Genomic DNA, 48323 nt, shown 5'->3' on the forward strand with positions numbered 1-48323 from the left:
GACGTTTTCACCTTGCTCCCTTCCCTTTAATTCCACACGCTGCGGATAGCCGCATCAATATCTATGATCGGCCACACATTTTACAACCTTTTCGGGAAGGGAAAGAGGATTGGCCTGGCGCATGAATCACTGCGCCAGGCTCGCGCGAGCGCTAAATCAGCTTAATAGCTCACCGGCTTAATCACCTGATAGCCGGGTTGGTTAATATATTTTTCCAACACCTGTTCTGACCAATGTTGTTTGGCGACTGGTTGAATCGTCATCGAAACATACTGACTTTTCACACCCAATTTTTCGGTGATAATTTCAGTCAGCGCCTGAGATAGTGCGTCGAGATCGAGACTCTCTTCTGGACCTTGATGAAAGCTCACATTGAGATGCGGCATCGTTTGGGTTCTCCTTATAGTCAGTGATTACGGCAATAGGTGTAATGCGCCATGGCAATCTCTCCAGCCACGCGTGCCGTATTGATTAGTACCGCTTTGTTGGCTTCTGCTGAACGCCCCGCCGTCATCTCTTCCACGGCTTTCATAATGAATTTCGTTACACCATTACCGTTAATACCCTGCAGCTTCGCCTGGGAGATAGCGTTGTCAATGGCTTGCTGAACCTCCTCGCTGTTGATGGCATCCTCTTCACGGGTTGGGGTAGCAATCACCATTCCGGCGGCCCCTGGCAGCGCCCGGTTGATTTCAATCGCACGCGCAAGTTGCGGTGCTGAATCCAGGCGCATTGGACTTTTAAAGCCGCTGTTACGGCAATAGAACGCCGGAAACTCATCGGTTTGCCAGCTGACAAGCGGTACACAATGGGTTTCGAGATACTCCAACGTGAGACCCACATCAAGGATGTTTTTAACGCCGGCACAGATTACCGTCACTTTTGAACGCGTTAACTGGATGAGATCGGCGGAAATATCCATTGATGTTTCCGCACCACGATGAACACCCCCCAATCCGGCAGAGGAGAAGAAAGGAATGCCCGCTAATTCAGCAATCACCAACGACGACGCTACGCTGGTGGCTCCCATCGCACCGGTCGCCAGAATAAACGGCAACTCGCGACTGGAGACTTTGGCTATATTTTTTTGAGTGGCGAAACGTTCTATTTGTTGATAATCCATACCCACCAAAATTTTACCGTTATCGATACCAATAGTGGCAGGAATCGCGCCGCTTATCCGCACAGCCGCCTCGACCTTTAATGCCGTTTCAATATTATCGGGATAATTAAGCCCGTGGGTAATCACATTGGATTCCAGCGCAACAACGGGGTGTCCTGATTCAAGTGCTTGCTTCACTTCGGGTTGAAATTCGAGTTTAAATTCGCTGTTACGCATGCGCCTGTTCCTTACACGGTTGAGTAGTAAATAAGGTGTGAATCAATTCATGGATGCCGTGCTGTTTAAGCACCGCATAGTGATCGACTGATAACTCAATAATGGTTGGCGGTTGTCGACTAAATGCTGGCGCATGCTCTAAAAATGAGTAATGGTCGCCTTGTGCTTTTACAATGGTAACAGACGCGTTGAGTTGGCGATTTTGCAACTCCGGGAATTGATAACTAAACGCATAAGTGGTTTCGACGATGTGAATAATGCGCTCAACCATTTCACGTTGTAACAACGGAAACCGCTGGCAAATAAAGCCAATAAACTCTGCTTTAGTTTTGCAACTACTCAGGCAGCGATCCAGTAACGGCCCCTCAACCTGATGGGCAAATACCGAGAACAGAATGGCCAGAAATACCGGATTATCAAAAGCGGCTTTATGCTCGTATCGTTGTTCTCGCTCCATTTGCGTGATGGGCGCGCCCGGCGCTAATAGAGACAGTGACTCAACAACATCACCTTGCGCTTCGAGTTGCGCTGCGGTTTCAAAAGCCACGCGCGCGCCAAAAGAGTATCCCCAAAGTGTGTAAGGACCGGTTGGCTGTATCGCTTTTATCTGGCGAATATCTTCCAGTGCCATTTGCTGAATGGTTGGCAGTGGTATTTCACCTTCATTTATACCTCTCGCCTGAATGCCATAAAATGCACGCTGATCAGGAATATGCTGCGCCAGTAATTTGAGATTTAACGGATATCCTCCCAAACCTGGCCAGCAGAAAATCGGTTTTTCCGCAAAATCATTCAGTTTGATCAGACGGGAATATTCAACGTCGGATTGAATACAATTTTCTACCGCAGTCGCTAAACCTGCGATATGAGGCGTATGAAATATCACCTGCAGAGGAAGTTTAATATTGAAGGTTTTATTGATGCGATTAACCAGCGCAACCGCAGTTAACGAGTTGCCGCCACCGGTAAAGAAATCGTCCGTGGCAAATACCGCTTCCCATTTCATTACCGCGCACCAAATTTCGGCAATTTTCTTTTCGGTCGCGGATTTAAGCGGCACCCTCTCTTGCCCATCGTCTGTATGCGTTAATTCTGGAAGCGCTTTCAGTGCCTGATGGTCAACTTTGCCATTGGCCGTCTGCGGGAGATTATCCAGGATGATCACTTTATTCGGGATCATATATTTTGGCAGCTGTGCCGCCAGGTCTTCCTTGAGTAGTTCAACTGGACCCTGCATATGAATGCGATCCTCATTCATTCCCTGATGCAGAAACTGCGCCTGGCTGATTGGCCCTCCCACGCAAAAATAGAGGCTCTCCATAGGCAGTTGCTGTTCCGCCAAAATTGCACGCATGCTTATCGCGGCAGGCAAGTCGTTATTACTTTTCGAGCTGTAGCCGGATGACATCAGGCCCAACCGTTGTGTATTCGCTTGTAAACGATGCATTTCACGACCCGCAAGGATGTAATGTTCTTCACGATCGCCGCCATTACACACCACACTGATTCCGAACTGCGCGCGGTCAAACACCCTTTGATTAATCGCGATGACATCCCTTTTCTGCAACATGCTGGTCGAAAGGAAATGCAATTCACCTGCCTGGTACTGATAAAGTCCGGCATCTAAGTCCGGGAGCGGCTGCTGCATTTGTAAATAGAGTTCAGGTTGCACGCGGCTCGCTGCAACCGGTTGATGATCAACGACGTAGCAACCCAGATAATCGTCATCGTGGCTGCCTTGATACCACTCAGGTAATGCGCCGCGTAATAGTGCGGCTTGATGTACATGAAGCCCCAATTCGGGCAGCAACTCGTCAAAAAGACCGAGCATGTGACCAGTTTCCATCTCCAGTACTTCACGCAGATTATTTTTATAAACCGGCTCAATCGCCTGTCGATTACCGACAAAATGCAGCCGGAAAACGGGATCCTTTGTCGGTTGCAATGAGGCAATAGGTAGCAAGCAGTGATGAACAGGATGGTAGTAATAGATCGCGGGGGGTAATCCGGCACAACCCTTTAATTCCAGGTAGAGTTGTGTGGCGTAGAGTGCGCCCGGCGATGCATAGGCGTATTTGGGTAATAACCGCTCATCACTGACAAATTGCCCAAAATTGCGTAACAGCTTGCCCAGTTTATCCAGCGTGAGCGTCGCGAGATTTTCATCTGTGCAGCTCTCTATGGGCTGACGTTGTAAAAGATCGATTAAATCCTGGCGCGTCAGCGACGGTTCGCCGTCAAAAAAACGATAGGTTTTACGACCAAAGGCCGTCGTGCGCTGTTGATGGTCTGAAGCGATATAAGGCAGCGTGATGCTACTGGATAATTGGGCCGCTGATAACATTCGGCAACCCGCATTGGACAACTGCGCTTTCACCTGCAACTTACTCGATTTAGAGAGATGGTGACGATCGTGATTGCCTTGATCCATCAGCGCCGCCTGGCGTTTGTCCAGCTCAACACAGGCGACCAACGTCTGATAACCCGAGCGCGGATCTTGTTGAACCACAACCGCCGCTGTTTTTACCCAGTGATGATTTTCAATTGCCAGGCGAATCTCATCCAGTTCTACCCGATAACCGCGTAGCTTGATCTGATTATCCACGCGCGCCACAAAGTGGGTATTACCATTCGGATCCTGACGAACTAAATCGCCAGTTTTGTATAAGCGATCGTGACCTGCCATTATTTTTCTGGGATTCGGCAGGAATTTTTCATCGGTGAGTTCAGGTCGCTGATAGTAGCCTTTAGCGACCTGCAAACCAGAAATATAGAGTTCACCCGTTTCACCCGGCACGACAGGTTCACCCGCGGGATTAAGCACATGATAAAGCGTATTGGCCGCAGGTTTACCAATGGCGATGGCATCGGGATAAGCAGCGATCAACTCAGGATCCAGCGTAAAACTCGACGCGTTGATGGTGCATTCGGTTGGACCATACAAATTGGTCAATGCAGCGTGCGGTAAACGCTGGAAAAACGCCTGCGCCAGATTGCGAGTCAGAATCTCACCGCCACTAAATACGTGCTTTAACGCACAGCAGTCCTGGAAAAGGGGGTGTTCGACCAGTGCCTGCAACAACGTGGGTACAGATTGCAACACTGTCACCTGCTCGCTAATGAGGGTGTTGATCAATGCATCCGGATCCCGATAGCAATCCTTTGGACCCATAATCACCTGGCTACCAAAGGCCGGTGCCAGAATTTCCCACTGTGCGGCATCAAAACTGGCCGGGGTTTTCTGCAAAATGCGGTCATTGTGGTCAAAACCAAACTGACTTTTTAGCCAGGCCATCTGGTGAGAAATATTCGCATAGCTCACCATCACGCCTTTTGGTTTACCGGTGCTACCCGATGTATAGATCATATAGGCTAGCCGCTCCCGGTGGTGGCACGGGTGGCGAGGAACAGTGGCTGCGGCACTGGCCTGAAGGTCATCCAGCGTGATGATAGTAATCTCTTCTGTCACCATCGCAGCGAGTTGCGCCTTAAGATGCGGCTGGGTAAGTACCATCTTGATGCCCGAATCCTCGATCATATAGCGCAGACGATCGGCAGGATAATCCGGTGCCAGCGGCAGGTAGGCGCGCTCAGCCGCTAGAATGCTCCATGCGCCGCAAATCATCTCAACCGAAGGTTCACAATAAAGTCCGATGTACTGCAATTCGGTATCAATCAACGCGTTGAGTTTCTTTCCATTGCTCCAAATCTGCTGAAAAAAATGACGATAACTCAATGAGTTTTGCGCATCTTTGACCGCAATTTGCTCAGGGAAATGGCGCGCATGGGTTTCAAGCATGGCGAATAAACTTACTGAGTGACTGCTATGACTACGTTCTGAAAAGGATTCTGAAACAGCAGGCGATATTGGGGCTTTGACCGTCATGATAATGTAATATTCCCAGCAGTTATAGTTCACACAAAAGATACTTTTGCAGTTAGCAAAGTCAAGTATCTTTTTGGAAAGATATTTCTTAAAGAGGAATTATGCCGGGAAAAAGGTCAATAAAGGATTAACCGGCCTGGAGTCAGGCCGGTATCGGAACTACTTTTCGTTAGCTAATAACCAGCTACGTAACAGCGATGCCAATTGTTCTCGCTGCTCTTGACTTAACGGATTCAGAATCTCATCTTCATTGGCGACATGTTCTGATATAGCTTTATCTATCAATGACTTTCCTTTTTTTGTCAGGCTCAAGTTACAGCTCCGGCGATCTTCTTCGCTGTAAATCCTTTCAATTAAATCACGCTGAACCAACTGCTCAACCCTTGTACTCATCGCCCCAGAGGACAACATCAATGTTTGGTAGAGTTCTGTAGGTGTCGTCAGCGAATTGAACCGCCTGAGCGCCGCCAGAATATCAAACTCGATAGCGCTCAGATCGTTGTTTTTAAATGTTTTATCGAGCTTCTTATCAACAATTCTGCTCATGCGGCTGATGCGGCCAAGCACGCCCATGGGTGAACAGTCCAAATCGGGGCGTTGTTGCAGCCACTGGACGAGTAATCTGTCTACATGGTCATACTGCATGGTGTTCCTCATAAAAGAAAAAGAGACTTGAAAATGAATTATAGTTGTGTTTATCTTTTTAATGAGTATCTTTTTGAAAAGATACTATCGTGAAAGATATATTCATCTTATCACTCTATTACTGTTTCTCAAGGATCAATAGGACTGACCTATGTCAACACTGCCCAACGTTCACGTGTTACCCGATTCTGCCTGGCTATCCCATTTACATCTCAGGATGCGTAATCGTTCGGCCAACCTGAACACCTTCACACACCATGCAAATCAGGTGATACGTTTGCTGCTGCAAAGCGCCGCACAGCACTTGCCCTACTCTGATGAGATAGTGACCACGCCAATAGGTGATCCTTTTACGGGTAAGGCACTTGTCCGTGATGTCTGTGGGGTATCCGTGATTAGAGCGGGTGAAAGTATGGAGAGTGAGTTCCGCGCCATGTTTCCGCATCAACCTATCGGTAAGATCCTTATTCAGCGCGATAAAGAGTCGAAACTTCCGCACTATCTTTATTCACATTTACCTGCAGGTATTGCTGGCATGAGCGTCATGCTTTTCGAGCCGATGCTGGCTACCGGCGGTTCGCTGCTGAAAGCGATTGATATTCTCAAAGAGAGTGGCGTTGCTATTGAGAATATGATCGTAGTCAACGTGCTTGCTTCCCCTGCGGGTATTCAGCGCCTGGTCGAAACCTGGCCCGATTTGACCATCATCACATCATCGATTGAAAAAGGGATGACGGATTCTGCCTTTATGCGGCCTGGTATTGGTGATTTTGGCGATCGCTACTTTGGCACTTATCCGGGCGTGCATCATGAATAAGTTTGCCACGCTAATAAACATTATGATCACTGCGCTGGCGCCGATCATTTGGGGCAGTACCTATATTGTGACGACGCAGACCTTACCGGCCAATATGCCCTTACTGGCCTCGGTTATCAGGGCGTTATTAGCCGGCATTATTTTATTGCTGTTTTGCCGCGTGCGACCTTACGGCGTTTGGTGGTTAAAAATGGCGGCGTTAGGATTTCTTAATATTGGCCTGTTTTTTTACTGCCTGTTTGCCGCCGCTTATTTTTTGCCTGGTGGTCTGGCATCACTGGTGATGTCCTGCCAGCCAATCATTGTTATGGTTATTGGCGCATCGGTGTTTCGGCATAAGCTCAGCATTATGCATGTGTTTTCCGCGCTGGTTGGTGTGGCTGGCATTGGGCTACTGGTGTTAAACAGCGCCGTTCAGCTTAATACGCAGGGAATTATGGTTGGATTAGTTGGCACCACCAGCATGGCGATGGGCATTTTGCTCACCAAGCATTGGGGACGACCAGCCAATATGTCTTTACTGGCATTTACCGGCTGGCAATTGACGCTAGGCGGTTTAATGTTATTGCCTGCGGCGCTTTGGCTGGAAACGTTTCCTTCTCGACTTACGCTAACCAATATTATTGGCTACGGCTGGTTAAGTCTGGCGGGCGGCGTGTTTGGCTACTTTGTCTGGTTCCGTGGCATTGAAAAACTACCGCCGGTTACCACTTCTTTCCTGGGTTTTATGAGCTCTTTATCTGCTTGTGTGCTGGGCTATTTGATCCTCGGCCAAACCTTCACCCATTTACAGCTGGTGGGATGTGTAGCGATTGTTACGGCTATTTATCTGGCTCGTCCGCGTCATGATAAATCCCAATCACCTGTCGCTTTACCACAAAGAAAGCTGGGCCATTAATTTTCAGTTAGCTTTTTGTATTGAGAGACAATCAATGAATACGCCTCAAACTATTATTATGTTTGACCTCGACGGAACACTTTTTGATACCGCTCAGGCCATCCCTTTAACATTTAATGCAGCTTTTCGCGCATTGGATTTAAAAGAATTACCGCAAGCGTTAATCAGACAGACGATAGGCTTACCATTGGAACAAGCCTTTTCCCAACTAATGCAACTGCCCGTGAACAATTATCTGGTTGAATTAGCTGTTGAAGAGTATCAGCGTCAATTTAAACTCATCATTATTCCCGCTGCCCAATCTTTACTTTTCCCCGGTGTGATTAACGGACTGGAGACACTTAAGCGCCTGGGAATGCGCTTATCAGTGACAACCAATAAATTTTCACACAGTGCCAATACCTTACTATCTGCGGCGCACATCGCCTCACTGTTTGATATTGTTGTCTGTGCGGATGAAGTGCAGCAAAAAAAACCGCATCCAGAATCCGGGGAAAAAATCCTCGATTTTTTCAACGCCAGCAATGCACAAGCCATTATGGTGGGTGATACCACACATGACATTCTCATGGCGAACCATTTGGGATGTAAATCAATTGCAGTGACCTATGGTATTCACGATGAAAACACCTTGCTTACTGCTTCGCCAAATTCATTAGCACATGACTTTACTCAAGTGGTGCAACTTTGCCAACAATACCATCAACAGCAAAATGCTCTCATCAGTCTTGTGTGACTACCAATAGACAACACCGAGGTTATTATGCAGACATTGATCTCAAATTTTCTATCAGCCTATTTTCTGGTGGGATATATCGTCACGGCCTATGTGGTTATCCTTTTTTTTATCACTGGGAAGCATATTTTTTATGGTGTAAAAGGACGCCTTTCCGCGAAATATAAATTTGGCTATGTGATAGCGATGATATTAATCATGCCTGCCCTCTATCTCTTCCTGTTACGAGAAATTGGCATGCTGCATCGCAAATCACTTTCTGATCGATCTCACAGTCTCAGCAAATAGCAAAGATGATGGCCGCGCTGGCCACCATAAGAGACCGAATCCCAGCGCAGTGCACGCTAAAGTCGCAGTGCTGCGCTGTTTTGCACCAGAATAATGCAACTAAAAAAGAAATGGCCCCCCAATCTCTGGCTGCTATGCAAATTCGACGTCACAGCAACTTCTATGATCAGCCACACAATTTACAACCTGTTTACATGACAGCGGTAAAAATCCGTGCAAAGTAGTGTCCAGTGGCAAATGAGATTTATGCCCTGGCACATCAATTGCATAAGCTAATCGATGTCAGCCGCAGCAACCTGACAACCTGTGCGCGTTATTAAATCAATCAAATTGATTTAATAAAACACCCTCTTTTTGCATTAAGGCGGAAAACACTATGAAAATCCGATTCAACCCAGTCATGAAAGGATGTTTTGCAGCGGTTCTGTTAGCCAGCGTGGGCAACGCAGCAGCAGCAACTACGCTGAATGCACTGTTTATGACGCAGGCGGCGTACAGCGAAAATGATATACGCGCCATGACGCAGGAGTTTCAGAAAGCGCACCCGGACGTGCAGGTTAATCTTGAGTTTGTACCGTACGAAGCGCTGCACGACAAAATTGTTGCGGCGCGTGGCGCGGGCGGCAACGGCTACGATGTGGTGCTGTTCGATGCCATCTGGCCGGCAGAATTCACCAAGTTCGATCTGTTGCAGGACGTCAGCAGCCGCATCAGCGCCGACGAAAAGGGGCAGATTTTCCCGGGCGCAATGAACACCGTTGAGTTCAAAGGCAAAACCCTCGGCATGCCGTGGATCCTCGACACCAAATATCTCTATTACAACAAAGCAATGCTGGAGAAAGCCGGTATCACCACCCCGCCGCAAACCTGGCAGCAGGTGATGGATGACGCGCGCATCATCAAGCAGAAGAACATTGTGAAATATCCGCTGATATGGAGCTGGTCGCAGGCCGAAGCGCTGGTGTGCGATTACACCACGCTGGTGTCGGGTTTTGGCGGCAAATTCTATAACAATGACAAACTCGATTTCTCCTCACCGGCCTCGCTGCAAGCGGTGAAGCTGATGAAAAGCTCATTGGATGAAGGCTTGAGCAATCCGGCTTCCCGCGAATATCTGGAAGAAGATGTGCGTAAAGCCTTCTCCAACGGCGATGCGGCATTCGCGCTCAACTGGACCTATATGTACAACATGGCCAACGATCCGAAGCAAAGTAAGGTCGCCGGTCAGGTGGGCATCGTTCCCGCGCCAGGCGATGCGCCGGGTAAATTCGGTGCCGTAAACGGTTCGATGGGCCTTGGCATCACTAAAGGCAGCACGCATGCGGATCAGGCATGGCAATACATTCGCTACATGACTTCACAGCCGGTACAGAACCAATACGCCACGCTGAGTCTGCCGATCTGGAAAAGCTCGTATCAGGATCCGGCGGTGCTGAAAAACCAGGAAAGCCTGATCGCGGCGGCGGATAAGTCGCTTAACGTGATGCTGTCGCGTCCGGAAACCGCCGACTATTCGCGTCTCTCCAACACGCTGCAGCAGCAGTTGCAGCAGGTGCTGGTTGGCAGCGCAACGCCAGATGCCGCGCTGCAAGCGGTAGATAAGAGTGCGGCGCGTCTGCGCTAAGGGGCAACAATGCTGAGTTTGCGTCAACGCGAACAACGGCAGGCATGGGTGCTGCTGGCACCCATGTTGTTGGTGATGCTGTTGCTCACCGCATGGCCGCTGTTACGCACTATCTGGCTGAGTTTCACCGATGCAGCCCTGATTGGCAGCGGTGAAGCGCCGGGCTGGATTGGCTTTGAAAACTACCTGTTTGCGATCACCGATGCGGATTTCCGCAGCTCGCTGTGGCGCACGCTCTATTTCACCGTGGTGTCGGTGGCGATTGAGGGTGTGATTGGCGTGTTGGTGGCGCTATTGCTAAACCAGAAATTTGCCGGTCGCAACCTGCTGCGCGTGCTGGTGATTCTACCCTGGGCGCTGCCAACCATCGTTAACGCCATGATGTGGCGTCTCAATTTCAACCCGGATTACGGCAGCATCAACGCCCTGCTGACGCAGTTGGGGATTATTGATGGCTATCGCAGCTGGCTGGGATCGCCGGATTCTGCGCTCAACGCGGTGATGTTCGCCGATATCTGGAAAAACTATCCGCTGGTGACCTTGCTGGTGCTGGCGGCACTGCAATCGATTCCCGACGATCTGTTTGAAGCCGCACGGCTGGATGGCGCGTCGGCGTGGCGGCGTTTTCGTGCCATCACTTTCCCGGCGATTGTTGGCCCACTCAGCGTGGCGCTGGTTCTGCGCACCATCGACGCCTTCAAAATCTTCGACATCATCTACGTGATGACACGCGGCGGGCCGGTCGATAGCACCAAAACCCTGAGTTTCTACGTTTATCAGGAGTCGTTTAGCTACTTGCGGGCCGGCAGCGGCGCGGCTTACGCCATGTTGATGACCTTGCTGTGCGCGGTGCTGATCACGCTTTACATGTTGTTACTGTGGCGGCAGCGCCGCAAAGGAAGCGCTCATGAAGGTTAAAATGCGCCATGTTGGCAAATACGCCGCTGCGCTATTGGTGGCGTTTTCGGTGTTAGCGCCGATGGGCTGGCTGTTTTTGATGAGCGTCAGCGCCGCTAGCGATCTCACCCGCGTGCCACTCGAGTGGCTACCGCGCCAGTGGGATTTCACCCGCTACGGTAAGTTGTTGTCGCTGGAGCCAGGCCAGCCGGGCGTGCTGTTCTTGCATGCGCTCGGCAACAGTTTGTTAGTCGCCACAGGCGCGACAATCATCTGCTTGCTGCTGGCGATTCCGGCGGCGTTCAGCTTCTCGCGCTATCGCGGGCGCGACGGCTGGCTGTTTGCCTCACTCGCCATCTATATGGTGCCGCCGGTGGCGTTCGTGCTGCCGCTCTACTTCCTGTTGCAGCAGTTCGATCTGCTCAACACGCGGCCCGGATTGATTATCGTGTATTGCTCGCTGATTCTCCCATTCCTCACCTGGATGCTGAAAAACCAGTTCGATACGCTGCCGCAGGATATTGAACAGGCGGCGCGCCTTGATGGGCTGCGTGTCTGGCAAGTGCTGCTGCGCATTACGCTGCCGCTGGCAAAGCCGGTGTTGGGTGCCGCCGCGCTGTTTGGCTGGCTGCTGGCGTGGGACGAGTTTTTCTATGCGCTGCTGTTTACCAGCAACATCGCCGCACAAACCTTGCCGGTCACCATTGCCGGATTCACCGCCGGGCGCGCCACCGATGATGGCTTGATCGCTGCCGTCGGCATTCTGGCGTCAGTGCCACCGCTGTTTATTGCCATCTGGCTGCAAAAGACGCTGGTCAGCGGCCTTGCCAGTGGCGGGAGTAAAGGATGATGGAACATAAACTCACCGCCACGCTGTATGTGGTGGGCAATATTAATGTCGATTTGATCATGGGCACGTTGGATAACTGGCCGCAGCGCGGTACCGAAGTGATGCTGAATCACAGCGAACTGCGTCCGGGCGGATCGGCAGGCAACTGCGCGCTGGCGCTGGAAGCGATGCAGGTGCGCCATCGCGCGGTGGCTAATCAGGGCAACGATGGCCTGAGTGCCTGGCTGGCGAGTCATTTTCCGCACAGCGCCGCGCACTGGACGCGCTACAGCTGCGAAACCTCGCTTACGGTTGGCGTGACGCATTCGGATCACGAGCGATCCTTCCTGAGTAATCTCGGCCACATCGTGCAACTCACCGCGCAGGATGTGCTGGATCAGCTGCCTGCTCAAGCGGCTAACGGCGATATCGTGCTGCTGTGCGGCACCTTTTTGTGTCTGCATCTGTATGACGAATATCCGGCGCTGCTTTCAGAGTTACAGCAGCGCGGTTTTATCACCGCCGTCGATACCGGCTGGCCGCCGCAGGGCTGGACGGACGAGGTGCGCCAGCAAGTCACGCAATGGCTGCCGCTGTGCGACTGGCTGCTGCTCAATGAAGTGGAAACGCTGGGATTGGCGGCGAAAGACGAGTTGCCTGCCAGCGCGCACATGCTGGCGCAACAGCTGAGCGGACGCGGCGGCTGCGTGGTGAAATGCGGCCCCAAGGGCGCGCGTTGCTGGCAGGCCGAGCATGCAGTGAGTCAGCCAGCGCGTCCGGTCACGGTGGTGGATACCATCGGCGCGGGCGACAGTTTTAACGCTGGATTCCTCACCGCCCTGCTGCATCAGCAAGATCTCACCACAGCTTTGCAATGGGGTATTTCGGTGGCGTCACTGGCTATCAGCACCTTGCCGCGTCGTTATCCTGACTGGCATCAACTGCAACTTTCCCAGGAGTTTTAAATTATGGCCAGTGTTGAACTCGTAAAAGTGGCCAAACGCTACGCAAAACAGTCGGTGCTGCATCCGCTCGATCTCACCATTCCTGACGGCAGTTTTACCGTGCTGGTGGGCCCATCCGGCTGCGGGAAGTCGACGTTGCTGCGTTTGTTGGCCGGGCTGGAGAGCCTGTCGGATGGCGCGATCCTGATGGATAAAGTACAGATCAACGATCGCGATCCCGCCGACCGCGATATCGCCATGGTGTTTCAGAGCTATGCGCTCTATCCGCACTTAACGGTGGCGGAGAATCTGGCGTTTCACATGCAGGTGAAAAAGGTGAAGCGCGAGGAGCAGCAAACTAAAATTGCGCGCATCGCCGGGATTCTCGGCATCGATAAGCTGCTGCAACGCTATCCGCGCGCGTTGTCGGGCGGACAGCGTCAACGTGTGGCGATGGGCCGCGCGATGGTGCGAAATCCCAAAGTGTTCCTGTTCGATGAGCCGCTGTCGAACCTTGATGCGCAGTTGCGCATGGAATTGCGTGCCGAGATCAAATCGCTGCATCAGCGTTTCAAAACCACCATGGTTTATGTGACGCACGATCAGGTTGAGGCGATGACGTTGGCCGATCAAATTGTGGTGATGAAAGATGGCCGCATCGTGCAGCAAGGCGCGCCGCTGGCGATTTACGATCGTCCGGCGGATACCTTTGTCGCGCGTTTTATCGGCTCACCGCCAATGAATCTGTTACCGGCATACTTGATCGCCCGCGATGGCGTGCCCGGCGTGCAGTGCCAGGATCTGTGGCAGCCGCTGCCCGCGCGCTGGCAAGCGGCAGCGCGCGAGCGTGCAGGCGCAGCCGTGACGCTCGGCGTCCGCCCGCACGATCTGCTGGAGACCAACAGCAATGCCGCAGCGTTGGTGAAAGTCGTGGAGATCACCGGCGAATCAACTTTGCTGCATCTCGAATGGCACGGTCAGCCGCTGCATATGCAGATCGCCGGTCGCCACGCAGCGGTGAGCGGCGAGAGCATTATGCTCGTCTTTAACGCTGAGAAGATTCATCTGTTTGATGCTGAAACGGGATTAAGATTGGTTGAGTCGCTTTAAGTTGGTGCTCAGGCCAGAAAAGGCCCGCCCGATCGCAAAGAAACCCTGCATCCATGCAGATCGGCCTCGCCATCCATGGCTCGGACGCTTTGCTCTTCGGGCTGGCCTTTCCTGACCCGTTGAAATCGTCATCGCTGCGATTGCACGTATTTGCACATTCCGTAGGGTCGCCATTTATGGCGACCTCTCTTACAAATAAAAAAGCCACCCAACAATGGGTGGCGAAATAAAATTCATCATATGCATAACAACGATATTTGCGAACACTCATTCCTTAAGCATTTCACGACTACTATTTTACCCTGCTGGCTATTTTATTCTGTCTTCACCGTTTAAAGATAATGTAAAACTCATCTCATCATTTAACGCTTTAAATACAGCTACCAGGTTTTACCGATATTAAACTGGAACTGTTCCGACTTATCGCCCTCATATTTCTTAATCGGCAACGCATAAGAAAACACCAGCGGACCCAACGGTGATTGCCATTGCAAAGCCACGCCACTCGACACGCGAATCTGGCTGGGATCGCCATAATCAGGAATCCCCGCCGCTTTGGTGGCCGCGGTGTTCTGCCAGCTGGTATCCCACACGGTGCCGGCATCGACGAAGAAAGAGGTGCGCAACGAATCGGCATAGCGCTCGCTGATAAACGGCGTTGGCACAATCAGCTCTGCGCTCACCACCGCCATCGCATTACCGCCCACCGCATCATCTGATTTCTCTACCGGGCAAGCCCCGTAACTGCTTTCGCTACCGCTGCAGCGGTAATAGGCGGCTTTTGGCCCGATGGTGTTGGAGGAGAATCCGCGTACTGAGCTAGAGCCGCCCGCGTAAAAGTTATCGTAGAACGGCACTTCTTTGCCGCCTAAGCCGTCGGCGTAACCGGCTTTACTGCGACCCATTAACACCCAGCGATGATCGCTGCTCAGCGGCAAATAGCCGTTGGCGGTCAGCGTGCTTTTGTAATAGCTGTTGGTGGAACCTGGAATCGTCACTTTGGTGTTGAAACCGGCGCTCACGCCCGAGGTGGGGAAGAAGCCGCGATCCAGTGAATTGTAGCTCCAGCCAATATTCCAGAAGAAATCGTTGGCGGTAAATTTGTCTGCCACGGTGGCATCGTCATCGTCGTCATCGCTGGTGATGACTTTTGGATGAATGCCTTGCGAGCCCAGATAGCGCCACATTGCCACCTGCGGCGCCATATTGCTGACGCGGTTGTAGACGTAATCCAGCCCGCTGTTCACGCTGCTGTTTTCCCCGATCGGGAAGCTCAAGGTGCTGCCCGCGCCAAAGCTTTTCAGCGTGTATTCAGAAAGATCGTTATCTTCGGCACTGTAATCGTTATAGAACAGCTTGCCGCCCAGACTGACGCCATCCACGGTGAAATAGGGATCGGTGGCGGCGATTTCGACATAGGTTTGATAGCTGTTTTTGGTGCCGCTAAAACTTACGGTATTGCCGGTACCCATCCAGTTATCCTGGCTGACGCCAAGCTGATAGCTGATGCCGCTGTCGGTGCCGTAGCCCAATCCGACATTAAAGGTGCCGGTATTGCGCTCCTTCACTTTGTACACCACGTCCACCTGATCCGGGCTGCCCGGCACGCGCTGTGTATCCACATCTACGCTTTCAAAATAGCCGGTACGATTAAGCCTTGCCTTGCCCTGCTCCACCTGATTACTCGCCAGCCATGCGCCTTCCATCTGACGCATTTCACGACGCAGCACCGCATCTTTCGAAGTGTCGTTGCCTGAAAAACGCACCTGCCGCACCGAGAAGCGTCGCCCGGCATCGACATTCACGTGTAACTGTACGGTTTTATCGCTGTCGTTAATTTCCGATTGGGTATTCACCTGCGGGAACGCATAGCCGTAACGACCGAGCAGGCTTTTAATCGCCTCTTCGTTTTCAGTGATTTTTGCCCCGCTGTATAAGGTGCCCGCTGGCAACTGCACCAGTTTTTCAATCTCGGCGGAATAGCCAGCCATATTTCCCGTCAGTGTTACGCCGCTAACATGGTAAACATCGCCTTCATGAATATTTATCGTAACGTAAATATGTTTTTTATCCGGCGTTAAACTGACCTGTGTGGAATCAAGATTGAATCGCGCGTAACCACGATCAAGATAATAACTGCGCAGCGTCTCTAAATCGCCCGAGAGTTTCTGCTTCTGATATTTCTGGTCGGCGATGATATTCCACCACGGCACATCGTCGCGCAGCTGGAAATGCGAAATCAGTTCATCCGATGAAAAAGCCTGGTTGCCTACAATATTGATCTGCTGAATTTTTGCTGACACGCCTTCGGTGAAAATGAACTTCAGATCGACGCGATTGCGCGGCAACGGCGTGACGACTGCCTTGACGCTGGCAGTGTATTTTCCGGCACTGTAGTAGAAATCTTCCAGCCCTTTTTCCATATCCGATAGCGTGGTGCGATCCAGCGCTTCTCCCACGCGCACGCCCGAGGCATCGAGATTCTGCTTGAGCTGATCCTCTTTAATCGCTTTGTTGCCAGAGAACGAGATGCTGGCAATCGCCGGGCGCTCTTTGACTTTAATCAGCAGCGCATCGCCATCTCGCAGCACCTGCACATCGTCAAAATTGCCGGTGGCGAACAGCGCACGGATGGTGTTGCGAATATCATCATCATTGACGCGATCGCCAATACGCAGCGGCATATGCAGCAGCGCCGCGCCGGGTGCAACGCGCTGGAGCCCAGCAAAGTGAATATCCTTTAGGGTGAAATCATTTGCACCAAAGGCGGTGGTGGTTACCATAAAAAGTAACCCGGTTAACATCTTCTTCATCTGTTGTGAGCCTGCCGTTTTTCCTGTGCCTGATTCAAGCGCCCTGCTTCCGCACCACATAAAAAACGGGCTGAACACGCGGTTCAGCCCGTTAACTGCGGCGATATGTTCCGGAAAAAAGACCGCTGAGCCAAAGGTAAATTCAGCGCGACTCACGGATTTTCGGTTGTTTTACAATAAGGTGGAACGTTCCTGCTGAAATCTGCTCACAAGAATTACCCTTCCGTCGTGACCGGCTGAAACGTACGGCGATTGAGGCTGGTGAAAATCACCAGTAATGCCATCATCACCAACTCAACGCCAAGCGTACCGGTGATCGCCGCCAGATGATTGCCGTGCGTGTAGATCTGTGTGAATACGCCGCCCAGCAGCATCGGGCCTAATCCCAGCGCCGATTGCTGCACCGTTGAAAGCACCGCGCTGCCCGCGCCCGCCTGATGATGCGGCACGCCGCTCATGCCAATGCGGTAGAAGGTGCTGACAATAAACGACTGACCAAAACCAATCAGTACCGTCGCGGGGATCAGCGTAAAGATGCCGACCTGCGGCCAGGCGAGTTGCAGCGTGGCGATCAGCGCCAGCAAACCCACCATCTGAATGCCGCAGCCCATCAGCAAGGCACCGCGCTTACCTAAACGCTCGACGATGCGCGTCGATTGCATCGCCCCGATAAAATAGGCCACGCCCAGCGCGATAAACGCATTGCCGGACTGGAACGCCGTCAGCCCCAAACCGGCTTGCAGCGTTAGCGCGACCGAGAACATAAAGCCGCTCCAGCAGGAGAAGAACAGCACCGCCAGCGTCAGGCCAAATCGCACGCTTGGCAGACGCAGCAGTGAAGGCAGCAGCAGCGGCGCGCCGTTGGCCGCTTCCAGACGCAGCGAACTCTGGCGCAGACGATGCAGAAACAGCGGAAACAGCACCAGCAGCAAGATGCACGGCCACGACCAATGCAGCAGCGGACCGAGCGCCAGTGCCAGCATCAGGCAGCCAATCGCGCCTGCCAGCAGCAAGGTGCCGCTGACATCCACCGGCACGCGTTGGGTGTTCTGCGTTTCCGGCACAAAGCGGCGCGCGGTGATCAGCACAAACAGGCAAATCGGCAGGTTGATCAGGAATACGCTGCGCCAGCCGTAGCCGCCGATATCCGCTTTGATGAGAAAACCGCCCAGCACCTGACCGATGATAAACGCCAGCCCGCCAATGCCGCCGTACAAACCGATGGCGCGTGCATGCGCTCTGCCCTTCAACGTAATGTGCAGCGTGGCGAGAATTTGCGGCACGATAAAGGCCGCGCCCACGCCTTGCAGCGCGCGGGCAAGCATCAACAGGCCAACGCTGTTGGCGATGCCGCATAATAAAGATGCAATACCGAAGATCCCTACTCCAGCGAGGAATACGCGGCGGCGGCCATAATTGTCACCGAGCCGCCCGCCCATCGCCAGGCAGATGGCAAAGGCGATGCCATAGACCGCCACGATCAGCGCCAGCTCGATCGCCGTGGCCTGCAGCGTGTGGGCCATCGCGTCTAACGCTACGTTAACGATAGAAAAATCAATCATGGGCAGCAGTTGCCCGGCAAGCAGGACCATCAATCCTGTGCGTTGAAGTTGCGATGTCTGCATCGGTTTTACCTTGTTTTTGCTGTCAGTACGGCATAGCATCACCTAACCGTTAAACGGGTACCAGTTCTTGTTTATCATGGTATAAATACTACCCGTCTTGTCGAAGGATCTGCTTATGAGCCTGGCATCCGCGCCTGTAACCACCGAACAAAACAACCGCAAATTACTTGGCACTTTTCTGCGCACGCGCCGCGAAAACCTCGATCCTAATCGGCTCGGTTTGCCGCGCATGCGCCATCGCCGCACGCCAGGTTTACGCCGTGAAGAAGTCGCGCAGTTAGCGGATGTTGGCGTGACCTGGTATACGTGGCTGGAACAGGGGCGTGATATCAAAGCCTCGCCGAAAACCCTGACGGCGATTGCCAGCGCGCTGCAGTGCAACGATGTGGAAACGCAGCACCTGTTTTCGCTTGCCGGACATGCGTTGCCTTCGGTGCGCGTAGTGGCAGCCTGCTGCAAAATTGCCGCGCACAATCAGCAGATGCTTGACGCTATCCAGTTACCGGCGATTATCGAGACGCCGCGCTTTGATATCCTCGGTTACAACGCTGCGTGGTGTGCCCTGATGGGCGTGGATTTAGCCGAGATCGCACTGGAAGATCGCAACTGCATCTGGCTGGCCTTCAATCATCCCGCATGGCGCAAAGCCATCAGTGACTGGGATGAAGTGATGCCGCAGATGGTAGCGATGTTTCGCGGGCAGATGGGCGAGCACCTTGGCGATCCGCACTGGGAAAGCTTTCTTGCCCGCCTGCTGAACAGTTCAGATGAGTTTGCGCACACCTGGCAGCGCTATGAATTGGGCCAGGTGGAGAATCGCGTGAAACGCTTTTACCGCGACGAAGTGGGTGAACTGACGCTGCGGCAAAATAACTGGTGGTCAGCGTCCCGTAACGGCGATCGCCTGCTGGTGTATGTGCCGGACGATGAAACCAGCGCCGCAGCACTGCAACAGCTGATCAATCCTTAATGCGTTATGCCTTGCTGGTCAGCGCCGGAAGCGGCGTCTGCGGGCGGGCACTAGTCAACAGAATCTGACCCAACAAGCTGTCTTTGTTCACCACGCCATATTTCAGATTGGTGTCGAGATATTTGCGATCAAATCCCGTCAGTTTGGTCAGCGGCGGCAACACTGCTGGCAGACGATCCACCATTAGCATGCGGCTCAGCTTCACCGGCCGCCACTCCACCAGACTTTGATACAGCAACGCGCTGGCCTCGCATTTACGCAGATATAAGTTGTACTGATTATTCTCACGCAACGCCTGCTGCTGCGCGATATACACCACCAGATAATCCGGTGGCGTGATGCCCTGAACAATGGTTTCGTAATCAGGCAGCGCGAGCAGACGACGGAAAAACTCATCAGCGCCCACTTCGACAATCGGGCGGAAAAAGTGCAGCCAGCGTGCAATAAAGGCGTTATTTTTCGGTGCGGCCAGGAACCAGGATTCAATTACCGGATAGGCTTTATCCAGCGTGGAACTGTCGCGATAAAAGGCGATCAGGTCATAACGATCGTCAACATTCACCGCCAGCAATTCGTCCATTGTGCGGTTGAGAATGATGGTGGCATCCATCCAGATTCCGCCATAACGATGCAGCAGTTCCAGCCTGATGACGTCACTTTTATGCGAAGGACGCATATCCTGATGTACGAAGTGCAGGTCGGGCAGATAGTGCTGAATGTTCAGGTTATTAATGACCGTGACCAGATAACCGGGATTTTCACGCACGATCTTGTCGACAAAAATCTGCACTTCTTGCGGCAGCGTTTCGCTTTCCCAATACATCCAAATCTGACGCGGAATGGCCGCAGGTGCGGTCTGGCGCGCAATCAAATTGATATCCTGCTCTGCGGTGGGATTGTAATCGGGCAGCGTTTGGCGTTTGGTCAGCTTTTTTTCCGCCAGTAAACCTAATGAGACCAGATGGGTTTTAAATTTATTCTTTTTCATCGTTTCTCCAGCAGCACAGCCGCCAGTTAACTACTTATTGCTGTTAAAAAGGCACACATCAACCCTGCACGTAATGCTGCAGAAAGCCGATAAAAGCCCGGAAAATTGGCTCAAAACTATCAAACAGCCCTCATCGCGACAATTTAATAAACCGTGAAAACCTCACTTTAAGAGAATACGCAGGGATTACGTGAAACTGAGCTGGCTTTGTGAAACGTTACGCAAAGCTGAACATCTTACGTGAACGGTTAAAAATAACACTGGATATATAAACAGTGTTACGTATACTTATTCAACAGCTACAAGGCTGAGTAAGTCTGCAAGAGGTGATAATGATGATGATCTCAACGGAAAGTCTGTCTGCTTTGAATGCATCAATGATGATGAGCAGCCGCGAAATTGCCCATGTCACGGGCATTACACACGGTGAAGTGAAGCGCCTGGTGAAAAGCCTGGAAACCGCACAGCGGCTTTCCCACCCTTTGACGGTGAATCTGTATGAGCATCAGGGTGAAGTGCGTCAGGAGTTTCATCTCAACAAACGCGATTCATTACTTGCCGTTGCCCGGCTTTCGCCTGGCTTCACTGCGGAATTACTCGATCTTTGGCAGCAGCGCGAACAATTTACTCATCTGCCTGATTTCACCAATCCGGCGGAAGCGGCCCGCGCTTGGGCGGAGCAGTTTGAGCAGCGCCGGGCGGCTGAGCAGCAACTTGCATTGTCTGCACCCAAAGCTGAATTTTTTGATCGCTTTGTTGAGATCGAAGATTCACTCGGCTTTCGTCAGCTGTGCAAGATGTTGAAGGTGAAGGAAACCGAGTTTCGTGAGTTCCTGTTAGAACGCAATATCATGTATCGCGAAAAAGGCACGCTGGCACCGCAGCAACACCATATGCAGGCGGGTTATTTCACCTTGCGCTCTGGGCGTGGCGAGAATCAGCATGCTTTCTCACAAGCGCGTTTTACCGCCAAAGGCGTGAAATGGGTGGCCAGTTTATGGGCGGGACATCTGTCGGCTCAGCCGAAAAGTGTGGCTGCGTGAGGTGAGATTCGGGCCGCCATGAATGGCGCCCCGACGAATTACAGCGTCATCAGCATCTCATGCCACGCCATGCCGCCGTGGTCTGACTCGGACGGTTTGACGTACTGATAGCCCCAATTTTTATACAGCTCGACGTGCTGGGTTTTACACATCAGATGAATGGTTCGCTTATCCATTTTCTTCATCAGATCGATAAACTGGCGCATCAGCAGCGACGCATAACCTTTGCCCTGATAAGCGGGATCAAGCACCACCGACATAATGACGGCGTTGGGTGCTGCGGGATCGTGGCCGATTAACTCTTTGAACGCTTCATCCGACATCACTACATCCCACGCGCAACCGGCGTTGATAAAACCAATCACCTTACCCTCGGTTTCCAGACATAAAAATCCTTGCGGATACTGCGCGATGCGGGTGGCAATCTTTTCTCGCGTGGCGGCTTCATCACCTTCGTAAGCCTCAATCTCAATCGCGTAACAACGATCCACATCGGCCAGGATGGCTTCTCTAAATACTAACGTCGACACAACTAAACCTCTTCAAGTCACTTCTGAACGGCGGTCATTCTAACAGGCCGAATGTCCCGGTGCGTATAAATGCGCACCCTACGAAAAACGCACCGACCCTTATGATATCGACTGCAGCCTTTTCCCAAAATCGAAATTAAATCTATTACATTTTTATAATTTCCAGCGCCTTTTTTACGACATTTTTACGAGTTGGTCGGCTAAATTAATTTCATCGACAGCCCTGAAGTATTCGGAGAGGTAGCGCGAGATGAAAAGTATCGAATTTACTAACAGCGGTTCAATTAATAGCATATCTGCGATTTCTAACCCGGTGGAACAACAACGCATTGAAATATTATCACTCCACAAAGGGTGTAAAGGTGCGTTCTCGATAAATACGCATAAAATTTACTGAATACTCACGTCTAGTTTTTGGCATTGCGTCATCACGACAGCGATAAGTGAAAGATTGCCTTAACGAGGCGCGGCAGTCAATTTTCTGGCGTTTACCGTAATGAACGGCATTCTACAATTTTTACTGCGCCAACCTCTTTCAAACTTCCTGCCAGATATTAATTACGGGTAGATCAAGCAATGGGTAAAACTATGTCAGGCTTAATATTGGTATCACACAATCAAAACAACCACTCAACGCTTTCAAGTATTTATGAAAGTATATTGACGCGGCGTGGTGGCATGTGGGTGAAATGGAGTGGCGAGTTTGAGTCTTTTAACACTGAACCTCATCGGGAGCTAAATTTTACTAGTGGTAAACAATTCGACACGCTGACATTCCGCTTAACTAAATCAGAATATGAAGAAGGTTATCATCAATATATCCATCAGGGATTATGGCCAGTATTTCATCAGCGTCCCGATATGGCGCGCTTTTCTACCAGTAGCCAAATCGGTTATATGAAACTGAATGAAACCTATACACGCGCCATCAGTGAATATGCCATGCCCGATGATGATATTTGGTTGCAGGATTATCACCTGATCCCTGGCATTAAAATGCTGCGCGATGTCGGCCTGATAAATCGCATTGGTTTCTTTTTCCATCAACCTTTCCCGGCGGGACAATCCTTTGAATCGGTGCCCAACTGGCGCTATCTGGCTGATTCCTTATTGTGCGCCGATCTGATTGGCTTCCAGACCACCCACGACATGAACAATTTCACCGCCTGGGTTGAATCCCGATTCCGTTGCGAACGCCAAACGCCTTACACGCTGCGCATTCATGGCCGCCAGATTCGCGTCGGCGTATTCCCGGTGGGCATTGATACCGCCGAAACCAGCGCGCTGGCGGAAAGTAACAGCTGCCAGTTTATGGAACAGCAATGTCGCGACACCTTACCGGAGAATCTCATCCTCAGCGGCGGGCATTTTGACGACAGCACCGGCACGCCCTACCGTATCAGCGCGATAGAAGTTTTACTGCGTCAACATGAGGAGTATCACCACAAGTTTTCGTTGGTGCAGCTGGCTTCAACGGCGTCAGGTTACAGCCATCGCATCAAAGCATTGTCGCGTGATCTAGAAACCCGCTGCGGCGAAATGAACGGCGTGCATGGCGAGCTGAACTGGTATCCGGTGAGTTATTTGAGCAATCACTATTCGCGTGAAGAGCTGTGCGGATTTTATCGTGCGGCACGCGTGGCGCTGGTCACACCGCTAATAGCCGGGATGAGTTTGATGGCGAAAACCTATGTCGCCGTGCAGGATCATGCCAATCCCGGCGTGCTGATTCTGTCGCAGTTTGCTGGCGCCGCTGAACAGATGCAGGGCGCGCTATTGGTGAATCCTTACGATCCCGATGCTATCGCCGATGCCATTCACACCGCGCTCATCATGCCGCTTTCGGTGCGTCGCGAACGTCATGCCAGCCTGCTAAAAAACCTGCATCTGCATGATTGCCACAAATGGGCTGAAAGCTTCATTAACGCGCTGCAGCCGCGAGAACAGGATTTCGATTTAACACTTAAGTCGGGTGCGCTGATTTCCAATGGTTTTAGCGGGCGACTGCGTTATTAATCCAAAATGGATGAGGCCGCCTGCGGGCGGCCAACATGCATGAAGATTAACACGCACATTTTCGCGAACCGATGACGCAGAGAATGACGCCAAGCGTGACAGCTATCATCAGCGGGCTGACGCTCTCGTGCAGCAACGAAGCCGACAGACCCAGTCCAAAAAATGGCTGGAGCAACTGCAGTTGCCCGACAGCGGCAATTCCACCGATAGCGAGCCCTTTGTACCAGAAAATAAAACCAATCAGCATGCTGAAAAGCGAGACATAACCCAGCGCAAGTCAGGCTGAAGTGCTGATGTGGCTTAGGGGGTACAGTAAAATATGACGCGATCAACATGATAGGCAGTGAAATAATCAGCGCCCAACTAATAACTTGCCAGCCTCCCAGCTCACGCGAAAGTTTTGCCCCTTCGGCATAGCCCAGGCCGCAGACGATCACTGACGCGAGCATCAGCAGATCGCCTTTAAGTGATACGGCAGCGAGATGAGAAAGCGCAAAGCCCACAACCAGCAAACTGCCGCAGAGGGAAAAGAGCCAGAAAGCGCGTCGCGGACGTTCACCACCACGAATGACGCCAAAGACGGCGGTTGCTAGCGGAAGCAACCCGAGGAAAACGATCGAATGTGACGAAGTTACGTGCTGCAATGCCATGGCGGTCAGCAACGGAAAACCAATCACCACGCCCATAGCGACGATGAAGAGCGAGAATAGTTGGCTTGGATCAGGTCTTTTGACCTTAAACAAGCAGATCAACATGAGCGCCAGCACACCCGCTATCGATGCGCGAAGAAAAGTCAGGAAAACGGGTCGATGTCCTGAACGGCAATACGCGTTGCCGGCAGCGATCCACTGAAAATAATCACGCCCGCCAGGCCGTTCAGCCAGCCTGACATTGACTCAGGACGCGTCTTTTGTATCACCACGTTAAACCTCTTTCAGTAGCTGAGTGAAGGTGACTATTTCCTTCATGAATTGACGCTACGGAGGATAAACGCCATGATCCAGAACAATCAAAATATTGTCATGGATACATTCGGTGAAAGCACGTTATAAGGATGTGGTTGACGAATATGCAGCGGCTATACGCAGCGGAGAATTGTCGGCAGGCACACACCTGCCAACCCATCGCGCGCTGGCGGCGGAAAGACGGATCTCACTAGCAACCGCTACACGTGTCTACGCTGAACTTGAGGCAATCGGGCTGGTAAGCGGTGAAACCGGACGCGGGACTTTTGTCCGGGAAATTTCTTTGCCTCTGGGTCTCGGTGTCGATCAGCATGTGGTCGCAACCGATGTGGTGGACCTCAATTTCAATTATCCCGCATTGCCCGATCAGGCCGATCGCCTGCGCGATGCCCTGCGCAATCTCTCCAATATAGGGGATATTGAATCGCTGCTGCGTTATCAGCCGCATGCCGGGAAAGAGAGCGACCGGCATACCATTGCATCATGGCTTAGCCCAACTGGGATCACGCCTTCGGCTGATGACGTTCTGATTGTCAATGGCGCACAGCACGGCCTTACCATCGCGGTGATGGGATTGCTGAAACCCGGCGATGTTGTGGCGGTAGACGCGTTGATTTATCCCGGCTTTAAGGCGCTGGCTGCGCTTTATCATCTTGAACTTGCCGCCATACCTGCTGGACCCGACGGTCCTGATTTCAATGCATTAAAACAGATTTGTCAGCGCAGGCGCGTGCGTGCGATTTATACCATGCCTACATTGCATAACCCGCTTGGCTGGGTACTGAGTGCTGCGCAACGCAGAGAGCTCGCCCTGATTGCCCGAACGTTTGATCTTCTGGTGATTGAGGATGCCGCCTATGCTTATCTGGTGCCTCGTCCGCCGCCGCCGATGGCTTTTTATGCCCCTGAAAGAACCCTTTATGTGACCGGTTTTGCGAAAAATATCGCCACCGGATTGCGCGTCGGCGCCGTCGTCTGCCCCGCTGGCATGCGTGCAGCGCTTGAGCGGGCTATTCGTGCTACTACGTGGAATACCCCTTCTCTGATGGTCTCATTAGTGTGTGGCTGGATTAAGGATGGGACGATCAAACGCCTGGAAACACTGAAAAGACGGGATGCCCGTGAGCGCCAGTCGATCGCCCGCCAGATTCTTGCGCCCGAAGATTTTATCAGCCATCCCAACTCTTATTTTCTCTGGCTACCGTTACCGTGCGAAGTCAGGGCTGAACGCGTGGTACAGCGTTTAATGCAGCAGCAAATCTCGGTAGCTTCAGCTGAGCCCTTCAGCACCTCAATCAATGTGCCGCATGCCATTCGTCTTGCATTGGGATCGGTTAGCAAGGATAAACTGCGACTTGCCGTGGCGGCAGTGAAAGAGACCATCGATTATGAAAGAGACCTGTAAAAACCGTGTCTCATTGCGTTATTGCGCCGCCGGGAAATTACGCTTTATCGGCGCAAACTCTTCCACACTTTTACCCAGCAGACGTTGCGGGCGGAAATCGCTCAGCAGCTCACTTGCCACATCGCTGACGAGCTCTTCAGCCACCAGCTTGCCTATCAATGGCGAAAGCGTAATGCCGCTGTGCGTCACCGCCACATACACGCGCTGGTGCGCTGTGACATAACCGATTGCCGGTAAACCATCGGCAGGTCGGGCACGTTGGCCTATGACGATTTTTTCAATTTGCAACTCGCCCGCATCCGCAAACAGCGCGTGATAACGCGTGCGGAACTGCGCGGCGATATCGCTGGTGATCGATGGGGGCGCAGATGAATCGGCCAGATGATCCAGCTCTAACGCTTGTAGCAGCAAACGTCCGCCGCCGTCCGGGCGTACGTTGAGTTGCGGAGAGATGAGATTGGCACTGAGCGACAGCGGCTGCGGCGCGGTGCGCACCAGAAAACTGCAGGCCACCGCGTTCGGTTTGCTGGTATCCAGCAACGCCAGATTGAGTCCGAGTGAATTCAGCAGCTGATTGGCCCAGCGTCCGGTGGCTAACACGATACGATCGCCCTGCCACTGCTCGCCGTTTTCCAGATCCAGCGTAACGCGATCGGCACTTTCGCTGATGCTGTTGATGCGTTGATGCTGATACAGCAGCGCGCCGTGCGCTTTCGCTTCGGACCACAAGCGCGCCAGATAGAGCGCAGGATGCAGCACCGATTCTGTCGGGAAGTGCCATACGCTGCCGCTAATGGCCTGCGCCCGTAGCTCCGGGATATCGCGCAGCACATCTGCGGGCGACGCTTCACGCGCCGCATAACCTGCCGATTGCAGCGACGTCGCACGCTGCAGCAAACGTTGTTGCGCATCGCCCTCGGCGGCCCATTCCCAGGTTCCGCCGGTTTCCAGCCAGCGCAACCCGTTCGGCTGCGCGTGCTGCAGTTTGAGATGCTCTTCCATCGAGAGCACATTAAGCAGGTGATAACTTTGCGGCTGTTTACCGTTGGAGTTCACCCAGGCAAACGTGGTGCTGCTGGTGCCCGCACCAATATGTTGTTGTTCGAAAACGGTGACTTCAACGCCCTGCAACGCTAAGGCGCGCGCCACCGCTAATCCGATAACGCCGCCGCCAATAATGGCAATTTTCTGTGCTGTCATAATGGGCTCCTGAATTAAGTGCCGCTATCATAACAGCCTGGCTGAGTGAAAATTGCTATGACTAAACAGGGATAATTTATCTGGATATAAGAATTTCATCTTAATCCGGACACTTAAATTATACCGATGTCAGAATCTTCCCATCGGCGAAATAGGCCAGCAAATTCTCCAGCACATTATTGGTCATTTGCGCACGCGTTTCATGAGTTGCACTGGCAATATGCGGCGTTAACAGCACATTATCCAGTTCACGTAGCGCGGGATGAATTTTCGGTTCATCTGGATAAACATCCAGCGCGGCACCTTTAATGGTCCCCTGCTGCAATGCCGCGATCAGATCGGGTTCATGGATCACCGTGCCACGCGCGATGTTGATCACTACACCGTCTTTGCCGAGCGCCGCCAGCACCTTAGCGTTGACCAACTGGAAATTCTCTTTGCTGCCCGGCAGGGCCAGCACCAGAAAATCACTGAAAGCAGCCAGTTGCTCAATGGTGTCGCAGCGCTTATAGCTGACGTTTTTCGCCGAACGCGCTGTATACGCCACCGCCATGCCAAACGCTTCGGCACGGCGCGCAATCGCTAAGCCAATCGCGCCCAACCCGGCGATACCGATTCTTTTTCCGCTGGCGCGACTGGAGAGCTCAACGCCGTTATTTTCCCATGCACCGGATTTTGCAAACTGATGGTAAGCCACCAAATTACGCGAGAACGCCAGCGTTAACGTTAGCGCCAAATCAGCGACATCATCGGTCAGAATATCGCGGGTGATGCTGACCTGAATATCGTGTGCGGCAGCGTATTGAAGGTCGATACGATCGGTGCCGACGCCGAATACGGCAATCGCTTTACACTCGGGTAATTGTTCCAGCAGTGCAGTTTCAACCCCGACATCGCCACGCGTAACAATGGCTTTTATCGCTTTATCATGCTGCTGAATAAATTGCGTCGCGTCTTGCTGCTCATATAAGCGATGACAGTGGAAATGTTGCGTGAGCTTTTCATCTAACTGAGGCATGACCGGCTGAATAATCAGTACGGCAGGTTTGGTATTCGTCATTATATTGTCCATTAGCGGTATTTATTTACCACCAGCCTAACGGAGTTATTTATGTTACGGCGTTGCTGTTACTTTTTTCGCTGATAAGATCACGCATAGTATTATTACGATGTTTACCTGTTGCGCATGAAGGCGCACGCTACAAAGTCAAGGCCCTCGCTGGCAAACTCACCTTCCGCAGTCTACGGTTAATCAAAAAGCATAATAATTTCATCAACCATGGATAGCCATTATGACCACCCATGTCGATAGCACAGCGCATCAGACAAGCGAACTGCTTCAGCTGCAGCACATTTTACAGGCGCATCTTGAACATTTACTGCCTGCGGGACAGCAAAACGATCGCGTGCGTGCCGCAATGCGTGCCGGAACGCTAGCGGAGGGTAAGCGCATCCGTCCTTTATTACTGCTGCTGGCAGCGCGCGATATGGGTTGCGAGCTGACGCAAAATGGCGTTCTCGATCTCGCCTGTGCAGTGGAAATGGTGCATGCGGCATCGCTGATTCTGGATGACATTCCCTCGATGGATAACGCGCAGATGCGTCGTGGTCGCCCTACCGTACACCGCGAGTTTGGTGAAAACGTGGCGATTCTCGCCGCCATCGCACTGCTGAGCCGTGCATTTGAAGTGATTGCTATTGCACCCGGTTTGCCTGCCATGCAAAAGTCTGAAGCGATTGCCGAACTCTCTGCGGCCGTCGGCCTGCAGGGCTTGGTACAAGGTCAGTTTCAGGATCTGCACGACGGTGCGCAAAGCCGCAGTCCAGAAGCGATCGCCCTGACCAACGAACTAAAAACCAGCGTGCTGTTTCGCGCCACGCTGCAAATGGCAGCGATAGCCGCTGATGCTTCACCGCAGGTGCGGCAACGTCTTAGCTTCTTCGCCCAGGATCTGGGCCAGGCGTTTCAGCTGCTCGACGACCTCGCCGACGGCTGCAAACACACCGGTAAAGATGTGCATCAGGATCAGGGCAAATCCACGCTGGTACAAATGCTCGGGGCTGACGGCGCGGAACGTCGCCTGCGCGATCACCTGCGCAGCGCCGATGCACACCTTGCCTGCGCATGCCATCGCGGCATCGCCACTCGCCAATATATGCACGCGCTGTTTGATCAACAGCTAGCGATGTTCAACTGAGCGCGGCTCCGCCGGTGGGCCACTTTGCGGTGATCGCACCGCCGCTTTACAGCCACTTTCACGCGTTGCAAGCGTTAGCACAAACGCTGCTGGCGCGTGGTCATCGCATCACCTTCATACAGCAAGCCGACGCACGCACCTTGCTCAGCGACGAACGCATCGATTTTGTTGCCGTCGGTCAGCAGTCGCATCCCGCTGGTTCGCTGGCGCCCGTGTTGCATCGGCTGGCTTCGCCGGGTGGCCTGTCGCTGTTTCGTGTGATCAACGATCTGGCGTCCTGCACCGATATGCTGTGCCGCGAACTGCCTGCGGTACTGAAAGCGTTGAACATTGATGGCGTGATCGCCGATGAGATGGAAGCGGCGGGCGGATTGGTCGCTGAAGCACTGCATCTGCCCTTTGTTTCGGTGGCCTGCGCCTTGCCGGTCAATCGTGAAGCCGGGATTCCGCTGGCGGTGATGCCCTTCCGTTTTGCTCAGGATGAAAAAGCGCTAAAACGTTTTCAGGCCAGCAGCGATATCTATGATCGCATCATGCGTCGTCACGGCGAGGTGATCCTCAAACACGCGCGGGCGTTTAATTTGACGGAGCGGCGCGGATTACATCAGTGCCTTTCACCGCTGGCACAAATCAGCCAGATGGTGCCCGCCTTTGATTTTCCGCGTCAGCAACTGCCCGCCTGCTATCACGCCGTCGGACAACTGCGCCCGCCGGTTGCGGCAGCGCCGCTCAATGCGCCCTGGCCGGCGCTGCGCCAGCCGGTGGTTTACGCCTCGCTGGGTACGCTGCAAGGCCATCGCTTCCGCCTGTTTTTGCATCTGGCACAGGCGTGCCGCCGCCAGCAACTTTCGCTGGTGATCGCTCATTGTGGGGGATTGAACGCCGATCAGGTGCACAAGTTGCAACTGGCTGGTGCAGCGTGGGTGACGGATTTTGTCGATCAACGTGCCGCCCTACAGCACGCCCAACTGTTTATCACCCATGCCGGATTAAACAGCGCGCTGGAAGCGCTGGAATGCGGTACGCCGATGCTGGCGCTGCCCATTGCCTTTGATCAACCCGGCGTGGCAGCGCGCATTGAGTGGCATGGCGTTGGACGGCGCGCATCGCGCTTCAACCGCGTTCATCAACTGGAGCAACATCTGCAACAGCTACTGACCGACGATCGCTACGCGTTACGGATGTCAGCGATACAGGCACAGCTACAGCGCGCAGGCGGTTGCCAGCGTGCGGCCGACATCGTCGAACAAGCGCTGTGCCAGCAGCAAGTTGTGCTGGCGGAGGCCACCTGATGCGTGCGCACTACGATGTGATTCTGGTCGGTGCCGGACTGGCAAACGGTTTGATTGCGCTGCGTCTGCGCCAACTGCAGCCGCAGCTCAAATGCCTGTTGCTGGAGAGCGACGCACATCCGGCAGGCAATCATACCTGGTCATTTCATCAGAGCGATCTTAGCGCCGATCAGCTGCGCTGGCTGCAGCCGCTGATCACGGCGCGTTGGCCTGGCTATCAGGTGCGTTTTCCCGCGTTGCGCCGCAACCTGGACGGGGATTATTGTTCCATCGCGTCAGGCGATTTTGCCCGGCATCTACTCGCGGCGATGGGTGACGATCTGTGGACAAATACTGCAGTTAAACAGGTAAAACCCACACATGTGACGCTGGCGGATGGTCGTGAACTTGATGCGCAGGTGGTGATAGATGGCCGTGGCCTGCAGCCAACGCCGCATCTGCAGCTGGGTTATCAGGTGTTTCTTGGACAAGAGTGGCAGCTGGCGCAGCCGCACGGCCTGCAGCAGCCGATCCTGATGGATGCCACCGTCGATCAGCAAGCGGGCTATCGTTTTGTTTACACGCTGCCGCTCAGCGCCGATCGGTTACTGATTGAAGATACCCATTACGTTAATCAACCTACGCTGGCGGAGAACTCCGCTCGTCAGCACATCGCTGACTATGCTAAACAGCAAGGTTGGCGGCCTGGCACGCTGCTGCGTGAAGAGCACGGCATATTACCGATTACCCTGAGCGGCGATATTGATCGATTCTGGCAACAGCAGCGCGGCCAGCCATGCAGCGGCCTGCGCGCCGGACTGTTTCACGCGACAACCGGTTATTCTTTGCCGTCCGCCGTGGCGCTGGCGGAGTTGGTAGCCACGCTGTTGCCCACCGATGCCAGCACGCTCAGTCAACATATCGAACGCTTTGCCCGTCAGCAGTGGCGCGAGCAGCGATTTTTCCGCCTGCTGAACCGCATGCTGTTTTTGGCCGGTAAGCCGCAGCAGCGCTGGCGTGTAATGCAACGTTTTTACCGGCTCAATGCCGGGTTAATTAGCCGTTTTTACGCCGTACAACTTCGTCTGCATGATAAAGCGCGGATTCTGTGCGGCAAACCGCCGGTGCCCATCGGTGAAGCGCTGCGTGCGCTGTTGAATTCTGTCGAACCAGGGAAGAAAAAATGAAACGCACTTATGTGATTGGCGCAGGCTTTGGCGGCCTGGCGCTGGCGATTCGCCTGCAAGCAGCGGGCATACCAACCACCTTACTCGAGCAGCGCGACAAACCGGGCGGACGCGCCTATGTGTTTGAAGATAGCGGCTTTACCTTTGATGCCGGACCTACGGTGATCACCGATCCCAGCGCCATCGAAGAGTTGTTCACGCTGGCGGGAAAATCGCTCAGCGATTACGTCGAGCTGATGCCGGTAACGCCCTTCTATCGCCTGTGCTGGGAAGATGGCAAACAGCTCGATTACGACAACAATCAGCCGCTGCTGGAGCAGCAGATCGCCACGTTCAATCCGCAGGATGTTGCAGGCTATCGTCAGTTTCTTGCCTATTCCCGTGAAGTATTTAAAGAAGGTTATCTGAAACTCGGTACGGTGCCGTTTCTGCAAGTGCGTGACATGCTGCGCGTCGCGCCGCAGCTGGGACGTTTGCAAGCCTGGCGCAGCGTCTACAGCATGGTGGCGAAATTTATTCAGGACGATCATCTGCGTCAGGCGTTCTCCTTTCACTCATTGCTGGTGGGCGGTAATCCTTTTGCAACGTCATCGATCTATACCTTAATTCATGCGCTGGAACGTGAATGGGGCGTATGGTTTCCGCGCGGCGGCACCGGTGCGCTGGTACAGGGCATGGCGCGGCTGTTTGAGGATCTTGGCGGCGAGCTGTTACTGAATGCCGAAGTGAGTCAGCTGGAAACCAACGGCAACCGCATTAGCGGCGTTCAGTTAGAAGACGGACGACGCTTCGATGCCGCTGCTGTGGCCTCCAATGCCGACGTGGTGCATACCTACGACAAACTGCTGCGCCACCATCCGCTGGCAATCAAACGTGCGACATCGCTGAAGCGTAAGCGCATGAGCAACTCGCTGTTTGTGCTCTATTTTGGCCTTAATCAGCCACATGAACAGCTCGCGCATCACACTGTCTGTTTTGGCCCGCGTTACCGCGAATTGATTGATGAGATTTTTAACAGCAGCCAGCTAGCTGAGGACTTTTCACTCTACCTGCACGCGCCCTGCAGCAGCGATCCGTCGCTGGCACCGCCCGGCTGCGGCAGCTTTTATGTGTTAGCGCCGGTGCCGCATCTCGGCACCGCTGACATCGACTGGCAACAGGAAGGACCGCGCTTGCGCGATCGAATTTTTGCTTATCTGGAGCAGCACTACATGCCGGGATTACGTCAGCAATTAGTGACACACAGAATGTTTACGCCGTTTGATTTTCGCGACACGCTGCATGCCCATCACGGCTCGGCGTTTTCACTGGAGCCGATTCTGACGCAAAGCGCCTGGTTCCGCCCGCATAACCGTGATGCCGATATCAGCAATCTTTATCTGGTGGGTGCCGGTACGCATCCGGGCGCGGGCGTGCCCGGTGTAATCGGTTCGGCCAAGGCCACCGCTCAGCTGATGCTGGAGGATCGCGCCGAATGAATCGACAGCCTTTACTTGAGCAAGTGACGCAAACCATGGCGGTCGGCTCGAAGAGTTTCGCCACCGCCGCCAGGCTGTTTGATGCACCGACGCGCCGCAGCACGCTGATGCTGTATGCGTGGTGTCGTCACTGCGACGATGTGATTGATGGGCAAACGCTGGGCGAAGGCGGCACACAGCATGCTGTCGAAGACGCGCAGGCACGTATGCAGCATCTGCAAATTGAAACCCGCCGCGCCTACAGCGGCGCGCACATGGATGAACCGGCGTTTAAGGCGTTTCAGGAAGTGGCGATCATTCATCAGCTGCCGCAGCAGCTGGCATTTGATCATCTGGAAGGCTTCGCCATGGATGCACGCGACGAACACTATGCTAGCTTCGACGACACGCTGCGTTACTGCTATCACGTCGCGGGCGTGGTTGGTTTGATGATGGCGCGCGTAATGGGCGTACGCGACGAAGCGGTACTCGACCACGCCTGTGATTTAGGACTGGCGTTCCAGCTCACTAACATTGCGCGCGACATTGTCGAAGATGCCGAAAATGGCCGCTGCTATCTGCCGCAATCCTGGCTCGATCAGGCGGGATTACGCGCCGATACGCTGACAGCGCCGCAACATCGTGCAGCGCTCGCCATACTGGCAGCGCGTTTAGTGGCGGAGGCGGAACCCTATTATCACTCGGCGCGTTCCGGTTTACCGGGTTTACCGTTGCGCTCGGCATGGGCCATCGCAACGGCACGCGGCGTTTATCGCGAAATTGGCGTCAAAGTTCAGCACGCCGGTGTGCACGCCTGGGATTCACGTCAGCGCACCAGTAAAGGTGAAAAACTGGCGCTGCTGGTGAAAGGGGCTGGTTTGGCGATTACTTCGCGTGTGGCTCGTCCTGAACCGCGTCCGGCTGGTCTGTGGCAGCGTCCTCGTTGATTTTTCGCCCATGGCGCTGACGCAGCGTGGCTTGCAGCTTACTCAGCGGTGGCGCGTAGAGGAAACCAAATGACACGCAGCCTTCACGTCCGCGCACCGCATGATGCATGCGGTGCGCCATGTATAAGCGCTTGAGATAGCCTTTGCGCGGGATATAGCGGAACGGCCAGCGTTGATGCACCAGACCATCGTGCACCATGAAGTATAGCGCACCGTACGTCGTCATTCCGGCACCAATCCACTGCAGCGGCCACATGCCTTGCACACCGACATAAATCAGCACAATCGCCAGTACCGCAAACACCACCGCATACAGATCGTTGAGCTCAAACTTACCGCTGTGCGGTTCATGGTGCGACAAATGCCAGCCCCAACCCCAGCCGTGCATGATGTATTTATGCGACAGCGCCGCGACGATTTCCATCACCACCACGGTTGCCAACAAGATAAGCACGTTCCATAACCAGAGCATTGTTCGTCCATTTGTGGAAAAGGGAAATACTAAAGGTGGACGCGGATGAGCGATGGCGCAAGCGACAAATTTAATATGACCGCACTCGATAATCCGTCGACTTTACATCTCCCCACTCACTCGTTAGTATTGCCCTCCTTTCAGCGGTCAATCGCCGCTGCGTAAGCGTTAACGTCAACCAACGCACCATAAGCAGACTCGGTCTGCCTCATTGCTATGGTGCGAAAATATGACCCATACCGCGTTATCTGCGAATCCTGTTCTGCGTCGTTCTGGTTTTTTCCTGTTCTTACTGCTGCTGACGGCGGCCAACTTGCGCACGCCTATTACCGCGGTCGGCCCGGTGCTGGAAAACATCCGGCTGACGTTTGGCCTGAGCGCCAGTGCCGCGGGCGTGATTAACTTCTTGCCGCTGTTGATGTTCGCTACCTTAGCGCCACCTGCAGCCTGGTTCGGCAACCGTTTTGGTCTTGAGCGCAGTTTGTGGGGCGCATTACTGCTCATCACGCTGGGATCGATGCTGCGTATCAGCGGCAGTGAATCTGCGTTGTGGGCGGGAACCATCATCCTGAGCTCGGGGATTGCGGCGGCCAACGTGCTTCTGCCGCCGCTGATTAAGCGGGATTTCACCGAACACACCGCGCGATACGTCGGCTTGTATGCGATGACCATGGCAATCACCGCCAGTATTGCGTCGGGCGTGGTGGTGCCGCTGGCAGAGCTAAGTAGCGCGGGCTGGCGACTCTCATTAGTAGTGTGGCTGGTTCCGGCGATCGTCGCGCTGTTAGCCTGGCTGCCGTATCTGAAGAAGCCTGCGTCTCAGGCAAAAAACAGCGCCAACAGCACTTCAACGCGCTCACCGTGGCGCGCGGCCTTAGGCTGGCAGGTTTCACTGTTTATGGCCTGCCAGTCGCTGGTGTTTTACACCCTGATTGGCTGGTTTACGCCTTTTGCGCAAGACAGCGGCATTAGCCAACTGGAAGCGGGTGGCATGCTGTTTGTCTATCAGATTGTGGCCATCGTTTCGAATCTGGCTTGCATGAGTGCGCTGAAGAAAATGCGCGATCAGCGAGCGATTGGTTTTCTCGCCTCGCTGTCGATTTTTATCGCCGTTGCGGGTCTGCTAATAGCACCTAATCACGCGCTGCTGTGGCTGATTCTGGCGGGATTAGGCGCTGGCGCATCGATGGTGATTTGCCTGTCGCTGTTTAATCTGCGCACCCATGATCATTTGCAGGCATCGAAATTATCGGGCATGGCGCAGTGCGTCGGTTACGGATTAGCGGCGCTGGGCCCGCTCTGTTTTGGCCTGCTGCATGATGTTAGCGGCAACTGGCAGTGGCCGCTGATGCTGCTGTTGGTGATAGCCGGATTGCAGATGGTTGTGGCAACGCTGGCTGGGCGTGCGCGGGTTATTTAACCTGGAAGTCATCCAGCGTGGTGCGGGTCAAGGGATCTTGCTGAGTGGCGTTTAACAGCGAATCAAGTAAACCCGGAAAACGGGCATCGAGATCGTCGCGGCGCAGCGACAGCAGATTTTCACGGCCAGAGGGTTTCTGCCAGATAATGCCGCCCTCGCGCAGCACGCGCCAGTGATGAGTTAAGGTGGATTTGGAGACGCCTTTCAGCAGCGATCCGCAAGTGTGTTCACCGCCGTCCGCCAGAATGCTGATCACCGTCATACGCATCGGATTGCCCAACGCCACCAGCACATTCTCCAGCCTGATTTCATCGCGCTGTGGGTGGTTTTCCAGCATGGCGTGCCTCTTAATTATGGGTGAACCACGAATTATCAGGCAGGCAAGGCTCGATGTACAGAACACGGCGAGCGCTTGCCCGCCGTGGGTTTGACATTACTGGCTAATGGTTTGCTTAAGCGCCGCAATCGAGGAGGTCACGCCCGCTTCCACCGACATGGTGAGATCTTCCATCTCCAGCGATACCCAATCGTTGTAACCCATCATGCGTACCACCGAGAAGAACTCTTTCCACCACGGCAGATCCTGGCCGCAACCGACGGCAACATAGTTCCACGCGCGATTGGCGACATCTTCCACCGGCTTGGTTTCCAGCAGACCGTTGATGTCCACCAGCCCGCGCTCCAGACGCACATCTTTGCCGTGGCAGTGATGAATCGCCGGGCCAAGCGCGCGCGCAGCGGCAATCGGGTCCGCGCCCATCCACAGCAGATGGCTGGGATCGAGGTTCAGACCAACCATATCACCCACCGCGTCGCGCAGGCGGAACAAGGTTTCCGGATTCCACACCAGCATCGAACTGAAGTTCTCCAGCGCAAACTTCTCCACGCCGCTGTTTTTGGCGCGCTGCACCAGCTCCTGCCAGTAAGGAATCGCTACCTCATTCCACTGATAATCGAGGCAGTTTTTCAGTGTCGGCGGCCAGCTCACGGTGTAAGTGATCCAGTTTGGAATGGTGTCGTGCGGGCTGGCGGGCGGCAGGCCGCTCATCATCACGATTTTCTTCACGCCCAGTTCACCGGCCAGCGCCAGCGCGTTTTCCGTATCGCGCTTGTGCTTGTTGCCCAGTTCGCCCGGATCGAGCGGATTACCCGACACGTTCAGCGCCGCAATCGACATGCCGCGACTCTCCAGCGCCTGCAACAGCTGTTGACGCTGCGTGGCACTCGCCAGCAACGCTTCGGTACGCAGATGCGGTGCCGGTGACCAGCCGCCGGTCGTCATCTCAACGCCGTAAACACCCAATTCCAGCAATTTATCCAGCATCTGTTCAAACGGCAGATGACCGAGGCTATCGGTACAAAACGAGAGTTTCATGGCAGTCCTTATTCGTAGTTAACCCAGCTCGCGCCGTTGTCCGCAGAACGCACGCAGTTTTCGATCCAGCGCACACCTTCAATCCCGGCGTTGATATCGGGATAGATCAGGTTATCGAGAGTTTTTTGGTCGCCCTGTTGGGTGGCGTGAATGGCGATGGCAAATTTCAGATAAATGTTGGCCCAGGATTCCGCCAGACCTTCGGTATGCAGCGCGCCCAGACGTTCATCTGCCAAAGCACTTTCATGCAGGTACGGCATGCCGTGATGCATGATCTGATTCGGCTGGCCCTGCACTTCATATTTCAGCTCGCCAGGGTTGTAGTCGCTCCACTCCAGACTGGCGCGCGAACCAATCACACGAATGCTTTGGCTGTCCATCGAACCGGCGTTAATGGATGAGGCCCACATGCGCCCTACCGCGCCGTTGTCGTAATGCATCAGCACCATGGCGTTATCTTCCAGCGGCGCACGCGACGGAATAAAACTCTGACGATCGCACAGCAGCGATTTCACTTTCAGCTCTGGCAGCACCAGCTGTGAGATGTAGAAGGTGTGCGTAGAGATATCGCCGAGTACAAACGACGGACCGGCAATTTTAGGATCGACGCGCCATTTTTGCGCTTCGCTGAATTTGTCGGCGCTGTCATTGGCGCTGAAGCCGTGGGTGTATTGCAGCTCTACCATGCGCACATCACCAATTTCGCCATTGGCGATCATCGCCCGCATCTGCATTAGCAGCGGATGACCAGAGAAACCGTAAGTTACCCCGACAATCAGCCCTTTCGCCGCCGCCAGCGCTTTAATTTCCAGCGCTTCGGCGGTGGTGAAGAACAACGGTTTTTCACAAATCACGTGAATACCGGCATTCAGCGCCGCTTTAGTGATCTCGAAATGGGTGCCGTTTGGTGTGGCGATAGATACCACTTCAACGCCATCCTCACGCTTTGCCTCTTCGGCCAGCAGCTGCTGATAAGTGGCGTAGCAGCGATCCGCATCGAGTCCTAAGTTGACGCCGAAATCGCGGCCGCGCTCGGCATCGATATCAAAGGCGCTGGCAACCATCTGATACGCCGTGTTATCACGCAGCGCACCACAACGGTGTTTATAACCAACCTGGCTGAGACGACCGCCGCCGATCATGGCCCAGCGCAGTGGGCGTGGAATACTCTTTTCACCGATAAGCATAACAACTCCTGTTTATTTTGCACTCGGGTGCAAAATGGGTTGAGGTAAGATGTTGGGTATTGTTTTTCAGGTATTTTACTTTTTGCTACCGGGTGCAAAATGAGCCACTTAGGTGAGCCTTTAATGATGTTTCTTGCTTTGTGGTGAGCAAAATGTCGGCGAAGACGACTTTTTAGTCAATCTGGCAAAGTGCAAATCAGCGAAAGCGATCACAAAAAGTGAATGAAATGCACCCGATTGCAAAAAATGTTGCAATCGGGTGCAAAGATCAAACATAATCGCAACATCATAAAAACAGGGTTAATTGTCGCGCTTTACGTCAAATGCGTGCGCTTAGGTGTTTATTTTCCGTTGGGTTTCACGTTCAATGCTGGGGGTCTCCGCTATTTCCCCTATGCAGGTGCTATGAGTAAACCAACCGCAAAATCCCACAAAGCCACCGCCAGCGATGTGGCAAGACTGGCTGGCGTCTCGAAATGGACGGTGTCGCGAGCCTTTACGCCCGGCGCGTCCATTTCCGAGAAAGCGCGCGAACGCGTCATCGCCATTGCCACCGAGCTGGGTTATCGCCCTAACCTGCTGGCGCGCAGCCTTTCGCAGAAGAAGACACAGATTATTGGTGTGGTGATCGACGAGCTAAAAAATCCGCACTCGATGCTGATGCTCGACACCGTCACCCGCCAGCTCCAGCAGCGCGGCTACATGGCGCTGCTGCTGAATATTGGTAGCGGTGAAAACTACCGTGCGGTGCTGTCGCTGGCCGATCAGCTGCAGGTCGATGGCATGCTGTTTCTCGGCACGGTTCTGAGTGATGAACTGATCGCCGTGGCACGTGAAATGCACCACATTCCGCTGGTTCAGGTGTGCCGTAACAACGACGAACCCGGCATTGAAGTGGTCAATGTCGACGGATTGCAGGCGGGTAAACAGCTGGGTGAACTGCTGCTGGCGCAAGGTTATACCCGCATCGGTTACATGATGGGCCCGGCCACCAGCAGCCATCACACGTTGCGTTTAGAAGGTTTGCAACTTGCGCTTAACCAAGCCGGCTTAACACTGGAAGTGCTGCTCACCGCCGGTGAATACGCCCGCGAGCGCAGCTACGAAGTATTGACCGACTATCTCAACGCACACGCGCCCGATCAGCGGGTTGAAGCGCTGTTTTGCGAAAACGATGTGCTGGCGCTCGGCGCGCTGGCGGCACTGCGCGAAGGTGCAGGCAACAAATTTATGGCGGTGGTGGGTTTCGATGACATCGACGAAGCCAGCTTGCCCGGCTGGCAGCTCACCACTTTCAGCCAACGTATTGATTTGATCGTCACTGAAGCCCTGAACCGGCTGATTGATGAACGTGCCACTCCGGGTGGCGTTTGGTCTCAGGGAGAATTGCGTATTCGACGCTCTCACCTGAAGCCGTGAGGTAACAAGGAGGAGAGATGAAGTTGTCGTTGCATGGCGTGTCTGTTTGGTACAGCAATGCCGTCACTCAGTTACGCATCGCCCATGAGACAGGCTTTAGTGGGCTGGAAATCCTGCCAGAACACCTGTATCGCTATCTGGAAAACGGTGGCAGCTATGCTGCCTACCGCGAGCTGATGGCGAAATACAGCGTCGATATTACCTGTATCAATGCGCTGAAACGCATTGGTCGCCATGAACCACAAGCACGCGCTGAGCTGCTGCGCGAAGCGGAAAAAATCTGCCAGGCTGCGGTGGAACTGCGTTGCCCGGTAGTGCAAATCATGGCGCTGACCGAACTCGATCACCTGTCCGCTGCCGAGCGTGATGCCATCCTGCTGGAGAATATCTCCGCCATCGCCGATATCGGCGCACCGCACGGTATCAAATTCCAGATTGAAGTCGTCGCCTTCACCGCGTTCAATTCACTGCAACACGCGCTTGATCTGATTAAACAGAGCGGCAAAGACAACCTTGGTGTGGTGGTGGATTTCTGGCACCTGCATGCCGGTGGCGGCACCACGCCTGCCGAAGTGGCGCGCATGGATAAAGATCTGATTTACGGCGTGCATTTCTGCGATGGTCGCGCGGCGAAACCGGGCGAAGCCTGGGATGAGTGGGTACAACGCGACTATGCGCCGGGCGAAGGCGATGTCGATATTGCCGCCTGGGTAGCGGCGGTGAAAGCAACCGGCTACGACGGCGTTTGGTCGCCGGAACTGTTAAGTCCGCAGAATTGGGAAGACGATCTGTGGGATATTTCCCGTCACTGCTATGAAGATATGAATAAATATATTCATTAACATAAAGGACGCCCGATAAACGGGTTTCCCGCGAATACGGTCACCATAAATGGAGACCGAATATTAACCCACCTCTGAAAAAATAATAACGAACGCAGATTCGTTGCTAGCGCCTGCGCGCTATTTAGCGCGATGTCATTGCGTCTGAAATATCTGAACGTCGTGCTCTGTCAATATTCATGTCTTGAAGATTAAGGGATAAGAAGGATGAACCGAAGAGAAGCGCTCTTTTCGCTCAGTGGAATTGTGGCATCCCTCGCCGTCGCGCCGCAACTGCGGGCAAAAGAGCTGCACAATGTCCCGCTGGAAACCAAACTCAGCCCCGATCACCTGCCGCAACCCGCATGGCAAGACGGTTATCAGGTGCTCACTAATCCGCTGGATCGCCAGAATCTGGCTGCCATTTTTGATCGCCTGATCCCCGCCGATGATCTTGGCCCATCCGCCAGTGAAGCGGGCGCAATTGAGTTCCTCGATAACCAGTTAGCCGGAGATTATGGCTCCGGCGCGGCGCTCTATTTGCAGGCGCCGCTGCATCCGGAAAATGAAACGGCGTTGATGGGCAGCCCGCAATTTCTCACGCCACCGAAAGCGCGCTATTTAACCGGCTTAACCGCGCTGGAAAAGTGGGCGCAGCAACAGCATCAGGCATCATTGCATACCTTATCAGCTGAACAGATCGATACATTCCTGACAGCAATGGAAGACGGCAAGATCGATTTAGGAAAAGACGTGGATAGCCAGGCGTTGTTTGAATTAATGCTGCAAAACGCGCGTGAAAGCTATTTAGCGGATCCGATTTATGGCGGAAATAAAAATATGGTGGGCTGGAAAATGATCGGTTTTCCTGGCGCACGCTATGACTATCGCCCTTATATCGAACGCCGCAACGAAAATCTGGCGCTTATTCCCGTCAGTCTGATTCCTAACGATTAAATAGCCGGAGCTGAGTCAATGTCATTAGTTAGAAATAAAGCTGACGTGGTCATCGTCGGCTTAGGTTGGGCCGGTTCGGTGATGGCGGAAGAGCTAACCCGCGCGGGACTCAACGTGGTCGCCATTGAGCGCGGAGCCTGGCGCGATACCTCGACCGATTTTCCGGTCGCCATTGATGCCGATGAACTGCGTTTCCACACGCGCCGCAAAATCCTGCAACCAATGAGCGTGGAAACCACCACCTTCCGCAACCGCAGCGATCAGCTGGCGGCGCCGGTGCGTAACTGGTCCGCGTTTCAGTTTGGCTGGAACGTCGGCGGTGCCGGCACACACTGGGCGGGCATGTCATGGCGCTTTACGCCGTGGGATTTTGAAGTGGCGAAGCAAACCCGTGAACGCTACGGCGCGAAGAAGATGCAGGGTTTGCAACTGCAGGATTGGGGCGTGACCTACGACGAAATGGCACCGTTCTACGATCGCTTCGAGCGTATTGCGGGTACCTCCGGTATCGCGGGCAATCTCAACGGCCAGCCGCAAAAAGGCGGCAATATCTTCGAAGGCCCGCGTTCGCGCGACTATCCTACCCCGCCGCTGAAAGATACGCACTGGATGAGCAAGTACCGCAAAACCACCGAAAGCATGGGTTATCACCCGTTCACGGTGCCTGCCGGTAACCTGTCGCAAGCCTATGTGAATCCGCTCGGCGTCAGCATGGGTCCGTGTACGTATTGCGGCTTCTGCGACTTCCACGGCTGCGGCAACTTCTCCAAATCATCGCCGCAAGCCTGCATTCTGCCGGTGCTGATGCGCCGTCCAAACTTCACGCTGCTGACCGAAACTGAAGTGCTGCATGCCGTGAAACATGACGACGGTAAAACGGTGAAAGGTGTGAAATTCATTACTCAGGATGGCGTGGAAGGCTTCCAACCGGCGGATATCGTCTGCATCACCGCTTATCAGATGGATAACGTGCGCCTGATGCTGCTCTCCGGCGTGGGCGAGCAATACAATCCGCTGACCGGGCGCGGCACCATTGGCCGTAACTACAACTACCAAACCTGCTCCAGCGTCACCGGCTTCTTTGATAACGAATACATGAATCCGTTCATCGGCGGCGGCGCATTGGCGGTGCAGATTGATGACTTCAATGGCGATAACTTCGACCACAGCGATCTCGATTTCATCGGCGGCGCGGGCATCATGGGCTTCTCCACCAACGGCCGTCCGATTCAGAACATGAACGGTCTGCGTCCGGGCACCAAACGCTGGGGCAGCGAGTGGAAAGCGGGCTACAAGCGCGATTACCAAACCGCCGGCACCATCTTCTGCCAGGGTACCTCGATGCCGATGCGCGAAGCCTATCTCGATCTCGATCCCAACTACAAAGATCGTCACGGCCAGCCGCTGATCCGTACCACATTCGACTGGAACCAGAACGATGTGCGCATGGCGAAGTACGTCACCGATCGCGCTATCAACATCATGAAAGAGACCGGCGGCCAGCATATCGTGGTGGATAACCAGGCGGAGAAGAGCTGGAATCCGTATCAGCAGCACAGCTCGCACACCATAGGTGGCGCGGTGATGGGCGCCGATCCCAGCACTTCTGCACTCAATCCGTATCTGCAAAGTTGGGATGCGCACAACCTGTTTGTGGTCGGCGCATCCGCCTTCCCGAACAACGGCGGTTATAACCCCACCATCACCATAGGTGCGCTCGCGGTGCGCGCCGCGCAGGCGATCCACCAGAAGTACATCAATAATCCGGCACCGCTGGTGGGGGCGTAATCATGGCGAAAGCAAAGAAAATTACCTACACGCTCGCCGCGCTGGCGGTGATTGCAGGCATCGCGGCGTCCGGCCGGTTGTGGATGGTGTTAGACAGCGCGCGCTCCAACGTTGCCGATGACAAGGTGCAGCTGGCCGATTTCCACAGCAACGACGATGCCGCCATCAAACGCGGTGAGTACGTGATGCGCCTCGCCGACTGTGCCGCCTGTCACAATGCGGACTTCTCCGGCGGCTACAAAATCGATACGCCCTTTGGCGCGCTGCAGACCTCGAACATTTCACCAGACCGTGAAACCGGCATCGGTAACATGACCGAGCGCGATTTCTTCAACGCGGTGCGTCAGGGACGCGGCGAACACGGCTTCCTTTATCCAGCGATGCCGTACACCGCTTACACCCAAATGAGCGATGGCGATATGCACGATCTTTGGGCCTACTTCTCGGCGCAAAAACCGGTGCACAACGCCATCGATGAGAATGCGGGCATGAATTTCCCGTATAACATTCGTCTGGCGATGGCGGGCTGGAACCTGTTGTTCTTCGATAACAACGCGTTCAAGCCGCAAACTGCGCAGAATGACGAGTGGAATCGCGGCAAATACATCGTTGATGGTCCGGCGCACTGTAGCGTTTGTCACACCGCGCGCAACGCATTGGGCGGCGAAATCAGCAGCCAGTACCTGCAAGGCGGCAATCTGGGCAGCTGGTACGCGCCGGATATCACGCCAAATCCTCACGCGGGCATTGGCAAGTGGAGCGATGCACAGATCGCTGACTATCTAAAAACCGGCTCTAACGGCGAAAGCGTGGCGGCGGGTCCAATGGCGGAAGCGGTTGAGCACTCGACGCAGTATTTTAACGATCGCGATTTGCACGCTATCGCCACTTATCTGCGCAGCTTACCGGCCTCTTCCACGCCGAAATCCGCCGGGTTTGTGATGGATAAAACGCGTCACGATCAGGCGGCACTGCGCTATGAAGTGGATTGTTCGGCGTGTCACGGGTTGTCGGGTGAAGGTATCACCGGCATGGCACCCGCCTTTGCCGGCAATGGCGCAATGCAGAACGATCCCACCAACATGATTCACTCGCTGCTGGACGGTGCCCGCGCACCGCACACCGAAGGTCGCCCCACATCCGCAGGCATGCCGGCGTTCTCCTGGAAACTTAACGATCAGGAGATGGCGGATGTGCTGAACTACGTGAGGAATTCGTGGGGAAATCAGGCTGCAGAAGTTAAGGCCAGCCAGGTGGCCGATCTGCGTAAAGCCACCGGCGCAGGCGATAAGCTTAAAGTCCCGGCAATGAAATAGCGTTTGTTGTGCATTAAAACGCCCGATGTGTTGATCGCATCGGGCGTTTTTGTTTTTTGAATACTTTTAAACTTCCGTTCGATTAAGCATGAATCATTAGCTCAAAGGCTAATATTAGCTGTTGAGCTAATAACGAATCATCGTTAGAATTATCGCACGGAGGCCCTGCCAGTGTTCGAGGTTATCTACCATGAAGCAGCTGAGGATGAACTTAGGTCATTACCGCCAATCATTCGCGTGAAGTTTGTAAAACTCGTCAATCGACTGCAAACCGATCCTTGTAGTCTCCGTGAACCTCATACCAAACCATTGGGAAATGGGCTGTATGAGATTAGAACGTCTGGTAGCGATATCTCACGCGGACTTTGGGTGTATCAGCGAGGACAGAAAATTTACATGCTGCGTATTTTCATTAAGAAGAGTCAAAAAATACCATCATCAGAAATAGAGAAAGCCCTACGAAGGCTGGAGGAAATGCAGAATGAAATATAAAACTCATAATCAAATTCATGAAGAGATGCTGCAAGATCCCGAATATCGTGCAGCATGGGAAGCTGAGGAGCGTAAATCGCGGATGCAATCGCTACTCAAACAGTGGCGGCAGAATGCGGGTTTGACAAGCGCTCAGGTAGCAGAGCGAATGGGAGTAAAACCGCCAACCGTTTCGCGCATGGAAAAAAACATTACCTCTGCCAGCCTGGATACCATCGCGCGATACGCCAAAGCGTGCGGCGTTGGCTCAGCAACTCTGTTATTTTGATGATCAATACGCCGGAGGCCATTTTTCATTTTCCGGCGTTATTTATTCGAGCAACCTCAGCGCAGCAGCTGGGTAATCCCCCACAGCGCTAACGCATGATCGTCTTCGGAAGGTAAACCGCTGATGGTGACTGCGCCGATGATCGCACCCTGAGCAGTAAGCAGCGGGAAAGAGCCACCGTGATCGGTGTAATCTTCCTGGCGAGTATAAGCCTGCTTTGCCATACGCTCGCCCTTCTGCTCATTGAAAAGCCCCAGATACAGAGATGAATGACCGGTCAACAGCACGGTATTGCGCTTGCGACGCATCCATTCCAGATTTTCTGGAGCGGATCCTGGCAACGCAGCCAGAAACAGCACCTGTCCAAACGCATAGACTTCGATAGCCACAGGCGCATTGTCTTCACGGGCACGCTGCTGGATGCTTTGGCCGATTTGCCACGCTAAATCGAAATCAAACTGCGGTAAACGATGCTCAGCTTCCTGCTGCAGCAAGGTTTCAAGGGACGGCAGCGATGACATGATAGGAACCTCTCAATTTGAAATAAATTTTCCATATTTTATAACATGGAAGATATTTTTCGCATGTGATGAGCTTCTCACTTCAGATTTCGCTAACCGGAATCGCGCGGCACCATCTCAAAGCCAAGATCGATAATGGGATGTTCAACAATATTGCCTCGCAGCCGGTTCAGCAGTTGCTCAGCCGCTAATTGTCCCATGCGATGCCGTTCAATGCGCACCGTCGAGATAGCGGGGAAATTGGCTGCGGCAAAATCCAGATCGCCAAAACCAATCACCGCCAGTGGGTTTGGCACGTTTATTCCACGTGCCTGCGCTTCCATTAATGCGCCTTGCGCCAGCGTATCGGAACTGCACACCAGCACATCGACATCAGGATGCGCATCCAGCAGTTGAGCGCAGGCTTCGCGCCCGCGCTGCATCAGCGCTGGCAGCGCTATCGGCGCATCCACTTGCGGTGAAATGCCTTGAGCGGCTAACGCATCGAGTAATCCCTGCTTGCGCTGCAGCGCGCGGCGGTCATCGGTCCAAATCAAACCTGGTCGCTGATAACCGCGTTCTGCGAGGTACGCTGCCACACGCGCGCCGACCTTTTCGTGGGAAAAACCCACCAGCATGTCGATCGGTGTTGGCGTCATGTCCCAGATCTCCACCACCGGCACTTCGGCCTGCAACAACACTTTTTTCAACTGGCTGCTGTGATGAATGCCGGTCAGCACGATGCCATCCGGACGCCGCGACAACAGCGTCGCCACGGTTTCTGCCTCGGTTTCAGTCTCATAGCCGGTGACGCACAACAGCATGTGATAGCCGTGCGCGCTGAGCGTGTCATTCAGCGTCTGAATGGTATCAACGAACATATTGTTATTAATTTGCGGCACTACCACCGCGATTAAGCGGCTGCGATTGCTCGCCAGGCTGCCGGCCTGGGCGTTAGGAATATAGCCGGTGGCGCTGATGGCAGCTTTCACTTTGGCTATCGTCGCCGGCCGCACCAGCTGCGGCGAATTTAACGCCCGGCTGACCGTCATCGGCGAAATCCCCGCGACGCGGGCAACATCTTCCAGCGTTGGCGCGCCTTTGCGCACCAGTTTGGTTGGTTTCATGGCAGCTCACGGTTCATGCAGATGCCGCTAGCATAGCAGTCTGGTGAGACGTGACAACAGCTCAACGCTAAAATGTTAGGGCTATCATTATTATTGCAGAATGGTAAAATTGTGATCATCAAGACATAACTAAACCTAACTCCTGGCACATAGTGCAATGCGGACCAAAAATGTTAGCGCAATCATTTACCGGAGAACATCATGTCGAGTGTGAATTCTAACGCCGTGAGCTACGCCAAAACGCAGGCTACAGGCAACGCCACGGACAGCGGCGATCGTATTGTGTGGATCCATTTGTCGCTGGCATTTTTGCCGCTGGCAACGCCGGTCAGCGATGCCAAAGTACTGACCGGACGTCAAAAGCCATTAACCGAAGTGGCAATAATCGTTGCGGAAATTGAAACGCGCGATGGCTATCAAGGCATCGGCTTTAGCTATTCAAAACGCGCCGGCGGTCAGGGCATTTATGCGCATGCCTGTGAAATTGCTGACGCTCTGCTGGGTGAAGATCCTAACGATATCGATAAGATCTACACCAAACTGCTGTGGGCAG

Annotated in this window: 41 protein-coding genes and 2 pseudogenes; 26 read left to right on the forward strand and 17 right to left on the reverse strand. The window is 53.7% G+C overall.

Annotated features, from left to right (window positions below):
- Window positions 1-161: 161 nt before the first annotated feature.
- The 4 genes from RTM06_RS01145 to RTM06_RS01160 all read right to left on the reverse strand — a co-directional run bounded on the left by RTM06_RS01145 (window position 162) and on the right by RTM06_RS01160 (window position 5870).
- Window positions 162-386 carry a tautomerase family protein gene (locus RTM06_RS01145; RefSeq protein WP_256698492.1) on the reverse strand — a complete coding sequence of 75 codons (225 nt, stop codon included), beginning with the start codon at window positions 384-386 and terminating at the stop codon, window positions 162-164.
- Between the two features lie 20 nt (window positions 387-406).
- Window positions 407-1339 (reverse strand): pseudouridine-5'-phosphate glycosidase, encoded by a 933-nt coding sequence (locus RTM06_RS01150; protein WP_312179334.1) that lies wholly within the window; start codon window positions 1337-1339, stop codon window positions 407-409.
- Entirely contained in the window at window positions 1332-5225 is a 3894-nt protein-coding gene (locus tag RTM06_RS01155; RefSeq protein WP_312179336.1) for an amino acid adenylation domain-containing protein, read from the reverse strand. Before RTM06_RS01155 ends, RTM06_RS01150 begins: the two co-directional genes overlap by 8 nt.
- A gap of 159 nt (window positions 5226-5384) precedes the next feature.
- On the reverse strand, window positions 5385-5870 hold the full coding sequence (locus RTM06_RS01160) for a MarR family winged helix-turn-helix transcriptional regulator (protein WP_256698490.1): 486 nt from the start codon (window positions 5868-5870) through the stop codon (window positions 5385-5387).
- A gap of 151 nt (window positions 5871-6021) precedes the next feature.
- Between RTM06_RS01160 and upp the strand changes: the two genes are divergently transcribed.
- From upp to RTM06_RS01200, 8 genes are all read left to right on the forward strand, one after another.
- Window positions 6022-6687: a uracil phosphoribosyltransferase gene (gene upp / locus RTM06_RS01165; protein WP_312179339.1), complete on the forward strand. Its 666-nt coding sequence runs from the start codon at window positions 6022-6024 to the stop codon at window positions 6685-6687.
- Window positions 6680-7585 carry an EamA family transporter gene (locus RTM06_RS01170; RefSeq protein WP_312179341.1) on the forward strand — a complete coding sequence of 302 codons (906 nt, stop codon included), beginning with the start codon at window positions 6680-6682 and terminating at the stop codon, window positions 7583-7585. The genes upp and RTM06_RS01170 overlap by 8 nt, the downstream gene beginning before the upstream one ends.
- Before the next feature lie 34 nt (window positions 7586-7619).
- On the forward strand, window positions 7620-8321 hold the full coding sequence (locus tag RTM06_RS01175) for an HAD family hydrolase (RefSeq protein ID WP_312179343.1): 702 nt from the start codon (window positions 7620-7622) through the stop codon (window positions 8319-8321).
- A 664-nt stretch (window positions 8322-8985) separates the two neighbouring features.
- Window positions 8986-10233, forward strand: a complete 1248-nt coding sequence (locus tag RTM06_RS01180) for an extracellular solute-binding protein (RefSeq protein ID WP_312179345.1) — start codon at window positions 8986-8988, stop codon at window positions 10231-10233.
- 9 nt (window positions 10234-10242) lie between these two features.
- Window positions 10243-11151, forward strand: coding sequence for a carbohydrate ABC transporter permease (locus tag RTM06_RS01185; RefSeq protein ID WP_008108071.1), 909 nt, complete (start codon window positions 10243-10245; stop codon window positions 11149-11151).
- Complete coding sequence (locus RTM06_RS01190; RefSeq protein WP_008108069.1) at window positions 11141-11980, forward strand: carbohydrate ABC transporter permease; 840 nt, start codon at window positions 11141-11143, stop codon at window positions 11978-11980. Before RTM06_RS01185 ends, RTM06_RS01190 begins: the two co-directional genes overlap by 11 nt.
- Complete coding sequence (locus RTM06_RS01195; RefSeq protein ID WP_265302204.1) at window positions 11980-12924, forward strand: carbohydrate kinase family protein; 945 nt, start codon at window positions 11980-11982, stop codon at window positions 12922-12924. Before RTM06_RS01190 ends, RTM06_RS01195 begins: the two co-directional genes overlap by 1 nt.
- 3 nt (window positions 12925-12927) lie before the next feature.
- A complete protein-coding gene (locus RTM06_RS01200; RefSeq protein WP_312179347.1) occupies window positions 12928-14013 on the forward strand; it encodes a sn-glycerol-3-phosphate ABC transporter ATP-binding protein UgpC in 1086 nt (361 codons plus the stop codon).
- A gap of 380 nt (window positions 14014-14393) precedes the next feature.
- Here the strand turns inward: RTM06_RS01200 and bamA are convergent, their stop codons facing one another.
- Both bamA and RTM06_RS01210 read right to left on the reverse strand, forming a co-directional pair.
- The gene (bamA, locus tag RTM06_RS01205) at window positions 14394-16826 is read right to left on the reverse strand and encodes an outer membrane protein assembly factor BamA (protein ID WP_312179349.1); all 2433 of its coding nucleotides are present in this window, start codon (window positions 16824-16826) and stop codon (window positions 14394-14396) included.
- A 215-nt stretch (window positions 16827-17041) separates the two neighbouring features.
- Window positions 17042-18451, reverse strand: coding sequence for an MFS transporter (locus RTM06_RS01210; RefSeq protein ID WP_312179351.1), 1410 nt, complete (start codon window positions 18449-18451; stop codon window positions 17042-17044).
- 115 nt (window positions 18452-18566) lie between these two features.
- On the opposite strand from RTM06_RS01210, the gene RTM06_RS01215 reads away from it, so the two are divergent.
- Complete coding sequence (locus tag RTM06_RS01215) at window positions 18567-19421, forward strand: helix-turn-helix transcriptional regulator (protein ID WP_008108064.1); 855 nt, start codon at window positions 18567-18569, stop codon at window positions 19419-19421.
- Window positions 19422-19425: 4 nt separating this feature from the next.
- On the opposite strand, the gene RTM06_RS01220 is transcribed toward RTM06_RS01215, so the two are convergent.
- Window positions 19426-20409, reverse strand: a complete 984-nt coding sequence (locus tag RTM06_RS01220; RefSeq protein ID WP_312179354.1) for a capsular polysaccharide synthesis protein — start codon at window positions 20407-20409, stop codon at window positions 19426-19428.
- 335 nt (window positions 20410-20744) lie between these two features.
- Here RTM06_RS01220 and RTM06_RS01225 point away from each other — a divergent pair, with 335 nt between their 5' ends.
- Window positions 20745-21452, forward strand: a complete 708-nt coding sequence (locus RTM06_RS01225) for a phage antirepressor KilAC domain-containing protein (protein ID WP_312179511.1) — start codon at window positions 20745-20747, stop codon at window positions 21450-21452.
- 38 nt (window positions 21453-21490) lie between these two features.
- Here RTM06_RS01225 and RTM06_RS01230 read toward each other — a convergent pair whose 3' ends face one another.
- Window positions 21491-21982: a GNAT family N-acetyltransferase gene (locus tag RTM06_RS01230; protein WP_312179356.1), complete on the reverse strand. Its 492-nt coding sequence runs from the start codon at window positions 21980-21982 to the stop codon at window positions 21491-21493.
- Between the two features lie 588 nt (window positions 21983-22570).
- Between RTM06_RS01230 and RTM06_RS01235 the strand changes: the two genes are divergently transcribed.
- Window positions 22571-23998 carry a trehalose-6-phosphate synthase gene (locus RTM06_RS01235; protein WP_312179358.1) on the forward strand — a complete coding sequence of 476 codons (1428 nt, stop codon included), beginning with the start codon at window positions 22571-22573 and terminating at the stop codon, window positions 23996-23998.
- Window positions 23999-24044: 46 nt separating this feature from the next.
- Here the strand turns inward: RTM06_RS01235 and RTM06_RS01240 are convergent.
- Window positions 24045-24890: pseudogene (locus RTM06_RS01240) on the reverse strand (DMT family transporter).
- Between the two features lie 143 nt (window positions 24891-25033).
- Here RTM06_RS01240 and RTM06_RS01245 point away from each other — a divergent pair.
- Entirely contained in the window at window positions 25034-26368 is a 1335-nt protein-coding gene (locus RTM06_RS01245) for a PLP-dependent aminotransferase family protein (protein WP_312179361.1), read from the forward strand.
- An 18-nt stretch (window positions 26369-26386) separates the two neighbouring features.
- Here RTM06_RS01245 and RTM06_RS01250 read toward each other — a convergent pair whose 3' ends face one another.
- Complete coding sequence (locus tag RTM06_RS01250; RefSeq protein WP_312179363.1) at window positions 26387-27568, reverse strand: FAD-binding oxidoreductase; 1182 nt, start codon at window positions 27566-27568, stop codon at window positions 26387-26389.
- A 118-nt stretch (window positions 27569-27686) separates the two neighbouring features.
- A complete protein-coding gene (locus RTM06_RS01255) occupies window positions 27687-28628 on the reverse strand; it encodes a 2-hydroxyacid dehydrogenase (RefSeq protein WP_312179365.1) in 942 nt (313 codons plus the stop codon).
- Between the two features lie 232 nt (window positions 28629-28860).
- On the opposite strand from RTM06_RS01255, the gene RTM06_RS01260 reads away from it, so the two are divergent.
- The 5 genes from RTM06_RS01260 to crtB are packed head-to-tail and all read left to right on the forward strand — an operon-like array spanning window position 28861 to window position 34628.
- On the forward strand, window positions 28861-29766 hold the full coding sequence (locus RTM06_RS01260) for a polyprenyl synthetase family protein (protein ID WP_312179367.1): 906 nt from the start codon (window positions 28861-28863) through the stop codon (window positions 29764-29766).
- A gap of 14 nt (window positions 29767-29780) precedes the next feature.
- A complete protein-coding gene (locus tag RTM06_RS01265; RefSeq protein WP_312179369.1) occupies window positions 29781-31058 on the forward strand; it encodes a glycosyltransferase in 1278 nt (425 codons plus the stop codon).
- On the forward strand, window positions 31058-32224 hold the full coding sequence (crtY, locus tag RTM06_RS01270; protein ID WP_312179371.1) for a lycopene beta-cyclase CrtY: 1167 nt from the start codon (window positions 31058-31060) through the stop codon (window positions 32222-32224). The genes RTM06_RS01265 and crtY overlap by 1 nt, the downstream gene beginning before the upstream one ends.
- On the forward strand, window positions 32221-33702 hold the full coding sequence (locus RTM06_RS01275) for a phytoene desaturase (RefSeq protein WP_312179373.1): 1482 nt from the start codon (window positions 32221-32223) through the stop codon (window positions 33700-33702). The genes crtY and RTM06_RS01275 overlap by 4 nt, the downstream gene beginning before the upstream one ends.
- Window positions 33699-34628 (forward strand): 15-cis-phytoene synthase CrtB, encoded by a 930-nt coding sequence (crtB, locus tag RTM06_RS01280; RefSeq protein WP_312179375.1) that lies wholly within the window; start codon window positions 33699-33701, stop codon window positions 34626-34628. The genes RTM06_RS01275 and crtB overlap by 4 nt, the downstream gene beginning before the upstream one ends.
- Here crtB and RTM06_RS01285 read toward each other — a convergent pair.
- Window positions 34567-35100, reverse strand: coding sequence for a sterol desaturase family protein (locus RTM06_RS01285; RefSeq protein WP_293792498.1), 534 nt, complete (start codon window positions 35098-35100; stop codon window positions 34567-34569). The two genes, crtB and RTM06_RS01285, sit on opposite strands and share 62 nt — an antisense overlap.
- A 229-nt stretch (window positions 35101-35329) precedes the next feature.
- Between RTM06_RS01285 and RTM06_RS01290 the strand changes: the two genes are divergently transcribed.
- A complete protein-coding gene (locus RTM06_RS01290; protein ID WP_312179379.1) occupies window positions 35330-36520 on the forward strand; it encodes an MFS transporter in 1191 nt (396 codons plus the stop codon).
- Here RTM06_RS01290 and RTM06_RS01295 read toward each other — a convergent pair.
- The 3 genes from RTM06_RS01295 to RTM06_RS01305 form a co-directional block, all read right to left on the reverse strand.
- On the reverse strand, window positions 36513-36857 hold the full coding sequence (locus tag RTM06_RS01295) for a helix-turn-helix transcriptional regulator (RefSeq protein ID WP_312179381.1): 345 nt from the start codon (window positions 36855-36857) through the stop codon (window positions 36513-36515). The genes RTM06_RS01290 and RTM06_RS01295 overlap by 8 nt on opposite strands.
- A gap of 96 nt (window positions 36858-36953) precedes the next feature.
- A complete protein-coding gene (locus tag RTM06_RS01300; protein ID WP_312179383.1) occupies window positions 36954-37895 on the reverse strand; it encodes a sugar phosphate isomerase/epimerase in 942 nt (313 codons plus the stop codon).
- An 8-nt stretch (window positions 37896-37903) separates the two neighbouring features.
- A complete protein-coding gene (locus tag RTM06_RS01305; protein ID WP_008108027.1) occupies window positions 37904-39082 on the reverse strand; it encodes a Gfo/Idh/MocA family protein in 1179 nt (392 codons plus the stop codon).
- Between the two features lie 405 nt (window positions 39083-39487).
- On the opposite strand from RTM06_RS01305, the gene RTM06_RS01310 reads away from it, so the two are divergent.
- The 7 genes from RTM06_RS01310 to RTM06_RS01340 all read left to right on the forward strand — a co-directional run bounded on the left by RTM06_RS01310 (window position 39488) and on the right by RTM06_RS01340 (window position 46143).
- Window positions 39488-40501 (forward strand): LacI family DNA-binding transcriptional regulator, encoded by a 1014-nt coding sequence (locus tag RTM06_RS01310; protein WP_312179386.1) that lies wholly within the window; start codon window positions 39488-39490, stop codon window positions 40499-40501.
- A gap of 17 nt (window positions 40502-40518) precedes the next feature.
- Window positions 40519-41343, forward strand: coding sequence for a sugar phosphate isomerase/epimerase (locus RTM06_RS01315; RefSeq protein ID WP_179452422.1), 825 nt, complete (start codon window positions 40519-40521; stop codon window positions 41341-41343).
- Window positions 41344-41550: 207 nt separating this feature from the next.
- Complete coding sequence (locus tag RTM06_RS01320) at window positions 41551-42279, forward strand: gluconate 2-dehydrogenase subunit 3 family protein (RefSeq protein WP_312179390.1); 729 nt, start codon at window positions 41551-41553, stop codon at window positions 42277-42279.
- A gap of 18 nt (window positions 42280-42297) precedes the next feature.
- Window positions 42298-44067 carry a GMC family oxidoreductase gene (locus RTM06_RS01325; protein WP_258145505.1) on the forward strand — a complete coding sequence of 590 codons (1770 nt, stop codon included), beginning with the start codon at window positions 42298-42300 and terminating at the stop codon, window positions 44065-44067.
- Between the two features lie 2 nt (window positions 44068-44069).
- Complete coding sequence (locus RTM06_RS01330) at window positions 44070-45383, forward strand: cytochrome c (protein WP_312179394.1); 1314 nt, start codon at window positions 44070-44072, stop codon at window positions 45381-45383.
- Window positions 45384-45554: 171 nt separating this feature from the next.
- Window positions 45555-45875 (forward strand): type II toxin-antitoxin system RelE/ParE family toxin, encoded by a 321-nt coding sequence (locus RTM06_RS01335; RefSeq protein WP_256699101.1) that lies wholly within the window; start codon window positions 45555-45557, stop codon window positions 45873-45875.
- Window positions 45865-46143, forward strand: coding sequence for a helix-turn-helix transcriptional regulator (locus RTM06_RS01340; RefSeq protein ID WP_256699100.1), 279 nt, complete (start codon window positions 45865-45867; stop codon window positions 46141-46143). Before RTM06_RS01335 ends, RTM06_RS01340 begins: the two co-directional genes overlap by 11 nt.
- Window positions 46144-46199: 56 nt before the next feature.
- Here the strand turns inward: RTM06_RS01340 and RTM06_RS01345 are convergent, their stop codons facing one another.
- Both RTM06_RS01345 and RTM06_RS01350 read right to left on the reverse strand, forming a co-directional pair.
- Window positions 46200-46664: a heme-degrading domain-containing protein gene (locus RTM06_RS01345; protein ID WP_265301993.1), complete on the reverse strand. Its 465-nt coding sequence runs from the start codon at window positions 46662-46664 to the stop codon at window positions 46200-46202.
- Window positions 46665-46756: 92 nt separating this feature from the next.
- Window positions 46757-47770: a LacI family DNA-binding transcriptional regulator gene (locus RTM06_RS01350; RefSeq protein ID WP_312179400.1), complete on the reverse strand. Its 1014-nt coding sequence runs from the start codon at window positions 47768-47770 to the stop codon at window positions 46757-46759.
- Between the two features lie 198 nt (window positions 47771-47968).
- On the opposite strand from RTM06_RS01350, the pseudogene RTM06_RS01355 reads away from it, so the two are divergent.
- Window positions 47969-48323 (forward strand): annotated as a pseudogene (locus RTM06_RS01355) (enolase); the annotation flags it as partial.

Origin of the sequence: Pantoea sp. CTOTU46764, assembly GCF_031974595.1 — a bacterium.
Taxonomy (GTDB): Bacteria; Pseudomonadota; Gammaproteobacteria; order Enterobacterales; family Enterobacteriaceae; genus Pantoea; species Pantoea trifolii.

Excerpts from the sequence above, each read along its gene's own strand:
- RTM06_RS01145 (WP_256698492.1), bottom strand. The coding sequence starts at position 386 with ATGCCGCATCTCAATGTGAGCTTTCATCAAGGTCCAGAAGAGAGTCTC.
- RTM06_RS01150 (WP_312179334.1), bottom strand. The coding sequence starts at position 1,339 with ATGCGTAACAGCGAATTTAAACTCGAATTTCAACCCGAAGTGAAGCAA.
- RTM06_RS01155 (WP_312179336.1), bottom strand. The coding sequence starts at position 5,225 with ATGACGGTCAAAGCCCCAATATCGCCTGCTGTTTCAGAATCCTTTTCA.
- RTM06_RS01160 (WP_256698490.1), bottom strand. The coding sequence starts at position 5,870 with ATGCAGTATGACCATGTAGACAGATTACTCGTCCAGTGGCTGCAACAA.
- upp (WP_312179339.1), top strand. The coding sequence starts at position 6,022 with ATGTCAACACTGCCCAACGTTCACGTGTTACCCGATTCTGCCTGGCTA.
- RTM06_RS01170 (WP_312179341.1), top strand. The coding sequence starts at position 6,680 with ATGAATAAGTTTGCCACGCTAATAAACATTATGATCACTGCGCTGGCG.
- RTM06_RS01175 (WP_312179343.1), top strand. The coding sequence starts at position 7,620 with ATGAATACGCCTCAAACTATTATTATGTTTGACCTCGACGGAACACTT.
- RTM06_RS01180 (WP_312179345.1), top strand. The coding sequence starts at position 8,986 with ATGAAAATCCGATTCAACCCAGTCATGAAAGGATGTTTTGCAGCGGTT.
- RTM06_RS01185 (WP_008108071.1), top strand. The coding sequence starts at position 10,243 with ATGCTGAGTTTGCGTCAACGCGAACAACGGCAGGCATGGGTGCTGCTG.
- RTM06_RS01190 (WP_008108069.1), top strand. The coding sequence starts at position 11,141 with ATGAAGGTTAAAATGCGCCATGTTGGCAAATACGCCGCTGCGCTATTG.
- RTM06_RS01195 (WP_265302204.1), top strand. The coding sequence starts at position 11,980 with ATGGAACATAAACTCACCGCCACGCTGTATGTGGTGGGCAATATTAAT.
- RTM06_RS01200 (WP_312179347.1), top strand. The coding sequence starts at position 12,928 with ATGGCCAGTGTTGAACTCGTAAAAGTGGCCAAACGCTACGCAAAACAG.
- bamA (WP_312179349.1), bottom strand. The coding sequence starts at position 16,826 with ATGAAGAAGATGTTAACCGGGTTACTTTTTATGGTAACCACCACCGCC.
- RTM06_RS01210 (WP_312179351.1), bottom strand. The coding sequence starts at position 18,451 with ATGCAGACATCGCAACTTCAACGCACAGGATTGATGGTCCTGCTTGCC.
- RTM06_RS01215 (WP_008108064.1), top strand. The coding sequence starts at position 18,567 with ATGAGCCTGGCATCCGCGCCTGTAACCACCGAACAAAACAACCGCAAA.
- RTM06_RS01220 (WP_312179354.1), bottom strand. The coding sequence starts at position 20,409 with ATGAAAAAGAATAAATTTAAAACCCATCTGGTCTCATTAGGTTTACTG.
- RTM06_RS01225 (WP_312179511.1), top strand. The coding sequence starts at position 20,745 with ATGATGATCTCAACGGAAAGTCTGTCTGCTTTGAATGCATCAATGATG.
- RTM06_RS01235 (WP_312179358.1), top strand. The coding sequence starts at position 22,571 with ATGTCAGGCTTAATATTGGTATCACACAATCAAAACAACCACTCAACG.
- RTM06_RS01250 (WP_312179363.1), bottom strand. The coding sequence starts at position 27,568 with ATGACAGCACAGAAAATTGCCATTATTGGCGGCGGCGTTATCGGATTA.
- RTM06_RS01255 (WP_312179365.1), bottom strand. The coding sequence starts at position 28,628 with ATGACGAATACCAAACCTGCCGTACTGATTATTCAGCCGGTCATGCCT.
- RTM06_RS01260 (WP_312179367.1), top strand. The coding sequence starts at position 28,861 with ATGACCACCCATGTCGATAGCACAGCGCATCAGACAAGCGAACTGCTT.
- crtY (WP_312179371.1), top strand. The coding sequence starts at position 31,058 with ATGCGTGCGCACTACGATGTGATTCTGGTCGGTGCCGGACTGGCAAAC.
- RTM06_RS01275 (WP_312179373.1), top strand. The coding sequence starts at position 32,221 with ATGAAACGCACTTATGTGATTGGCGCAGGCTTTGGCGGCCTGGCGCTG.
- crtB (WP_312179375.1), top strand. The coding sequence starts at position 33,699 with ATGAATCGACAGCCTTTACTTGAGCAAGTGACGCAAACCATGGCGGTC.
- RTM06_RS01285 (WP_293792498.1), bottom strand. The coding sequence starts at position 35,100 with ATGCTCTGGTTATGGAACGTGCTTATCTTGTTGGCAACCGTGGTGGTG.
- RTM06_RS01290 (WP_312179379.1), top strand. The coding sequence starts at position 35,330 with ATGACCCATACCGCGTTATCTGCGAATCCTGTTCTGCGTCGTTCTGGT.
- RTM06_RS01295 (WP_312179381.1), bottom strand. The coding sequence starts at position 36,857 with ATGCTGGAAAACCACCCACAGCGCGATGAAATCAGGCTGGAGAATGTG.
- RTM06_RS01300 (WP_312179383.1), bottom strand. The coding sequence starts at position 37,895 with ATGAAACTCTCGTTTTGTACCGATAGCCTCGGTCATCTGCCGTTTGAA.
- RTM06_RS01305 (WP_008108027.1), bottom strand. The coding sequence starts at position 39,082 with ATGCTTATCGGTGAAAAGAGTATTCCACGCCCACTGCGCTGGGCCATG.
- RTM06_RS01310 (WP_312179386.1), top strand. The coding sequence starts at position 39,488 with ATGAGTAAACCAACCGCAAAATCCCACAAAGCCACCGCCAGCGATGTG.
- RTM06_RS01315 (WP_179452422.1), top strand. The coding sequence starts at position 40,519 with ATGAAGTTGTCGTTGCATGGCGTGTCTGTTTGGTACAGCAATGCCGTC.
- RTM06_RS01320 (WP_312179390.1), top strand. The coding sequence starts at position 41,551 with ATGAACCGAAGAGAAGCGCTCTTTTCGCTCAGTGGAATTGTGGCATCC.
- RTM06_RS01325 (WP_258145505.1), top strand. The coding sequence starts at position 42,298 with ATGTCATTAGTTAGAAATAAAGCTGACGTGGTCATCGTCGGCTTAGGT.
- RTM06_RS01330 (WP_312179394.1), top strand. The coding sequence starts at position 44,070 with ATGGCGAAAGCAAAGAAAATTACCTACACGCTCGCCGCGCTGGCGGTG.
- RTM06_RS01340 (WP_256699100.1), top strand. The coding sequence starts at position 45,865 with ATGAAATATAAAACTCATAATCAAATTCATGAAGAGATGCTGCAAGAT.
- RTM06_RS01345 (WP_265301993.1), bottom strand. The coding sequence starts at position 46,664 with ATGTCATCGCTGCCGTCCCTTGAAACCTTGCTGCAGCAGGAAGCTGAG.
- RTM06_RS01350 (WP_312179400.1), bottom strand. The coding sequence starts at position 47,770 with ATGAAACCAACCAAACTGGTGCGCAAAGGCGCGCCAACGCTGGAAGAT.